This window comes from Saccharothrix sp. 6-C, from assembly GCF_016695385.1.
Taxonomy (GTDB): Bacteria; Actinomycetota; Actinomycetes; order Mycobacteriales; family Pseudonocardiaceae; genus Actinosynnema; species Actinosynnema texasense.
Genome location: NZ_CP064192.1, coordinates 3,033,117 through 3,090,787 on the forward strand (window position 1 = coordinate 3,033,117; position 57,671 = coordinate 3,090,787).

At 73.0% G+C, this 57,671-nt stretch carries 31 protein-coding genes and 2 pseudogenes (2 of these 33 cut by a window edge); 24 read left to right on the top strand and 9 right to left on the bottom strand.

Features of this window, described 5'->3' with window-relative positions; genetic code table 11:
* The 18 genes and pseudogenes from IOD16_RS13405 to IOD16_RS13490 form a co-directional block, all read left to right on the top strand.
* On the top strand, positions 1 to 420 hold the 3' portion of the coding sequence (locus IOD16_RS13405; protein ID WP_201441342.1) for a carbohydrate ABC transporter permease. 342 nt of this gene lie to the left of the window's left edge; the window shows 420 of its 762 coding nt (coding positions 343–762); its start codon lies off the left edge, out of view; the stop codon is at positions 418 to 420.
* 10 nt (positions 421 to 430) lie between these two features.
* Positions 431 to 2,116 carry an amylo-alpha-1,6-glucosidase gene (locus IOD16_RS13410; protein WP_201440310.1) on the top strand — a complete coding sequence of 562 codons (1,686 nt, stop codon included), beginning with the start codon at positions 431 to 433 and terminating at the stop codon, positions 2,114 to 2,116.
* 704 nt (positions 2,117 to 2,820) lie between these two features.
* Positions 2,821 to 3,876 carry a LacI family DNA-binding transcriptional regulator gene (locus IOD16_RS13415; RefSeq protein ID WP_201440311.1) on the top strand — a complete coding sequence of 352 codons (1,056 nt, stop codon included), beginning with the start codon at positions 2,821 to 2,823 and terminating at the stop codon, positions 3,874 to 3,876.
* Between the two features lie 64 nt (positions 3,877 to 3,940).
* Positions 3,941 to 6,862: a family 43 glycosylhydrolase gene (locus tag IOD16_RS13420; RefSeq protein WP_201440312.1), complete on the top strand. Its 2,922-nt coding sequence runs from the start codon at positions 3,941 to 3,943 to the stop codon at positions 6,860 to 6,862.
* 50 nt (positions 6,863 to 6,912) lie between these two features.
* Complete coding sequence (locus IOD16_RS13425) at positions 6,913 to 9,273, top strand: family 43 glycosylhydrolase (protein WP_201440313.1); 2,361 nt, start codon at positions 6,913 to 6,915, stop codon at positions 9,271 to 9,273.
* A 208-nt stretch (positions 9,274 to 9,481) separates the two neighbouring features.
* Entirely contained in the window at positions 9,482 to 11,359 is a 1,878-nt protein-coding gene (locus tag IOD16_RS13430; RefSeq protein ID WP_201440314.1) for a hypothetical protein, read from the top strand.
* Between the two features lie 489 nt (positions 11,360 to 11,848).
* Positions 11,849 to 13,156, top strand: a complete 1,308-nt coding sequence (gene ccrA / locus IOD16_RS13435) for a crotonyl-CoA carboxylase/reductase (RefSeq protein WP_201440315.1) — start codon at positions 11,849 to 11,851, stop codon at positions 13,154 to 13,156.
* A gap of 5 nt (positions 13,157 to 13,161) precedes the next feature.
* Positions 13,162 to 14,706 (top strand): acyl-CoA carboxylase subunit beta, encoded by a 1,545-nt coding sequence (locus tag IOD16_RS13440; protein WP_123741932.1) that lies wholly within the window; start codon positions 13,162 to 13,164, stop codon positions 14,704 to 14,706.
* Entirely contained in the window at positions 14,706 to 14,903 is a 198-nt protein-coding gene (locus tag IOD16_RS41445; RefSeq protein WP_201440316.1) for an acyl-CoA carboxylase epsilon subunit, read from the top strand. Before IOD16_RS13440 ends, IOD16_RS41445 begins: the two co-directional genes overlap by 1 nt.
* Positions 14,904 to 14,914: 11 nt before the next feature.
* Positions 14,915 to 15,910, top strand: coding sequence for a 3-oxoacyl-ACP synthase III family protein (locus tag IOD16_RS13450; protein WP_201440317.1), 996 nt, complete (start codon positions 14,915 to 14,917; stop codon positions 15,908 to 15,910).
* Positions 15,911 to 15,972: 62 nt separating this feature from the next.
* Positions 15,973 to 16,836 carry a 3-hydroxybutyryl-CoA dehydrogenase gene (locus IOD16_RS13455; RefSeq protein ID WP_123747790.1) on the top strand — a complete coding sequence of 288 codons (864 nt, stop codon included), beginning with the start codon at positions 15,973 to 15,975 and terminating at the stop codon, positions 16,834 to 16,836.
* A gap of 14 nt (positions 16,837 to 16,850) precedes the next feature.
* Positions 16,851 to 25,028: a type I polyketide synthase gene (locus IOD16_RS13460; protein ID WP_201440318.1), complete on the top strand. Its 8,178-nt coding sequence runs from the start codon at positions 16,851 to 16,853 to the stop codon at positions 25,026 to 25,028.
* A 45-nt stretch (positions 25,029 to 25,073) separates the two neighbouring features.
* Positions 25,074 to 29,588, top strand: a pseudogene (locus IOD16_RS41225) (beta-ketoacyl synthase N-terminal-like domain-containing protein); the annotation flags it as partial.
* Positions 29,589 to 29,619: 31 nt separating this feature from the next.
* On the top strand, positions 29,620 to 33,507 hold the full coding sequence (locus IOD16_RS13470) for a type I polyketide synthase (protein WP_201440320.1): 3,888 nt from the start codon (positions 29,620 to 29,622) through the stop codon (positions 33,505 to 33,507).
* A complete protein-coding gene (locus IOD16_RS13475) occupies positions 33,504 to 34,970 on the top strand; it encodes an FAD-dependent oxidoreductase (RefSeq protein WP_201440321.1) in 1,467 nt (488 codons plus the stop codon). Before IOD16_RS13470 ends, IOD16_RS13475 begins: the two co-directional genes overlap by 4 nt.
* A 54-nt stretch (positions 34,971 to 35,024) precedes the next feature.
* On the top strand, positions 35,025 to 36,674 hold the full coding sequence (locus IOD16_RS13480) for an acyl-CoA dehydrogenase family protein (RefSeq protein ID WP_201440322.1): 1,650 nt from the start codon (positions 35,025 to 35,027) through the stop codon (positions 36,672 to 36,674).
* A gap of 8 nt (positions 36,675 to 36,682) precedes the next feature.
* The gene (locus IOD16_RS13485) at positions 36,683 to 37,975 is read left to right on the top strand and encodes a cytochrome P450 (protein WP_123747789.1); all 1,293 of its coding nucleotides are present in this window, start codon (positions 36,683 to 36,685) and stop codon (positions 37,973 to 37,975) included.
* Entirely contained in the window at positions 37,972 to 39,231 is a 1,260-nt protein-coding gene (locus IOD16_RS13490; protein WP_201440323.1) for a cytochrome P450, read from the top strand. Before IOD16_RS13485 ends, IOD16_RS13490 begins: the two co-directional genes overlap by 4 nt.
* A gap of 97 nt (positions 39,232 to 39,328) precedes the next feature.
* On the opposite strand, the gene IOD16_RS13495 is transcribed toward IOD16_RS13490, so the two are convergent.
* Positions 39,329 to 40,045: a TetR/AcrR family transcriptional regulator gene (locus IOD16_RS13495; RefSeq protein WP_201440324.1), complete on the bottom strand. Its 717-nt coding sequence runs from the start codon at positions 40,043 to 40,045 to the stop codon at positions 39,329 to 39,331.
* Between the two features lie 174 nt (positions 40,046 to 40,219).
* Here IOD16_RS13495 and IOD16_RS13500 point away from each other — a divergent pair, with 174 nt between their 5' ends.
* Together IOD16_RS13500 and IOD16_RS13505 are read left to right on the top strand one after the other, a co-directional pair.
* A complete protein-coding gene (locus tag IOD16_RS13500; protein WP_201440325.1) occupies positions 40,220 to 41,641 on the top strand; it encodes an MFS transporter in 1,422 nt (473 codons plus the stop codon).
* A 387-nt stretch (positions 41,642 to 42,028) separates the two neighbouring features.
* On the top strand, positions 42,029 to 44,611 hold the full coding sequence (locus IOD16_RS13505; RefSeq protein ID WP_201440326.1) for an AAA family ATPase: 2,583 nt from the start codon (positions 42,029 to 42,031) through the stop codon (positions 44,609 to 44,611).
* A gap of 237 nt (positions 44,612 to 44,848) precedes the next feature.
* Here the strand turns inward: IOD16_RS13505 and IOD16_RS13510 are convergent, their stop codons facing one another.
* Positions 44,849 to 45,382, bottom strand: a complete 534-nt coding sequence (locus IOD16_RS13510) for a winged helix-turn-helix transcriptional regulator (RefSeq protein ID WP_201440327.1) — start codon at positions 45,380 to 45,382, stop codon at positions 44,849 to 44,851.
* Positions 45,383 to 45,583: 201 nt separating this feature from the next.
* On the opposite strand from IOD16_RS13510, the gene IOD16_RS13515 reads away from it, so the two are divergent.
* Positions 45,584 to 46,795 (top strand): MFS transporter, encoded by a 1,212-nt coding sequence (locus IOD16_RS13515; RefSeq protein ID WP_201440328.1) that lies wholly within the window; start codon positions 45,584 to 45,586, stop codon positions 46,793 to 46,795.
* A 107-nt stretch (positions 46,796 to 46,902) separates the two neighbouring features.
* Here the strand turns inward: IOD16_RS13515 and IOD16_RS13520 are convergent, their stop codons facing one another.
* Positions 46,903 to 48,156, bottom strand: a complete 1,254-nt coding sequence (locus tag IOD16_RS13520; protein ID WP_201440329.1) for a cytochrome P450 family protein — start codon at positions 48,154 to 48,156, stop codon at positions 46,903 to 46,905.
* A 522-nt stretch (positions 48,157 to 48,678) separates the two neighbouring features.
* Between IOD16_RS13520 and IOD16_RS13525 the strand changes: the two genes are divergently transcribed.
* The 3 genes from IOD16_RS13525 to IOD16_RS13535 all read left to right on the top strand — a co-directional run bounded on the left by IOD16_RS13525 (position 48,679) and on the right by IOD16_RS13535 (position 51,270).
* The gene (locus tag IOD16_RS13525) at positions 48,679 to 50,022 is read left to right on the top strand and encodes a cytochrome P450 (protein ID WP_201440330.1); all 1,344 of its coding nucleotides are present in this window, start codon (positions 48,679 to 48,681) and stop codon (positions 50,020 to 50,022) included.
* A 75-nt stretch (positions 50,023 to 50,097) separates the two neighbouring features.
* Positions 50,098 to 50,715: a hypothetical protein gene (locus tag IOD16_RS40960; protein ID WP_201440331.1), complete on the top strand. Its 618-nt coding sequence runs from the start codon at positions 50,098 to 50,100 to the stop codon at positions 50,713 to 50,715.
* A 63-nt stretch (positions 50,716 to 50,778) separates the two neighbouring features.
* Positions 50,779 to 51,270, top strand: a complete 492-nt coding sequence (locus IOD16_RS13535) for a nucleotidyltransferase domain-containing protein (protein WP_201440332.1) — start codon at positions 50,779 to 50,781, stop codon at positions 51,268 to 51,270.
* A gap of 142 nt (positions 51,271 to 51,412) precedes the next feature.
* Here the strand turns inward: IOD16_RS13535 and IOD16_RS13540 are convergent, their stop codons facing one another.
* The 6 genes and pseudogenes from IOD16_RS13540 to IOD16_RS13560 form a co-directional block, all read right to left on the bottom strand.
* Positions 51,413 to 52,810 carry an endo-1,4-beta-xylanase gene (locus IOD16_RS13540; RefSeq protein ID WP_201440333.1) on the bottom strand — a complete coding sequence of 466 codons (1,398 nt, stop codon included), beginning with the start codon at positions 52,808 to 52,810 and terminating at the stop codon, positions 51,413 to 51,415.
* Positions 52,811 to 52,838: 28 nt separating this feature from the next.
* Positions 52,839 to 54,191, bottom strand: a complete 1,353-nt coding sequence (locus tag IOD16_RS13545; protein WP_201440334.1) for an extracellular catalytic domain type 1 short-chain-length polyhydroxyalkanoate depolymerase — start codon at positions 54,189 to 54,191, stop codon at positions 52,839 to 52,841.
* A gap of 6 nt (positions 54,192 to 54,197) precedes the next feature.
* Positions 54,198 to 55,601, bottom strand: a complete 1,404-nt coding sequence (locus IOD16_RS13550) for an endo-1,4-beta-xylanase (RefSeq protein ID WP_201440335.1) — start codon at positions 55,599 to 55,601, stop codon at positions 54,198 to 54,200.
* A gap of 447 nt (positions 55,602 to 56,048) precedes the next feature.
* Positions 56,049 to 56,336, bottom strand: a complete 288-nt coding sequence (locus tag IOD16_RS40190) for a hypothetical protein (RefSeq protein ID WP_236594952.1) — start codon at positions 56,334 to 56,336, stop codon at positions 56,049 to 56,051.
* A 55-nt stretch (positions 56,337 to 56,391) separates the two neighbouring features.
* Positions 56,392 to 56,514 (bottom strand): annotated as a pseudogene (locus IOD16_RS41450) (cellulose binding domain-containing protein); the annotation flags it as partial.
* A 136-nt stretch (positions 56,515 to 56,650) separates the two neighbouring features.
* A protein-coding gene (locus IOD16_RS13560; protein WP_201440337.1) for an endo-1,4-beta-xylanase crosses the window boundary here: on the bottom strand, positions 56,651 to 57,671 show its 3' portion. It continues 344 nt past the right edge of the window; only the last 1,021 of its 1,365 coding nucleotides appear in the window; the start codon falls outside the window, past its right edge — the gene reads right to left on this strand; its stop codon occupies positions 56,651 to 56,653.

Below are 57,671 nucleotides of genomic sequence, written 5' to 3' on the forward strand. Positions count from 1 at the left end.
GTGTGGGGCCTGGTCTTCGCCGACTCCACGATCGCGGTGCCGTTCGCGGTGCTGATCCTCACCTCGTTCATGTCGACCGTGCCCGACGAGGTCGTGCAGGCGGCGCGGATCGACGGCGCGGGCGCGTTGCGCGTCTTCTGGTCGGTCGTGCTGCCCGCCAGCCGCAACGGGGTCGTCACCGCCGGGTTGTTCGCGTTCCTGTGGGCGTGGTCGGACTTCCTGTTCGCCACCACCCTGGACAGCGGTGGCGCGCTGAAACCGCTGACCCTCGGCATCTACCGCTACATCGGCAACAACAACCAGGAGTGGAACGCGATCATGGCCACGGCCGTCGTCGCGTCCGTGCCCGCCACCGCGCTGCTCGTGCTGGCCCAGCGCTTCGTCGCCGCCGGCATCACCTCGGGCGCGGTCAAGGACTGAAGGGAAGCCTGTGGACGACTTCTCGGTGCGGGAGATCCCGTTCAGCCACCCGGGGGCGTGGTTCGGCCTCTCCCCGGTCACCGCGCTCGCCACCTACGCCGACGACCTGCACCTGGTGTCCCACCGCAACGGGATGCACGCGGTGCTGTCGTTGGTCCCCCTGCCCGGCGGCGCGGACGTGACGGCCGACCCGGCGGTGCTGACGTGGACCTCGGGGCGGGGCAGGGCGACGGCCGCCTTCGAGTCGCCCTCCGCGCTGCGGATCACCGGCCACGGCCTGGGCCTGCGCATCGCCGCCGCGGACCCGACCCTGACCCCGTTCACCGGGACGTACTTCTTCCACGACCCGGTCACCTCGTCGCACGTCTTCACCTCCTACGAGACCGGTCACCGCTACCGCGTGACCGTCCTGTCGGGACGGTCCCGGGCGGTCGGCGCCGCCGCGCTGGGCACGGCCGAGCGGGCGGTCCTGGTCGGCGAGGACGGCGGGGAGTGGGAGATCGCGGTGGAGGAGTTCACCACGGCCCGCCGCGCCTTCTCGTCCGGTGCGACGTTCACCGAGGTGGCCGCCGCGTCACGGCGGTCCTTCGCGCGGTTCGCCGACGCGGTGGCGCCCTGGCGCAACGACCGCACGCCGGCCGCCGAACTGGCCTGCTACGTGCTGTGGTCCGCGACCGTGTCGCCCGCCGGGTTCGTCACGCGGCCGGCGGTGCTGATGTCCAAGCACTGGATGGACAAGGTGTGGAGCTGGGACCACTGCTTCAACGCCCTGGCGCTGGCGCCGGGGGCGCCGGAGTCGGCCTGGGACCAGTTGCAGGTGGTGTTCGACCACCAGACCGAGGAGGGGGCGCTGCCCGACTCGATCACCCACGCCGAGGTGCTGCACAACTTCGTCAAGCCGCCGATCCACGGCTGGGCGGTGAGCCGCCTGCGCGAGCGCCTGCCCGGCGGGCTGCCGGCGGCCGAGCTGCCGCGCCTGTACCGGCAACTGGCGGCGTGGACGACGTTCTGGCTCGACCACCGCCGCGTGCCGGGCGAGCCGTTCGCGCACTACGAGCACGGCAACGACAGCGGCTGGGACAACTCGACGGTGTTCCGCGGGCAGCGGCTCGTGCAGACCGCCGACCTGGCCGCGTTCCTCGTCGTGCAGATGAGGGAACTGGCCCGGCTGGCCGGCGAGATCGGTGACGCGCCGGCCGTGACGCGCTGGACGCGGGAAGCCGACACGATGCTCGCCGCGCTGCTCGACCGGCTGTGGGACGGTTCCCGGTTCGCCGGCCGCGCGCTCGACGGCACGCCGCGCGCCACGGCGAGCCTGCTCGACCTCGTGCCCGTCGTCCTCGGCGCCGAGCTGCCCGCCGACGTGCACGCCCGGGTGGCCGCGGCCGTGGCCGCCCACCTCACCCCGGTCGGCCTGGCCACCGAGCTGCCCGACTCGCCGTGGTACGAGGCCGACGGCTACTGGCGCGGGCCCGTGTGGGCGCCGGCGACCGTGCTGGTCGAGGACGGCCTGCGGCGCGGTGGCGCGGTGGCGCTCGCCGACGAGGTCAGCGCGACCTTCCGCGCCGTGTGCGAGAAGTCCGGCTTCGCGGAGAACTTCGACGCGCTGACCGGGCAGGGCCAGCGCGACCGCGCCTACACCTGGACGGCGAGCGCCTACCTGGTGCTGGCCGGTGACGCCGAACGCCGGCGGTAGCGCGGCGCCCGCAGCCTGAACAGTCGGTCGGCGGTCATGAACCATCAGCGTCCACCTGCGCGTAGCCGATCGCGCGGACGGCCTGCGGCCGTCAATGTGCACGTTCACAAAGAGGGTGAGCCGCGTGCGTGATCGGCTACGCCAAATGGTCTAGGGTCACAGTAAACATGCTGTTCGCGGTGCCGGGTTCGAGCTGAAGCACGGTGTAGGGCCTGCGCAGCGGTGCTAGGTGAGCGTTCACATGTTCGGGCCGGTTCGCCGTTGACTCGCTTGGAACGCGGCGCTACATTGGCCCGAAAGTTCAGGTGTCAAGACCAAAACATTCAGCCAGGACACCCGCCGGTGCTCAGCCCGGTGGGACCGCTGCCCGGCTCGTCCCGAGTGGACGTCGCCGACCGCCGAGCGCAACGCCGGGACAACGCAGTCCAGGAGGTAGTCCATGTTCCCCGTCGATGAGAGCACTTGTCGGTGCGTCGACCGCGGTCGCTGCTTACCGGCGCTCGGCTCGCGCGGGCAGAACCCCGCCCCGGGACTGGCGAGCCCCGAGTCCCCGGTCACGGCGTCCACCCGTCCCTGACGGATCGGCGCACGTCTCCCAGGTCCATGGTCCAAGCCGGCACGGCGCCGAGGGCCGGCCACGCCCGCCTCGCCGGCGGCGCGGTGCCGGCACGGGCCGTCCGGAGCCTCGTGTGCGGGAGATCCCGGTGAACCGACAACGGGTCACGCTGGCCGACGTGGCGAAGGAAGCCGGCGTCTCGGTCACGACGGCCTCGCTCGTGCTGTCCGGCCGGAGCCGCGACCTGCGGATCTCGGCGGCGGCCGAACTGCGGGTGCGGCAGGCCGCGAAGGACGTGGGCTACCGCTACCGCCGCAAGGTCCTGTCCGCCGGCCTCAGCGCCGGCTTCACCCACACGCTCGGGTTCATCTCCGACGCGGTGGCCACGTCCGGTCTCGCCGGGGACATGATCCGCGGCGCGGTCGACGCGGCCCGTGAGCACGGCGCGCTGCTGTTCGTCGGCGAGACGGACGGCGACCGGGAGTCGGAGCAGAAGCTGATCGCGGCCATGCTCGACCGCCGGGTCGACGGGATCGTGTACGCGGCGATGAACACCAGGCACGTGTCCGTACCCGACGAGATCGAAGGTGGTCGCGCCGTGCTGCTCAACGCCCTGCCCGACCGGTCGTCGCCGTTGCCGGTCGTCGTGCCCGACGAGGTCGAGGCGGGCCGGACCGCGGCACGCGCCCTGCTGGACGCCGGGCACCGGGACGGCATCTGCCTGGTGGGCGCGGGCGTCGACCCGGACGACGTGCCACCCGGCTCGATCACCGCCGCCGAACGCCTCGTCGGCATCCGCGAGGTGCTCGACGCGGCCGGCGTGGAGATCGCCGGCGCGCGGTCCTGTCGGTGGTGGCTGCCGGAACAGGGCTTCGCCGCCACCAAGGCGCTGCTGGGGCGCGTCCGCCCCCGAGCCCTGATCTGCTTCGACGACCGACTCGCGTTCGGCGCCTACCAAGCCCTGTCCGACGCCGGCCTCGCGGTGCCGGCCGACGTCTCCGTCGTCTCCTTCGACGACCACCCGCTCGCCGGGTGGATGCGTCCCGCGCTGACCACCATCGCCGTCCCGCGCTACGAGCTGGGCGCGAAGGCCGTCGAGGTGCTCCTCGCCGAGCAGCGCTTACCGGCGCCGACCGTCCACCGCGTCCCCATGCCCAGGCGGGACCGCTCGTCCATCGCGTCGCCCCGCCCGGCGGACCGGTGACCGGCGCGGTCCCCGTTCAGCGCCACCGAGTCCGACCCCCGTCACCACCGTTCCTGGAGCCGCCATGCCTCCGCTCGTCCACTCCCGCCCACGCCCCCGGCGGCTGATGCGCATGCTGCCGGCCGCCGCCGCGACGGTCCTGCTGACCGCCGGCCTGGTCCCCGTCACCGCGCACGCGGCGGACGAGTGGACGCCCGCGTCGTCCTACACGTCGACCGACAAGGGCGACGGCTCCTACTCCGTGCCGCTGCTCAACTCCGACGTGCCCGACGTCAGCGTGGAGCGGGTGCCGGCGGCCGAGAACGACGAGGGCCGCGACCTCTACTACATGATCAGCACGACCATGCACCTGAGCCCGGGCGCGCCGGTGATGAAGTCCTACGACCTGGTCAACTGGGAGGTCGTCAACTACGTCTTCGACCGGTTGGACATCGGCGACTCGTTCTCGCTGCGCAACGGCCAGAACTCCTACGGCCAGGGCCAGTGGGCGTCGTCGTTGCGCTACCACGGCGGCAAGTTCTACGTCGCCTTCAACACGAACAACCTGGGCGGCTCCTACCTCTACAGCACCGACGACATCGAGGACGGCGCGTGGACGCGGGTGCCGCTGGGGCGCGCGTTCCACGACCCGTCGCTGTTCTTCGACGAGCGGGACGGCGGCACGCCCTACATCTTCTACGGGTCGGGCTCGACGAGCGCGGTCAAGCTGAGCCCCGACCTGACGCGGGTGGTGGCGGAGTACCCGAACATCCTGCGGCCGGCCGACTTCCCGGGGTCCCCGTTCCTGGGCGGCCTGTTCGAGGGCGCCCAGGTCCAGTACATCGACGGGAACTACTACGTCGTGATCATCACGTGGCCGTCCGGGCAGGGACGCCAGGTGGTGCTCTTCCGCTCGCCCCACCTGCTCGGGCGCTACGCGACCGCCGACGGCGCCAACCCCTACCAGGCGCGCGGCGCGCTGAACTCCAACGGCTTCGCCCAGGGCAGCCTCGTGCCGATCTCGCGCGACGGCGGCCGCACCGACTGGCACGGCATGTTCTTCCGCGACTCGTTCCCGGTCGGTCGCATCCCGGCGCTGATCCCCGCCACGTGGCAGGACGGCTGGCCGACGTTCGGCACCGCCGGCGCGGTGCCGGTGAACGGCCTGTTCGACAAGCCGATCCGGCTCAGCCCGGCCGAGGAGACCCTGGAGCGCCAGAAGAGCCTGGTCGCCTCCGACGACTTCGCCAACGACGCGCCCCACAAGGCCTACATGGACGAGCGGTGGACCATCCCGTCCCCGCCCGACGTCGACGAGTCGCTCCTGGGCGTGGAGCTGGTGCGCAACCCCGGGTTCGAGTCCGGCGCCGTGACGCCGTGGGCGGCCCAGTTCGGCGCGCGGCTCGCCCTGGAGCCGGTCGACGGCGCCACGGCGCTGAAGGTGGCCGACCGGACCCTGAACGGCTCCGGGCCGAACCAGCAGTTGGACGGCGTGCTGCAGCGCGGCGTGACCTACGCGGTGTCGGCGAGGGTCAAGTACGCGGCCGGCCCGGCGACCGTGCGGTTCAACCTCGCCGCCGACTGGGGCGCGGGCGTGCAGGTGATGGCGTCCGGGGACGTCCCGGTCGGCCGGTGGACGACGGTCTCCGGCCGCTACACCGTCCCGGCGGCGGCCGCCGTCGACAAGGTCAAGTTCGCGGTCGAGACGCCCTGGGCGAACCCGCAGCCGCCGTCGTCGACCGTGGAGTACCTGCTCGACGACGTGTCGGTGGTGGGGCAACCGGTGACCACCGAGCACCCGACCGAGGCGGAGGTCGCGCCCAACGGCTCCCGGCTCGGCCTGGCGTGGGAGTGGAACCACGCCCCGGACAACCGCCACTGGTCGCTGACCGACCGCGAGGGCTGGCTGAGGCTCACCACCGGCAAGGTCCTCACGGGTGACTACGTCTACGGCAAGCTGTCCAACCGGGCCGGGCTGACGTGGTTCGAGGAGGCGCGCAACACGCTCTCGCAGCGGACGTTCGGCCCGAAGGGCTCGGCCGAGACCAAGCTCGACTTCGCCGGCATGAAGGACGGCGACGTGGCGGGCCTGGCGATGTACAACCGCGGGTTCTCCTACGCCGCGGTGAAGCGGGTCGACGGCCGGGCCACGCTCGGGGTGGTCAACCGGGTGCAGCCGTTCCCGGTGACGTTCGACCGGGCGGCGGCGGAGAGCTTCGTGCCCGGCACCGAGGTGCCGCTCGGCGACGCCACCGAGGTCCACCTCAAGGGCGACGTGGAGTTCGACGCGCCGACCGGCCAGGGCTGGACGACGTTCCACTACAGCCTGGACGGGCTGAACTGGCACCGCCTGGGGCAGCGCGTCGGACCGCAGACCCTGGACGGCAGCCTGGCCCACTTCATGGGCCACCGGTGGGGCCTGTTCAACTACGCGACGAAGCAGGCCGGCGGGACCGTCGACTTCGACCACTTCCTGCTCAGCGACACCCTGACCGCGCAGGGCGAGCCGCTCGACACCACCGCCCTCGACGCCGCCATCGCGCACGCGTCCACCCTGGACGAGCACCACTACCCGGCCGCGGCGTGGTCCGCCATGCGGGAAGCCCTGCGCAAGGCCCAGGCCGCGCGGCGGACCGCGTTCGGCACGCAGAACCAGGTCGACGCGCCGGAACGGGCGTTGAGCCTGGAGCTGGCGCGGCTCGGGGTGGCCAGGGTGCCGGTGGCCGTGCGGGCGTCGACGCGGACCCGGTGCGCCGGACCGCACGTGCAGCTCACCGTCGAGGTGGCGAACCACGAGGCGGTCCCGGTGGACGTCTCGATCACCACGCCGTACGGCGCCAAGTCGTTCCGCGACGTCCCGCCCGGCAAGACCCGCTCCCACCCGTTCACGACCCGGGAGTCGGACGTGCCGGCCGGGTCGGTGTCGGTCACGGCGTCGGCGACGGTCGACGGCGTCCCGCGCTCGGTCGCGCTCGAAGTCCCGCACGACGGGCGCGCCTGCGAGTAGCTCCGCGCCCGCGAGCAGATCCGCCGAAGCACACAGCACAAGGAGATCCCGTGGAACAACAACGTCCGCAGCGGTCGGGGCGGCGAAGAGCCGCAGTCCTCGCCGCCGTCGGCGCCCTGGTCGCCGCCGGCCTGGCGGCCACCCCGGTGGCGACCGCCGCCGAGCCGAACCTCGTCACGAACCCCGGTTTCGAGGACGGCCTGACCGGCTGGACCGTCAACAGCGGCAACGCCACCGACGGCGCCGCCCTCGCGCCCACCGCCGACGCCTACAGCGGCACGGGCGCGGTGCGGGTGACCAACCGGAAGACCACCGGGTCGGGGCCCGCGCAGGACCTGGCCGGCAAGGTCCAGGCCGGCAAGACCTACACCGTCACCGCCCGGGTGAAGTACGACAACCCCGACAGCCCGGCCACGAAGCAGTTCTTCGTGACCATGCACTACGGCGGCTCCACCTACACCAACCTCGGCACCGGCACGACGCCGCGCGGGCAGTGGGGCCTGCTCCAGGGCACCTTCACCATCCCGGCCGCCCAGGGCGTCGCGACCCCGCGGATCTTCGTGGAGACGCCGTGGACGGCGGACCCGGCGGCGGCGCCGGCGGTCCACCTGATGGACTTCACGGTGGACGACGTCACCCTGCGCGAGTTCACCCCGTCGACCACCATCGAGGTCCTGGGCAAGAACCCCGGCGAGGGCAACCCGCTGATCTCCCACAAGTTCGGCGCGGACGGCAACGCCTTCGTCCACGACGGCCGGGTGTACGTCTACATGACCAACGACACCCAGGTGTACAACCCCGGCCCGGACGGGACCTCGCCGACCAACACCTACGGCGGGATCAACACCATCACCGTCATCTCCTCCGACGACCTGGTCAACTGGACCGACCACGGCGAGATCCCGGTCGCCGGGCCGAACGGACTGGCCCCGTACGCCTCGCAGTCGTGGGCGCCGGCGGTCGAGAGCCGGGTCGTGGACGGCAAGGAGCAGTTCTTCCTGTACTTCGCCAACAACGGCGCGGCCACCGGTGTCCTGGTCGGCGACTCGCCGCTGGGCCCGTGGCGCGACGAGCGCGGCAGCCTGCTCATCACGAGCCAGACGCCGGGCGCGTCCGACGGCCGCAACTGGCTGTTCGACCCGGGCGTGTTCGTCGACGACGACGGCCAGGGCTACCTCTACTTCGGTGGCGGCGGCAACGACGGCTCCAACTCGGCCGAGAACACCAACCACCCCAAGTCCACCCGCGTCATCAAGCTCGGCGACGACATGATCAGCACCGAGGGCGCGGCGGAGACCATCGACGCGCCGTTGATGTTCGAGGCCGGCCACGTCTTCAAGCGCGACGGCAAGTACTACTACTCCTACTCGTCCAACTTCGGCTTCGGCGGCCCGATCGACCCGAACGGCCCGCCGACCGGCGCCATCGCCTACCTCATGGCCGACAACCCCATGGGGCCGTGGACGCCCGCGAACTACGCCGGCGTCATCTTCAAGAACCCCGGCGTCTACTTCGGCGCGGGCGGCAACAACCACCAGTCCGTCTTCGAGCTCGGCGGCGAGCACTACTTCACCTACCACGCCCAGACGTTGAACCGCCGCATCACCGGCGGCGCGACCCAGGGCTTCCGCAGCCCGCACATCGCGAAGCTCGAGTTCAACGCCGACGGCACCGTCAAGGAGGTGCTGGGCACCTTCGACGGCGTCGAGCAGATCCGCGACCTCGACCCCTACCGGAAGGTCGAGGCGGAGACCATCGCCTGGCAGCAGGGCCTGGCGACGAAGCGGCTCAACGCGCCGAACGACGTGCCGCAGCTCGCGCTGCACGACGTCGACAACGGCGACTGGACCTCGCTGTCGTCGGCGGACTTCGGCAGCGGCGCCACCGGCGTGTCGGCCCGCGTCAAGCCGCTCACCGCGGGCACGGCCATCCAGGTCCGCCTGGACGACCGCGCCGGCCCGGTGGTCACCACCATCCCGGTCGACGCGCCGATCGGGGAGTGGGCCGACGTCGAGGCAGGGCTCGACGGCGTCTCCGGTGTCCACGACGTGTACTTCACGTTCGTCGGACCCGACGGCAAGGACCTCGTCGAGGTCGACAGCTGGCAGTTCGCCAAGCCGTCGCTGAAGGTCGCGGGCAGCGCCGACACGCGCTGCGCCGGCCCGCACGTCAAGCTCACCGTGCACGTCACCGACCACGAGTCCGTCCCCGTCGACATCACCGTCGAGACGCCCTACGGCGCCAAGTCGTTCGACGACGTCCGACCGGGCAAGACCCGCTCCCACCCGTTCAACACCCGGCAGTCGAGCATCACCGCGGGCACGGCGACCGCCACCGCCACGGCGACGATCGACGGTCACCCGGTGTCGACCACCCTGTCCATCCCCTACGAAGCCCGCACCTGCCGTTGACCTGAGCCGTGGCGGCCCGATCCCCCTCGGGCCGCCACGGCCTCGCTGCCCGGGGCCGGCGGGCGGTGCGCGTGCGGCGCGCCGCGGTTCTCCATCGGGTTCCGGTGGTCCGTCCGGTGGAAACGCCGTGGCGGGACGTCGCTGTGCGCGAGGATGTCCGGTGGTCGGCCCGGACCCGGTCCGGCCGCACAAGACATCGGGGGGAACCATGTCGACACGAAGATCCCTGCTCGCGCTCTGCGGGGTCGCCGCGGTCGCGCTCACCGCACTGCCGGGAACCGCGACCGCCGCACCCCACTACAGCCGGCTCCTCCCGGTTTCGGCCTCGCACACGGATTCCGCCGCACCGCACACCGCGTTCCCCTGGGCCGGCCAGGACGTGCCGCTGGGCGCGTCGAAGTCGGCCGGCCGGCCGCACGTGTCGCGCGTCCACCTGACGTTCGACGTCGCCGCGTTCGTGGACGCGGGGGTCGGCGCCGCGACCCTGCACCTGCGCGAGAGCGCGGTGGCCGACTGCGCCAAGCGCGCGATCGAGCTGTGGGAGACGGAGACCGCCACCGTGGACCCGACGTGGGCGACCGCGCCGGAGCGCAAGCGCTGGGCGGACGACTTCACCGCCACCGACCTCTGCGTCGGCTACCCGTCCTTCGACGTGGCGGCGGTCGTGCGCGACGCGCTGAGCCGGGGCAAGTCCCGGATCACGCTGGAGATCGCGGTGCCCGTGCGGTTCGAGCGCGAGGTCCAGTACGGCCGCACGCTCGACGGGTACTACGGCGCCGCGCTGACCGTGCAGCACAACCGGGCCCCGTCGATCGTGGAGCAGCACCGGTACAACGGTGGCCTGCCCTGCGCGACCACCGCCCCGTACCCGAGGTTGAGCAAGCACTTCGTCGTGCTCGAAGCACTGCCGGCCGACCCCGACCCGGACGACCAGCGGGGTTCCGGGGGCGCCGTCGACTTCGCGCTGTGGCCGCAGGACGACCCGGCGGCTCGGACCGAGCAGCGCGCGCAGCACACCGGGACGACCAGGGTGGCGCGGTGGGAGTTCGCGGCGGGCCTGTTCACCGACGGGCGCACGTACTCGTGGCAGGCCCGCGTCACGGACGGCGTCGACACCTCGGAGTGGTCCGAGCCGTGCCACTTCACCGTCGACGGGACCGACCCGCCCGCGCCGGCGGTGACCTCCGCCAACTACCCGCTGGACGAATCCGGGTGGGCCCCGGTGGGTGAGCCGGGCGTGTTCACCTTCGACGGCGGCGGCGACGAGGACGTCAAGGGCTTCGAGTGGACCTGGGGCGAGTTCTCCGTGCCCGGCTGCACGTACGGCGAGCTGAACAGGCTGATCTGCCCCGACCGGTTCACCGGCGGGACCACCGTCCGGGCCGACCGGCTCGGCGGCACGGCCACCGCGGCCCTCACCCCGCCCGGCTCGGGACTGCGAAAGCTGCGGGTGCGGGCCATCGACGCCGCGGGCCGCAGCTCGCAGCCGGTCTCGTTCCAGATCTTCGTGCCCAGCAGCTACCCCGCGGTGTCCGTGGTGGGGGAGCCGCCCCGGTTCGGCCACGACGTGACGCTGAGGTTCACGCCGCACGCGGACGTCGCCGACCGCACCGTCGACTTCGCCTACCAGCTCGACGGGCAGGAGCAGCGCGTCGTCCCGCTCGGTCCGGACGGCACGGCGACCGTCACGTTCCGCGCCGACCGGGAGAACGGCCACCAGGTGTCCGTGCGCAGTCGCAGCGACAACGGCTGGACGTCGGACCGGGCGTCCTGGTCGTTGGACTTCCCGCCGTGGCCGGGCGTGACCTCGGAGGGCTACCCCGCCGACGGCGTCCCGCACGGCGGGGCCGACGTGCCGGGCACGTTCACCTTCACGCCGCCGCCCACGTGGTCGGGGGCCGCCGCGTACCGGTACTCCTTCGACTGGCTGGAGCCGCACACCGAGGTCGCCGCCGGCTCCGACGGCACCGCGACGATCACCTGGACGCCACCCGCTCCCGGCTGGTACAGCCTGAGCGTCTACGCGGTCCGGCCCGACGGGACGGTCGGCACCTACGACGCCACGTACTCGTTCGGCGTCGCCTGACCTCACCGGGGTGGCGGTCGGCGGACCCGTCGCCGACCGTCCACCGCTACCCGGCCTTCACCGACGTGGTCGACCCGGGCACCGCCAAGCGCGTCGCGGCGTTCCTGGCCGCCGGTGGGCAAGATCGTCGAGACCCCCGAAGACCGGGTTCCGGCAAGGTCGACGTAACGCTGTCCTCGAACCTGAGACGCAGGTCACAGTGCTGATCGGCCGTTCGCCGGAGGTCGCCGGCACGGCCTTGCGCGGTCCCGAAGACCACCCTGGCGGACCCGACCCCTGTGCGTCCTGGGTAACCGGGCGCTCACGCCCGGTGTCGGACAAGTGAAGTACCCGGTGACGCGGCCCAAGGCGACCGGCCGCTCAGTCGGTCGCCTCTAGCCCGGCCGGAGTCGGACCCCGGTCACGGGACCCGATCGCCCCGTCCCGGGGTCGGGGCTAGGGGAGCCCTAGGGGTTGGCCGTGTTCACCGGCCGGTCGTAGCTTTGCGCCATGGCTGGTGGGATGGAATTGAATTCCATCGCTGCCTCGGCGCCTCCCACCGAATACCTCGCCGCGCACGTCGTCGCCGACGACGCGGAGATGTTCGGTGTCGCTCAGGACAAAGACGTCCGGAAATCGCTCAGGGTCGGTCGGGTCCCCATGCCCGAAATCGCCCCCGACGAGGTGCTCGTTGCGGTGATGGCCAGTTCGATCAACTACAACACGGTGTGGTCGGCGACCTTCGAACCGGTCTCGACCTTCGAATTCCTGCGCAGGTTCGGCAAGCAGGGCGGATACGCGGCGCGGCACGACCTGCCCTACCACGTGCTCGGCTCCGACGCCTCCGGCGTCGTGGTGCGGGTCGGCGACGGCGTCCGGCACTGGAAGCCGGGCGACCACGTCGTGGTGAGCTGCGTGCAGGTCGACGACCAGCAACCCGCCACGCACGCGGACGGCATGCTCGGCGCCGACCAGCGCATCTGGGGCTTCGAGACCAACTTCGGCGGCCTCGCCCACTACGCGGTGGTGCGCGCCAGCCAACTGCTGGTCAAACCGGCCCACCTCACGTGGGAGGAGGCGGCGTCCGCGCCGCTGTGCGCGAGCACCGCCTACCGGATGCTCGTCAGCGACAAGGGCGCCCGCGTCAAGCAGGGCGACGTCGTGCTCATCTGGGGCGCCACCGGCGGCCTCGGGGCGAACGCCGTGCAACTGGTCAAGAACGGCGGCGGCATCCCGGTCGGCGTCGTCGGCTCCGAGGCCAAGGCGGAAGTCGCCCGAAAGCTCGGCTGCGACGTCGTCATCAACCGCGCGGAAATCGGCCTGACCACGCCCCGCGACGGGCAGCACGCCATCGAAATGGGCAAGGTCCTCGGCCGGGCCATCCGCCGGGAAGTCGGCGAAGACCCCCACATCGCCTTCGACTACATCGGCCGCGCCACGTTCGGCATCTCCGTTTTCGTCGTCCGCAAGGGCGGCACCGTGGTCACCTGCGGGTCGAGCACCGGGTACCAGCACGAATTCGACAACCGCTACCTGTGGATGAACCTCAAGCGGATCATCGGCAGCCACGCGGCGAACCTCCAGGAGCAGTGGGAGTGCAACCGGCTGTTCCAGCTCGGCCACGTCGTGCCCGTGCTGTCGGCCGTCTACCCGCTCGAAGACGTCGGTGAAGCCGCCCGCCTGGTCCAGAACAACGAGCACGTCGGCAAGGTCGGCGTGCTGTGCCTGGCGCCGGAGGCCGGTCTCGGCGTGACCGACCCCGACCTGCGGGCCCGCATCGGGGAAGACCGCCTCAACCTCCTGCGGGTGACGCCGTGACGAGCATGCGGGAGCGGGTCGACGAGCTCACCGCGCTGCGCGAGTCGGTGCACCAGGGCCCCGACCCCTCCGCCACCCGCCGCCAGCACGACAAGGGCAAGCTCACCGCGCACGAGCGGATCGCGCTCCTCGTGGACGAAGGCTCCTTCCACGAGATCGAACCGTTCCGCAGGCACCGCGCGGTCGGGTTCGGCATGGAGGACCGCAAACCGCACAGCGACGGCGTCATCACCGGCTGGGGGATGGTCGAAGGCCGCACGGTCTTCGTCTACGCCCACGACTTCCGCGTCTTCGGCGGCGCCCTCGGCGAAGCGCACGCCGAGAAGATCCACAAGGTGATGGACCTCGCCGCCGCCGCGGGCGCACCGCTGGTCGGCCTCAACGACGGCGCGGGCGCGCGCATCCAGGAAGGCGTCACCGCCCTCGCCGGCTACGGCGGCATCTTCCAGCGCCACACCCGGAACTCCGGCGTCATCCCGCAGATCTCCGTCATGCTCGGGCCCTGCGCCGGTGGCGCGGCCTACTCACCGGCCCTGACCGACTTCGTGTTCATGGTCCGCGACACCTCGCAGATGTTCATCACCGGCCCGGACGTCGTCCAGGCCGTCACCGGCGAGAAGATCGACATGAACGGCCTGGGCGGCGCCGACGTGCACGCCGGCGTCTCCGGCGTGGCCACCTTCGCCTACGACGACGAGGAGAGCTGCCTGGCCGACGTGCGCTACCTGCTCTCCCTGCTGCCCGCCAACAACCGCGAGCTGCCGCCCGTCGCCCACTCCGACGACCCCGCCGACCGGACCACCGACGCGCTGCTCGACCTCGTCCCCTCCGACCCGCAGCAGTCCTACGACATGCGCGCCGTCATCGCCGAGATCGCGGACGACGGAGAGCACTTCGAGATCAGCCCCACCTGGGCCGACAACATCCTGTGCGCCCTGATCCGCCTGGACGGCCACGTCACCGGCGTCATCGCCAACCAACCCGCCGTCCTCGCCGGCGTCCTGGACATCCACGCCAGCGAGAAGGCCGCGCGGTTCGTCCAGCTGTGCGACGCGTTCAACATCCCGCTCGTCACCCTCGTCGACGTGCCCGGCTTCCTGCCCGGCGTCGCCCAGGAGCACGGCGGCATCATCCGGCACGGCGCCAAGCTCCTCTACGCCTACTGCAACGCCACCGTGCCCCGCGTGCAGCTCATCCTCCGCAAGGCCTACGGCGGCGCCTACATCGTCATGGACTCCCGCTCCATCGGCGCCGACATCTCCCTCGCCTGGCCCACCAACGAGATCGCCGTCATGGGCGCCGAAGGCGCGGCCAACGTCATCTTCCGCCGCGAGATCGCCGCCGCCGACGACCCCGCCGCCATGCGCGCCCAGAAGATCAAGGAATACCGGAGCGAGCTGCTCCACCCCTACTACGCGGCCGAACGGGGCCTGGTCGACGACGTGATCGACCCGAGGCACACCCGGCTCACCCTGATCAGGGCACTGGACATGCTGCGTGGCAAGCACGCGGACCTCCCGTCCCGCAAGCACGGAAACCCGCCGGTCTGATGACCGCGCTACAGACATCCATCCAGGTGATCCGGGGCGGAGTCCCAGACGACCGGGAACTCGCGGCGCTCACCGCCGTGGTGCTCGCCCTCGCGGCGGGCGCACGGCGACGCGTCGGGCCTCCGGAACGCCCCCGAGCGGGGTGGAACCGCATTCCCCCAGTGCGGTTCCACCCGGCCGGGTCCTGGCGCTCGTGAGGAGTGGACACGTGCACCGCAGACAGCCCGTCGGGATCCTCGGGACAGGCTCGTACCTGCCCAAGGAGGAGATCGGCAACGCCGAGATCGCGGAGCGGGTCGGCGTCACCCCGGAGTGGATCGAACGCAAGACCCACATCCGCACCCGCCGCTTCGCCGCACCCGGCGAAGCCACCTCCGACCTCGCCGTGCACGCGGCCACCGCGGCCCTGGAGCAGGCCGGGCTCGACGTGGACCGGATCGACTACCTGATCGTCTCCACCTCCACCGGCGACCACCCGCAACCACCCACCGCGTACGTCGTCCAGCACGCCCTCGGCGCCTACCGCGCGGCCTGCCTCGACGTGAACGTCGTGTGCAGCGGGTTCGTCTACGCCCTCGCCCTGGCGCACAGCCTGGTGACGCAGAAACCCGGCGCGCACGCCCTCGTCGTCGCCGCCGACGTCTACTCCCGCATCCTCGACCACTCCGACCGCCGCACCGCCATCCTGTTCGCCGACGGCGCGGGCGCGGCCGTCGTGGGACCGGCCGCGGACGGCGGCGGCATCATCGGCTTCGACCTCGCCAGCCGCGGCGACGAGCACGGCCTGATCCGCGTCGAAGCGGGCGGCAGCAGGCTCCCCGCCTCCGCCGAGACCGTCGCCGACGGCAGCCACTACTTCCGCATGGAGGGCCGCAAGGTCCGGGAGTTCGTCGAACGCGAAGTCCCACCCGCGTTGGCGGGCCTCGCGAGCCGCACGGGCATCGACCTCGCCGAGGTGCACCACTTCGTGCCGCACCAGGCCAACGGCGTGATGATCGACGACCTGGTGCGCCTGTGCGGCCTCACCTCCGCCACCACGCACCGCACGGTCGAGAAGTACGGCAACACGGGCAGCGCGTCGGTCGCCGTCGCGCTCGACGAAGCCAACCGCACCGGCCAGCTGGCACCCGGCCAGCTGGTGCTGCTCGCCGGGTTCGGCGGCGGCATGGCGATCGGATCCTGCTTGATGAGGTGGGCCTCCTGATGAGCACGACAGTCGAGACGGACGAGCCGGGCGTGGCGGTCGGAACGCGCGGCGTGGTCGTGATGGGCGAGATCAAGAAGATGGGTGTCGTCGGCTGCGGCACCATGGGCGCGGGCATCGTCGAAGTCGCCGCCCGCGCCGGGCTCGACGTCCTGGTCGCGGTGTCCCGACCCGCGTCCGAGGTGGCCGGCCGCGCCCGGCTGACCAGGTCGCTGGACAAGGCCGTGCGCAAGGAGAAGATCACCGAGGCCGAGCGCGACGCGGCGCTGTCCGCCGTCGTGTTCACCACCGACCTCGCCGACCTCGCCGACCGGCAGCTCGTCGTGGAGGCCACCACCGAGGACGAGGACGCCAAGCTCTCGGTGTTCCGCCGCATCGACGCGGTCGTCGAGGCGCCCGACGCGATCCTCGCGTCGACCACGTCGTCCATCCCGATCTCGCGGCTCGCCAAGGTCAGCTCCCGACCCGACCACGTGATCGGCGTGCACTTCTTCAACCCGGTGCCCGCCATGCCGCTGGTGGAGCTGATCGGCTCGCTGCTCACCGACCCCGACGTGTACGCGCGCACCGAGGCCTTCGTCGCCGGGACCCTGCACAAGCAGCCCGTGCGCTCCGGCGACCGGGCCGGGTTCATCGTCAACGCCCTGCTGATCCCGTACCTGCTGGCGGGCATCCGCATGGTGGAGAGCGGCTTCTCCTCCGCCGAGGACGTCGACAAGGCGATGACGCTCGGCTGCGCGCACCCCATGGGGCCGCTGGCGCTGGCCGACCTGATCGGCCTCGACACGGTGTCCGCCATCTCGACCGCGATGTACGGCGAGTTCCGCGAACCCCACTACAGCCCGCCGCACCTGCTGCTGCGCATGGTCGACGCCGGCCTGCTCGGCCGCAAGACCGGCCGCGGTTTCCACATCTACCAGCCGTGACGGGTGGAGGAACGATGAGCAACGCGGACCTGCCCTCGCACCGACTCCCGGGCCTGCCGGCGGACCCTCCCGCCGACTTCCCCGAAGACGCCGTCGCCGTCGTCGGCATCGCGTGCCGCTTCCCCGGCGCCGCCGACCCGGACGCGTACTGGCGACTGCTGCGCACCGGCGGGGACGCGATCGGCTCCCCACCCGCCGACCGCGGCCTGCCGCCGTCGGTGCGCGGTGGTTTCCTCGACCGGGTCGACGGGTTCGACGCCGCGTTCTTCGGCATCTCCCCCCGCGAGGCCGCCGCGGTGGACCCGCAGCAGCGCCTGGCGCTGGAACTGGCCTGGGAAGCCCTGGAAGACGCCGGCATCGTCCCCCCGGGCACCCGCCGCCCGTCGCACGACCGGGTGATGAACGGCCGGGATGACAACCAAACGGGCCTCTCACAGCATGCCGTTGGTAACGGACGCGGCAACGGGGCAGACGAAGGCCACCCGCCCCCGGCCCGAGCGGAGTCGGACTCGGAACCGGGTTCGGACTCGGATGCCGACCCCGGCACGGGCACGAGTGCGGGTGTGGGTGCGGGTGCGGGCGCGCGCCCCAGCGCGGGCTCCGGCACCACCGCCGGCACCGGCACCAGTTCCGGCCCCGCTGCCGTCGGCGTCGGTTCCGGCACCGACGCGGGTTCCGGGGTCGGGGTCTACCTCGGCGCCATCTGGGACGACTACTCCCGGCTGGGTGGTGAGATCACCCAGCACACCGCCACCGGCGGCAGCCGGGGGATGATCGCCAACCGGGTCTCCTACCTGCTGGGGCTGGACGGGCCGTCGCTGGTCGTCGACACCGGCCAGTCGTCGTCGCTCGTCGCCGTGCACCTCGCGGCGGAGGCGTTGCGGCGCGGGGAGGCGACGGTCGCGCTCGCCGGCGGCGTGAACCTCAACCTGCACCCGGACACCTTCGAGGTGAACCGGAAGTTCGGGGCGCTGTCCGCCGACGGCCGCAGCTACACCTTCGACGCCCGCGCGAACGGCTACGTGCGCGGCGAAGGTGGTGGCGTCGTCGTGCTCAAGCCGCTGGCCGACGCGGTCCGGGACGGTGACCGCGTCCACGCCGTGCTGCTCGGCGGCGCGGTGAACAACGACGGCGGCGGCACCACGCTCACCGCGCCCTCCCGCGAGGGCCAGGAACGGGTGTTGCGCAGCGCGTACGCGCGGGCCGGGGTGGACCCGGGGTCGGTGGCGTTCGTCGAGCTGCACGGGACCGGCACGCCGGTCGGCGATCCCGTCGAGGCGGCCGCGCTGGGCGCGGTGCTCGGCGCCGGGCGGGACGAGGCGCTGCCGGTCGGGTCGGCGAAGACCAACATCGGGCACCTCGAAGGGGCGGCGGGCATCGCCGGGCTCATCAAGGCGGTGTTGTGCCTGCGGGAGCGGGAGTTGGCGCCGAGCCTCAACTTCGCCACACCCAACCCCGCGATCCCGCTGGCGGAGCTGCGGCTCCGGGTGAACGACCAGGTGCTGCCGCTGGCGGGCCGGGTCACGGCCGGGGTCAGCTCGTTCGGCATGGGCGGCACGAACGCGCACGTCGTCGTGGCGGCGTGGGAAGACGCGCCGGTCGAGGTGACCAGGCCCGGCGAGCAGCGCGAGCGCGCCGCCGGGTCGGAGACAGAGACAGAGACGGGGACGGGGACGGGGACGGCTGCCGAGGCGGCTCGGTGGCCGGTGCCCGTGCTGCTGTCCGGGCGGACGCGGGAAGCGTTGGCGGCGCAGGCGGAGCGGGTGGCGGGAGTCGGGGCGGACCTGGCGGACGTGGCCCATTCGCTCGCCACCACCCGCACGCACTTCGAGTACCGCGCGGTCGAGTGGGTCACCGAACCGGGCGCGCTGCGCGGGTTCGACGCCGCGGGCCGCGGGCCGGTGGTCGACGGCGGGTTGGCCGTGCTGTTCACCGGTCAGGGCAGCCAGTGGGCCGGGATGGGACGGGCCCTGCACGCGCGGTTCCCCGTGTTCACCGAGGCGTTCGACGCCGTGTGCGCCGGGTTCGACCTCGGGCGGCCGCTGAAGGACGTCGTGTTCGGCGAGGACGACGAGCTGCTCGCCCGGACGAAGTTCACCCAGGCCGCGCTGTTCGCGTTCGAGGTCGCCCTGTTCCGGCTCGTGGAGCACCACGGCGTCACCCCCGACTTCGTGATGGGTCACTCGATCGGCGAACTGGCCGCCGCGCACGTCGCCGGTGTGCTGAGCCTCGCCGACGCCACCGCGCTCGTCACCGCCCGGGGCTCCCTGATGCAGGCCCTGCCGGCCGGCGGCGCGATGGTGTCCCTCCAAGCCACCGAGGACGAGGTGCGCGCCGCGCTGGAGGACGGCGTGGCGATCGCCGCCGTCAACGGCCCCGCCTCCACCGTCGTGTCCGGCGACGAGGCCGCGGTCCTCGCGGTCGCCGCGAAGTTCGCCAAGGTCCGCAGGCTCAACGTCAGCCACGCCTTCCACTCGCACCTGATGGACCCGGTGCTGGCCGAGTTCCGCCGCGTCGCCGAGGGCCTGACGTTCCACCCGCCGCGCATCCCGGTCGTGTCCAACCTGACCGGTGGCGTGCCGGGCGCGGAGATCGCCACCGCCGACTACTGGGTCCGGCACGCCCGCGAGGCCGTCCGGTTCTTCGACGGCCTCCGCTGCCTGGAGGACCGGGGCGTCCGGACGTTCCTGGAGCTCGGCCCCAAGGCCGTGCTCGCGGTGATGGGCCGGGACTGCGTGCGGCGGCCCGAGTCGGCGTTCGTGGCGACCGCGCGTGCCAACCGGTCCGAGACCGACGCGGTGCTCAACGCCCTCGGCGACCTCCACGTGCGCGGCACGCGCGTCGACTGGACCGGGTTCACGCCCGGCCGTCGCGTCGCCCTGCCCACCTACCCGTTCCAGCGGAGCAGGCACTGGCTCGGCGAGACCGCCGACGAACCGACCCGCACCGCCGCGGTCGAGGACGTCGAGGCTCTGGTGCGCGACGAGATCGCCAAGGTCCTCGGCGCCGACCCGGCGTCGGTCGAGTTCGGCCGCACGTTCCAGGCGTTGGGCTTCGACTCGGTGATGGGCGTGGAGCTGGGCGACCGGCTCACCGCGGCCACCGGCGTCCGGGTGCCCGCCACGCTGGTGTTCGACCACCCGACCGCCGACGCGGTGACGCGGTTCCTGAAGGCCGAGCCGCAGGGCGAACCCGTCCGCCTGACCGCGAACGCCGACCAGGACGACCCGATCGCCATCGTCGGCATGAGCGTCCGCCTCCCCGGCGGCATCGACAGCCCCGAGGACTTCTGGCGGCTGCTGGACGAGGGCGGCGACGCCATCGGCACGTTCCCGGCCGACCGCGGCTGGGACCTCGCCGCCCTGCACGACCCCGACCCGGAACACCTGGGCACCTCCTACACCCGGCACGGCGGCTTCCTCGCGGACGCGGCCGGCTTCGACGCCGACTTCTTCGGCGTCTCCCCGCGCGAGGCGCTGGCGATGGACCCGCAGCAGCGGCTGTTCCTGGAGACCTCCTGGGAGGTGTTCGAGAGCGCGGGCATCGACCCGGAGTCGTTGCGCGGCAGCGACACCGGCGTCTTCGCGGGCGTCATGTACCACGACTACGGCACGGGCAACGCGGCCGCCGGCCTGGAGGGCTTCCGGATGACCGGCGGCGCGGGCAGCGTCGTCTCCGGCCGCGTCGCCTACACCCTGGGCCTGGAGGGACCGGCCGTCAGCGTCGACACGGCGTGCTCGTCGTCGCTGGTCGCGCTGCACATGGCGGTGCGCGCGCTGCGCGGCGGCGAGTGCTCGCTCGCGGTCGCGGGCGGTGTCACGGTGCTGGCCTCGCCGTTCACGTTCGTCGAGTTCTCCCGCCAGCGCGGGCTCTCACCGGACGGCCGCTGCAAGTCCTTCGCCGCGGCGGCGGACGGCACCGGCTGGGCCGAGGGCGTCGGCACGGTGCTGCTGGAACGGCTGTCCGACGCCCGCCGCCACGGCCGGCGGGTCTTGGGCGTCGTGCGCGGCACGGCGGTGAACCAGGACGGCGCCTCCAACGGCCTCACCGCGCCCAACGGCCCGGCGCAGCAGCGAGTCATCCGCCAAGCCCTCGCGGACGCGGGCCTGCGCCCCTCCGACGTGGACGCCGTCGAGGCGCACGGCACCGGCACCCGGCTGGGCGACCCGATCGAGGCGCAGGCGCTGCTGGCCACCTACGGCCAGGACCGCGCGGAGCCGCTGTGGCTGGGCTCGGTCAAGTCGAACATCGGCCACACCCAGGCCGCCGCCGGTGTCGCGGGCGTGATCAAGACCGTGCTGGCCATGCGCCACGGCGTCCTGCCGCGCACCCTGCACGTGGACGAGCCGTCGCCGAAGGTGGACTGGGCCGCGGGCCGGGTCGAGCTGCTCACCGACGCCCGGCCCTGGCCGGAGGTCGACCGGCCGCGCCGCGCGGCGGTGTCGTCGTTCGGCATCAGCGGCACCAACGCGCACGTCATCGTGGAGCAGGCGCCGGTCGAGGAGGAGGAGCACCACGACCTGACCGGCCTCCCGCTCGTCGTGTCCGCCCGCACCCCCCTGGCTGCCGCGGCGCAGGCGGACCGGCTGACCGCGTTCCTGGCCGATCACCCCGGGCAGCGCGAGGTCGACGTCGCCCACACCCTCGCCTCCCGCGCCGCCATGCCGCACCGGCTGGTGCTGCGCGACGGCCGGGAGATCGCGAGCGGCACCGCCGGCGGCAAGCTCGCGCTGCTGTTCACCGGGCAGGGCAGCCAACGCCTCGGCATGGGTCGTGAGCTGCGTGAGCGCTTCCCGGTGTTCGCGTCGGCGTTCGACGCGGCGTGCGCGGCGCTGGACGCCGAGCTGGACCGGCCGCTCAAGGACGTCGTCGACGGCGACCAGGACGCCCTGGACACCACCGCCTACACCCAGACCGCGCTGTTCGCGTTCGAGGTGGCCCTGTTCCGGCTGCTGGCGAGCCTCGGCGTCGAACCGGACTTCGTGGCGGGCCACTCCATCGGCGAACTGGCCGCCGCGCACGTGGCCGGGGTGCTGAGCCTGCCGGACGCGGCCGCGCTCGTGGCGGCGCGCGGCCGGCTCATGCAGGCCCTGCCGGCCGGCGGCGCGATGGTCTCCGTCCTCGCCACCGAGGCCGACGTGCGCGCCGCGTTGGAGGACGGCGTGGCGATCGCGGCGGTCAACGGGCCCGCGTCCACGGTCCTGTCCGGCGAGGAGCGGGCCGTCCTGCGGGTCGCCGCGCGGTTCGCCAAGAGCAGGCGGCTCCGGGTGAGCCACGCGTTCCACTCGCCGCTGATGGACCCGATGCTGGCGGACTTCCGCCGCGTCGCCGAAGGGCTGACCTACCACGCGCCGACCGTGCCGGTCGTCTCCAACGTCACCGGACAGCCCGCCGGCGACGAGATGCGCACCCCGGAGTACTGGGTGCGGCACGTCAGCCGGGCGGTCCGGTTCGCCGACGGCGTCCGGGCCCTGCGGGAGGCGGGTGCGACCACGTTCCTGGAGGTCGGGCCGGACGCCGTGCTCACCGGCATGGGACAGGACTGCCTGCCCGACGACGAGGTCGGCTTCGTGCCCGCGCTGCGCCGCGACAAGCCCGAGGCCGCCACCCTCGTCGACGCCCTGGCCAAGGTCTGGGCCCGGGGCGTCCCCGTGGACTGGACCGCGCTGCTGGCGCCGCTGCGGCCCAAGCCGGTCCAACTGCCCACCTACCCGTTCGAGCACCGCCGGTTCTGGCTCGCCGCGCAGAGCGGCGACCGGGCCACCGGGCACCCGCTGTTCGGCACGGGCGTCCCGCTGGCCGCCACCGACGGCCTCGTGCGCACGGCGCAGCTGTCCGCGGCGAAGCACCCGTGGCTCGCCGACCACGCGATCATGGGCACGGTCGTGGTGCCCGCCGCCGCGATGGTGGACCTCGCCCTGGTCGCCGCCGACGAGCTGGGCTGCGCCGGGATCGAGGAGCTGACCCTCGAAGCGCCGCTGGTGCTGCCCGAGCAGGGCGCGGTGGACGTGCAGCTCACCGTGGACGCCCCGGACACGGCCGGGTCGCGTGCCTTCCAAGTGCACTTCCGCTCCGGTGACGAACCGTGGACCAGGCACGCCCAAGGCGTCCTCGGCGCCGTGCCGCAAGCGCCGGAGGCGCCGGCCGCGGCCTGGCCGGCGGACGCCGAGCCGGTCGACCTGGCCGGCTGGTACACCGACCTGGCCGACGGCGGCTTCGACTACGGCCCCGCGTTCCAGGGCCTGCGGTCGGCCCGCAAGCGCGGTCGCGAGGTGTTCGCCGAGGTCGAGCTGACCGAAGGCCTGGACGCCGCGCGCTTCGCCCTGCACCCGGTGGTGCTCGACGCCGCGCTGCACGCCATCGGCCTCGGCGCGCTGCCGCCGGCGCCGGGCCGGACCCGGCTGCCGTTCGCGTGGAGCGGCGTCCGGCTGCACCGGGCGGGCGTCGCCGCGGCCCGGGTGCGCGTCGCGCCGGTCGCCGACGACGCCGTGTCGATCCTGCTGACCGACGAGCACGGCGCGCCGGTGGCGTCGGTCGGGTCGCTGACCGTGCGGGAGGTGTCGCCCGACCGGCTCGTCCGGGCCGGCGATGCGCTGCTGGAGGTGACGTGGACGCCGAGCCCGTCGGGCGGTCGGACCGGACCCGTCGAGGTCCGGCGGCTCGCCACCACCACCGGCGACGTCCCGCGGGCCGTGCGGGCGGCCGTGGACGAGGCGCTGGAAGTCGTGCGGGAACGGCTCGCCGGCGACGACGAGGCGCCGCTGGTGCTGGTGACCCGCAACGGCACCGGGGACGCGGTCGACCTGGCGCACGCCGCCGTGTGGGGCCTGGTGCGCTCGGCGCAGACCGAGCACCCCGGGCGGTTCGCGCTGCTGGACACCGACCGGGACGTCACCGACGACGAAGTGGCCGCGTTCGCCTCCTCCGGTGAGCCGCAGCAGGCGCTGCGCGGGGACGTCGTGCTCCGGCCGCGCCTGGCCGCCGCCGTGCGCAGGCCCACCGACCGCACCTGGGACCCGGAGGGCACGGTCCTGGTGACCGGCGCCACCGGCGCCCTGGGCGCGCTCGTCGCCCGGCACCTGGTGGGTGAGCACGGCGTGCGGCGGCTGCTGCTCGCCTCGCGGCGACCGCAGGACCCGGTGCTGGTCGCCGAGCTGACCGCCAACGGCGCGGACGTGCGCGCGGTCGCGTGCGACGTGTCCGACCGCGACGGCGTGCGGGCACTGCTCGCCGGCGTCCCCGCCGAGCACCCGCTCACCGCCGTGGTGCACGCGGCGGGCGTGCTGGACGACGCGCCGATCGGGTCGCTGACCCCGGCGCGCGTCGACACCGTCCTGCGCCCCAAGGTCGACGCCGCGTGGCACCTGCACGAGCTGACGCGCGAACTGGACCTGAAGGCGTTCGTGCTGTTCTCCTCCGCGTCCGGCGTGGTCGGCGCGGCGGGACAGGCGAACTACGCGGCGGCCAACTCGTTCCTCGACGCCCTGGCCCGGCAGCGCGCCGCCGCCGGTCTGCCCGCGACCTCCCTGGCCTGGGCGCCGTGGGCGGAGCTGGGCATGGCGGGCACGCTCGACGAGGCGCACCTGAACCGGCTCGCCCGGATCGGCATGTCGGCGTTGTCCACGACGGACGGCCTCGCCCTGTTCGACGCCGCGCTGGCGCTGGACAACCCGGAGGTCGTGCCGCTGCGGGTGGACCCGGCGGTGCTGCGCGACCAGGGCGAGGACCTGCCGCCGCTGCTGCGGGGTCTGGCGCCGGCCCGACCGCGCAAGGTCGAGCGGACCGCGCCGGACGTCGCGTTCGGCGACCGGCTGGCGGGCATGTCGGCCGCCGAGCGGGTCAAGGCCGTGCTGGACCTGGTGCGCGCCGAGGTGGCGAAGGTGCTCGACCACCCGGACCCGGCGGGCGTGGACGTGCGGCGCGGCTTCAAGGAGCTGGGCCTGGACTCGCTGACGTCGGTGGAGCTGCGCAACCGGCTCAACCGGGCGTCGGGTCTGCGGCTCTCGCCCACGGTCATCTTCAACTACCCGACACCGCGCGAGCTCGCCGAGCACCTGCGCGCCGAACTGCTCCCCGAGGTCGAGGAGCAGGAGCACACCACCCCGCCCGTCGAGCGGGTCGACGGACCGGACGTCGACGCGCTGGACGTGGCCGACCTGATCCGACTGGCCCGCGCCAGCATCGAGGACTGAGCCCGCCGGCAGACCGGCGGAGTAGTGGGGAGTGGGATGACGAACACCGAAGCCGTGGTCGCCGCGTTGCGCGACTCGGTCAAGGAGATCGCCCGGTTGAAGGAGGTCAACGCCAGGCTGGCCGCGTCGACCGGGGAGCCGATCGCGATCATCGGGATGACCTGCCGGCTGCCCGGCGGCATCGCCTCGCCGGAGGACCTGTGGCGGGCGGTCGAGGCGGGCGCCGAGGGCGTCGGCGGCTTCCCGGCCGACCGCGGCTGGGACCTCGCGCACCTCTACGACCCCGACCCGGCGCGGACCGGGACGTCGACCTCCGACCAGGGCGGGTTCCTGTACGAGGCCGCGGAGTTCGACGCCGCGTTCTTCGGCATCTCGCCGCGCGAGGCGCTGGCCATGGACCCGCAGCAGCGGCTGCTGCTGGAGGCGTCCTGGGAGGTCGTCGAGCGGGCCGGGATCGACCCGCTGTCGCTGCGGGGCAGCCGGACCGGCGTCTTCGCCGGGCTCATGTACCACGACTACGCCACGGGGATGACCGAGCTGCCCGAGGGCATCGAGGGCCAGCGGCTCACCGGCGGCGCGGGCAGCGTGCTGTCCGGCCGGGTGTCGTTCACCCTCGGGCTGGAAGGCCCGTCGCTCACCATCGACACGGCCTGCTCGTCGTCCCTGGTGGCCTTGCACCTGGCCGCGCAGTCGCTGCGGGCGGGGGAGTGCTCGCTCGCGTTGGCGGGCGGCGTCACGGTCATGTCCACACCGGCGACGTTCGTCGAGTTCTCCCGCCAGCGCGGCCTGTCGCCGGACGGCCGGTGCAAGTCGTTCGCCGCGTCGGCCGACGGCACGGGCTGGGCCGAGGGCGTGGCCGTGCTGCTGGTGGAGCGGCTGTCCGACGCCGAACGGCTCGGCCACGACGTGCTCGCCGTGCTGCGCGGGTCGGCGGTCAACCAGGACGGGGCGTCCAACGGGCTCACCGCGCCCAACGGCCCGTCGCAGGAACGCGTCATCAAGGCCGCGCTCAAGGGCGCGGGCCTGACCACCGCGGACATCGACCTGATCGAGGCGCACGGCACCGGCACCCGGCTGGGCGACCCGATCGAGGCGTCCGCGCTGCTGGCCACCTACGGCCGCGGCCGAGCCGAGCCGGTGTGGCTGGGTTCGGTCAAGTCGAACATCGGCCACACGCAGGCCGCCGCCGGCGCGGCCGGGGTCATCAAGGTGGTGCAGGCGATGCGGCACGGCGTCATGCCGCGCACCCTGCACGTGGACGAGCCGTCGCCGTTCGTGGACTGGGAGGCCGGCGGCGTGGCGCTGCTGACCGAGTCCCGGCCCTGGCCCGCGGGCGACCGGCCCCGGCGCGGCGCGGTGTCGTCGTTCGGGATCAGCGGCACCAACTCGCACGTCGTGCTGGAGGAGTACCGACCCGCCGGGGACCGGCGGCAGCGGGAGGCGCCGCCGGCGCCGCGGGTCGTGCCGTTCGCCCTCGCGGCCAAGAGCCCGCAGGCGCTGCGGGCGCAGGCGGCGCGGCTGCGCGAACACCTCGACGCCCGACCCGACGCGACCCTGCCGGACGTGGGCTTCTCGCTGGCCACCACGCGCGCGGGCCTCGACCACCGGGCCGTCGTGCTCGCCGGTTCCCGCGACGAGCTGAGCGCCGCACTGGCGGCGTTCCCGGCCGGCGCGGCGCACGGCGAGGCGACCCGGGGCGGCGGGCTCGCGGTGCTGTTCACCGGGCAGGGCAGCCAGCGCCCGGCCATGGGCCGCGACCTGCACGCCGCGCACCCGGTGTTCGCCGCCGCGTTCGACGAGGTGTGCGCGCTGCTGGACCGCGACCTGGACCGGCCGCTGGCCGAGGTGGTGTTCGGCGACGGCGACCTGCTCGACCAGACCCGCTACACCCAGGCCGGTCTGTTCGCCGTCGAGGTGGCGCTGTACCGGCTGGTGGAGAGCCTGGGCGTGACCCCGGACTTCGTGGCGGGCCACTCCATCGGCGAGCTGGTCGCCGCGCACGTCGCGGGCGTGCTGTCGCTCCCGGACGCCTGCACGCTGGTCGCCGCGCGCGGCAGGCTCATGCAGGCGCTGCCGACGGGCGGCGCGATGGTGTCCGTGCTGGCGTCGGAGGAGCAGACGGCCGACCTGGTGTCGGACCGGCTCGCGCTGGCCGCGGTGAACACACCCGGCTCGGTCGTGCTGTCCGGTGACGCCGACGCGGTGGCCGAGGCGGAGGCGGAGCTGGCGGCGCGCGGCCACAAGACCCGGCGGCTGCGCGTCAGCCACGCGTTCCACTCGCACCTGATGGCGCCGATGCTCGACGAGTTCCGCCGGGTCGCCGCCGGCCTGGCCTTCCACGCGCCGGCCATCCCGATCGCGTCGAACCTGACCGGCGGCGCGGTGCCGGTCGAGGAGATCACCTCACCGGACTACTGGGTGCGGCACGTCCGCGAGGCGGTGCGGTTCGCCGACGGCGTGCGGTGGTTGCGCGGCGAGGGCGTGACGACGTTCCTGGAGCTGGGCCCGGACGCGGTGCTGACCGCCATGGGCCGCGAGACCCTCGCCGACGACCCGGAGGTGGGGCTGACCGCCGCGCTGCGCCGCGACAAGGACGAGCCCCGGACGTTGCTGACCGCGCTGGCCGAGGCGCACGTGCGCGGCGTGGACGTGCGGTGGGACCGGCTGCTGCCCGGCGCGCGGCGGGTCGACCTGCCGACCTACCCGTTCCAGCGGGAGCGGTACTGGCTGGCCGCCGAGACCGGCGGCGCGTCGGAGACCTGGCGCTACGAAGCCGCCTGGACCGCCCTGCCCGAGCTGCCCGCGCCGCTCACCGCTCGCCGGTGGCTGGTGCTGCTGCCGGCCGGCGGCCACGGCGCCGAGGCGTTCGTCGAGGCCATGGCCGCGAGCGGGCTGCGGACCGTCGCGGTCGTGGTCGACGCGGCGTCCGTCGACGGCGTGGCGCTGGCCGAGCGGCTCAGGACCGTGGACGGGCAGCCGTTCGACGGCGTGCTGTCGCTGCTGGCCTTGGACGACCGGCCGGGCGCCGCCGTGACCGGAACGCTGGCGGTGCTCCAGGCGGCGGCCGTGCTGGACTGGGAGTCCCCGGTGTGGGCGGCCACGCGTGGCGCGGTCACGACCGGAGACGGCGATCCCGCCGCCGACCCGGCGCAGGCCCAGGTGTGGGCGCTGGGCCGGACGGCCGCGCTGGAGCTGCCCCGCCAGTGGGGCGGCCTGGTGGACGTGTCCGACGAAGCGGGCTTGGCGGCGCTGCCCGCCGTGCTGGAGCACGCCGGGGACGAGGACCAGGTCGCGATCCGCGGCACGGACGTGCTGGCCCGCCGCCTCGTGCGGGCGACGGCGGACCGGGCCGCGGGCGACCGCTGGGCACCGCGCGGCACGGTGCTGGTGACCGGGGCCGACGAGGCCATCGCCGCGCCGGTCGCCCGGTGGCTGGCCGGCGCGGGCGCCGAGCACCTGGTGCTGGTCACCGCCGACGGCTCGACCCCCGCCTTCGTGGCGGACCTGGCCGGCGTCGGGGTGACGGTGACCCCGCGGGTCGACCCGCTCGCGCTGCCCGTGGATGCGGCGGTGCACATCGCGCCGGTGGGCGGCACCACGCCGCTCGCCGACCTCGCACCGGCGGACCTCCTCCCACCCCGGTACGTGCTGGACGGTTCGCTCGACGCGTTCGTGGTCCTGACCTCCATCGCGGGCGTCTGGGGCAGCGGCGGGCAGGGCGCCGCCGGTGCGGCCAGCGCCTACCTGGACGCGGTCGCCGACGGCGTGCGGCGCGGCGGCGGGAAGGGCATCTCCCTCGCGTTCGGCCCCTGGGCGCTCGACGCGGACACCGGCGAGGAGGTCGAGCGCCGCGACCGGCTGGCCCGGCTCGGCCTCGTCCCGATGGCCGCCGACCGGGCGGTCGCGGCGTTGGCCGACGCGGCCACCCGCGGCGGCGCGAACCTGGTCGTGGCCGACGTCGACTGGGCCCGGTTCGCGCCCGCCTACACCGCCGCCCGCCCCAGCCCGTTCTTCTCGGCGCTGCCCGAGGTCGGGAAGGCGCTGGCGACGGACGACGGCGACGGCGGCGGGAGCCTGGCCGAAGCCCTCGCCGGGATGACCGACCCCGAGCGCGAACGGCACCTGCTCGGGATCGTGCTCACGGAGGTCGCCGCCGTCCTCGGCCACGGGTCGGGTGACGCCGTCGAGCCGCGCAAGGCGTTGCGGGAGCTGGGTTTCGACTCGCTGGCCGCGGTGTCGCTGCGCAACCAGCTGGCCGCCGTGACGGGCGTGCCGCTGCCCACCACGCTGGCGTTCGACCACCCGACGCCGCTCGCGGTCGCCGAGTTCCTCGCCACCCAGGTCACGCCGCAGGCGCCGACCGTGTCCGTGGACGAGCAGTTGGACAAGCTGCGCGCCGCCCTGGCCGCGGCGCCCGACGAGCACGCGCGGGCGGCCCTGGTGGGCCGGCTGCACGACTTCCTCACCGAGCTGACCTCGACGCCCGCCGCCACCGCCGTCATCGGCGACGACACCAGCGACGAGGACCTCTTCGCCCTGCTCGACACCGAACTGGGCTGACCGGCCGCGACCGCAAGGAGGAGTGAGTGCCATGTCGGACGAACAGAGGCTCCGCGAGTACCTCAAACGCGCGACCGTCGAGCTCCAGGAGACGCGTCGGCGGTTGCGGGACGTGCAGGAGCGGCACAACGAGCCCATCGCCATCATCGGCATGGCGTGCCGGTTCCCCGGCGGTGTGACGTCGCCGGAGGAGCTGTGGAAGCTGGTCGAGTCGGACGTGGACGCCGTGTCGGCGTTCCCGGACGACCGCGGCTGGGACGTCGAGGGCCTCTACCACACCGACCCCGACGAGCTGGGCAAGTCCTACGTCAAGGAGGGCGGTTTCCTCCACGACGCCGCCGACTTCGACGCGGAGTTCTTCGGCATCTCGCCGCGCGAGGCGCTCGTGGTCGACCCGCAGCACCGCGTGCTGATGGAGGTGACCTGGGAGGCGCTGGAGCGGGCGGGCATCGACCCGACGACGCTGCGCGGCAGCCGGACCGGCGTGTACGCGGGCGCGGTGACCAACGACTACGCCGCGCTGCTGGCCGGCTCGTCCGACGACGTCGAGGCCTACCGGATGACCGGCGCGGCGCAGAGCGTGCTCTCCGGCCGGGTCGCCTACGCGCTCGGCTTCGAGGGTCCCGCGATCACCGTCGACAGCGCCTGCTCCACGTCGCTGGTGGCGCTGCACCTGGCGATGCAGGCGTTGCGCCGCGACGAGTGCTCCCTGGCCGTCGCCGGCGCGGCGACCGTGATGGCCACCCCCGTGTCCTTCGTGGACTTCAGCCGCCAGCGCGGGTTCGCGCCGGACGCGCGGGTCAAGGCGTTCGCCGAAGCCGCCGACGGCACGATCTTCTCCGAGGGCGTCGGCGCGCTGGTGGTCGAGCGGCTGTCCGACGCGCTGCGCAACGGCCACCCCGTGCTCGCCGTCGTGCGCGGCAGCGCGATCAACCAGGACGGCGCGTCCAACGGCCTCACCGCGCCGAACGGCCCCTCGCAGGTGCGCGTGATCGAGCAGGCCCTCGGCAGCGCCCGGCTCACCGCCGGCGACGTGGACGCGGTCGAGGCGCACGGCACCGGCACCATGCTCGGCGACCCGATCGAGGCCCAGGCGCTGCTGGCCACCTACGGCCGCCGCACCGCGACCGAGCCGCTGTGGCTCGGCTCGGTCAAGTCGAACCTCGGCCACACGCTGGCCGCCGCCGGGTTCGCGGGCGTCATGAAGATGGTCATGGCGATGAGGCACGGCCGGCTGCCCCGCACGCTGCACGTGGACGCGCCGACCTCGCACGTGGACTGGGACAGCGGCGCGGTGCGCCTGCTGACCGAGCCGCGCGACTGGCCCGACACCGGACGGCCCCGGCGGGCGGGCGTCTCGGCGTTCGGCATGAGCGGCACCAACGCGCACGTGATCATCGAGCAGTTCGTGCGGGAACCCGAGGACCTGCCCGCGTCCGACGCCGTGCCGCCCCTGCTCGTGTCGGGTCGCAGCCCCGCCGCCCTCGCCGCGCAGGCGGGCAGGCTGCGCGACTACCTCGACGCCACCGACGTGCCGGTCGCCGACGTGGGCTTCTCGCTGGCCACCACCCGTGCCGCGCTGGAGCACCGGGCCGTCGTGCTCGGCTCGGACCGGGCCGAGCTGGTCGGCGCGCTGGACGCGCTGTCGCGCGGCGAGTCGGCCGACGGCCTGGTGTCCGGCGGCGTCACCGACACCGGCCGCACGGTGTTCGTCTTCCCCGGCCAGGGCTCCCAGTGGGCGGGCATGGCGCTGGAGCTGCTGGACAGCAGCCCGGTCTACGCGGCCCGGCTGCGCGAGTGCGCCGACGCCGTGGAGCGGCACGTCACGTGGTCGGTCGAGGACGTGCTGCGGCAGCGGGAGGGCGCGCCCGCGCTCGACCGCATCGAGGTGCTCCAACCGGTGCTGTTCGCGGTGATGGTGTCGCTGGCCGAGCTGTGGCGCTCGCACGGCGTCGAACCGGACGCCGTGGTCGGGCACTCGCAGGGCGAGGTCGCCGCCGCGTGCGTGTCCGGCGCGCTGTCCGTCGAGGACGGGGCGAAGCTGATCGTGCTGCGGTCGCGGCTGTTCGCCGACGAGCTGGTCGGCCGGGGCGCGGTCGCCTCGATCGCGGCCGGGCGCGCGGAGGTCGAGGCGCTGCTGGACGACCGGCTGTCGATCGCCGGGGTGAACGGGCCGGGCGCGGTGACCGTCGCCGGTCCGGTGCCCGCCCTGGAGGAGCTGGTCGCCGAGCTGACCGGGCGCGGGATCCGGGCGCGGGTCATCGCCTCCACGGTGGCCTCGCACAGCCCGCAGGTCGACCGGCTGCGCGACCGGATCGCCGACCTGCTGTCGTTCGTCAAGCCGCGCAAGGGCGCCGTGCCGCTGTACTCGACGGTCTCCGGCGAGGTGCTGGACGGCTCCGAGCTGGACGCGGGCTACTGGTTCGAGAACTGCCGCCGCCCGGTGAACTTCGAGCCGGTCGTGCGGGCGCTGCTGGTCGACGGGTTCCGCACGTTCGTCGAGTCCAGCCCGCACCCCGTGCTCACCACCGGCGTGGACGGGACGGCCGAGGAGGCGGGTGTCGACGCGGTCGTCGTCGGCACGTTGCGGCGGGACGCGGGCGACCTGCGGCGGTTCCACGCGTCCCTGGGCGAGGCGTACACCAGGGGCGTCCCGGTCGACTGGTCCGCGCTGTTCGCCGGTATCCCGGCGCGCCGGGTGGACCTGCCGACCTACGCGTTCCAGCGCCGCCGCTACTGGGCGCGCGGCGCCACCAGCCCCGCGGTGGCCGACCGGTCCGCCGCGTCCGGCGCCGGCGCGCTGGACGTGGTGGGCGTCGACCCGGCCGAGCGGGCCAGGCTGGTGCTGCACCGGGTGCGCGTGGAGATCGCGACCGTGCTCAAGCAGCCCGACCTGGACGCCGTGGTGATGAACCGGCCGTTCCTGGAGATGGGCCTGGACTCGCTGACCACGGTCGAGCTGCGCAACCGGCTCAACACGGCCACCGGCCTGCGGCTCACCGCCCGCGAGATCCTGGAGCTGCGCACGCCCGAGGCGCTGGTCAAGCACCTGCGGTCCCGGCTGGAAGGCACCGCGGTCGACGAGCGGCGGTCGGAGACGACCTCGTTGTTCGAGCAGGCGCGCGCTGCGGGCGACGCGGCGGCGTTCACCGAGGCGCTCATCGCGAGCAGCACCGGGCGGCCCGCGTTCGACTCGCCCGTCGGCGCGACGGCCGCCGACCCGCTGCGGTTGGCCACCGGGCCGCGCGGCCCCAGGCTGATCTGCCTGCCGACCGCGCTGGCCGACTCCGGGCCGCACCAGTACGCGCCGTTCGCCAAGCGGTTCGCCGGGCAGCGGGACGTGGTCGTGCTGACCATGCCGGGCTTCGCGGCCGGCGAACTGGTGCCGGCGAGCTTCCCCGTGCTGGCCGAGCACGTCGCCGAGGTCGTCGCCGACATCGCCGACGGCGAGCCGTTCGTGCTCGTCGGCTACTCCTCGGGCGGCCTGGTCGCGCACGCGGCCGCGAAGCTGCTCGAAGAGCGCGGCACCCCGGCCGCCGGGCTGGCGCTGCTGGACACCTACCCGTGGGACGCGGCGATCATCACCGCGATCCGGCCGCAGCTCTTCGCCGGCGTCGCCGAGCGGCTGACCGAGGTCGACGACACCCGGCTCACCGCGATGGGCGCCTACCTGCGGCTGATGGACGAGTGGAAACCCGCCGGCCTCAAAGCGCCGACGTTGTTGGTGCGCGCCGACCGGCCGATGCGGGAGTGGCCCGAGGAGATCACCTCCGTCGACGGCTGGCAGTCGTACTGGGCGGAGCCGAGCACGGTGGTCGACGTCGAGGCCGACCACTTCAGCGTCATCGACGCGCACGTCGACGGCGCGGTGCGCGCGGTCGAGACCTGGTTGGACGACGAACTGATGGAGCGGTCGTGAAGTCGAGGACGACGGTGGTCATCGTCGGCGCCGGACCCTGCGGTCTCACCGCCGCGGTCGAGCTGCTCAGGCTCGGCGTGCCGGTGCGGCTGCTGGAGGCGTCGACCGAGAAGATGACCGGCACGCGGGCGTTGCAGCTGTGGCCGCCCGCCCTGGACATCTACCAGGGCATCGGCATCCGCGAAGAGGCCGATCGGCTCGGCGTCACCGTGCGCACGAACGTCTACAACATGGCCGGCGGCAAGGTGCTGCGGGTCGCGCTGGGCGCGGAGAACGAGCCGCTGCTGCTGCCGCAGGAGCACACCGTGCGGCTGCTGGAGGAAGCGCTGGAAGCCGCCGGCGGCAAGGTGGAGCGCGGCGTGACGTTCGAGGACCTCGTGCCCGGCGAGGACTCGGTGACCGTGCAGGTGACCGGCGCGTCGGGCACCGAGCTGATCGAGGCCGACTGGGTGATCGGCGCGGACGGCGTGCGCAGCGCCGTGCGGGAGCGGCTGGACATCGGGTTCCCCGGCCAGCGGGTGCCGACGAACCTGATCCTCGCCGAGGGCCGCGTCGACGGCGACTTCGAGGAAGGCGCGGTGCACTACTTCCTCGGCCGCGGCGGCTCGCTGGTGTTCGCGCCGATGAGCGGCGGCCGGGTGCGGGTCTCCGCGCCCATCCCGCCCGACCTGCCGATCGACGAGACCGGCGTGCAGCGGCTGCTCGACGAACGCGGGCCGGGCGACTTGAAGGTCGTGTCGCTGGACCACATCGGCACCTTCTCCAGCTCCGAGCGCATCGCGTCGTCCCTGCGGCGCGGCCGGGTGTTCCTGGTGGGCGACGCCGCGCACACCCACTCGCCGCTGGGCGGTCAGGGCCTCAACCTCGGCCTGCAGGACGTGCACAACCTGACGTGGAAGCTCGCCGGCGTGGTCCGCGGCAGGTACGGCGCGCAGGTGCTGGCCGGCTACGAGGTCGAACGGCGGCAGGCGGCCGAGCAGATCGTCGGCATGACCGGCCGGATGATGAGGATGTTCATGCTCAAGCCCGCCGCCGCGCGGGTCCGCAACGCGGTGTGGGGCGTCCTGGACCGGACCGGCGCGCTGCGCCGGTGGTTCGTGCCGCTGCTCGCGGGCTGGGGCGTGCGCTACACCGACGAGCTGCTGCGCGTGGGCGCGAAGCGCGGTCGGGCGAAGCCGGGGACCCGGACGCCGCACTGGGTGCCTGCCCGCGACACCGACGGGCGGCTGCGGCTGCTCACGACGGGCGACGCCTCGGCGCCGCCGGTGGCCGGCGCGCGGGCGCTGGCGGAGCGGAACGCGTCACTGGTCGCGCACGACCACTTCGCCGGCCGCTCCGAGGGCTTCCTGGTGCTGCGGCCGGACGGGTACGTGGCGGCGTCCGGCACGTCCGTCGCGGACCTGGCCGAGGTGGAGACCCGGATCAGGGCGCTGGCCGCCGCGCCGGGAGCGGGCCGGGAATGACGATGTCGAGCCACCGGGCCGATCCCGGGCCACGCGATGAGTTGCGGAGAACCGATGGGCGTTGAGTCGCTGGAGACCGGGCTGCTGACAGGCCGGCTGGACGTGGGCCTGCTCGGTGACTTCCCCGAGCAGGACGCCGCCGACCGGGCCGCCGGTGACGCGTGGGTCGCCCGCGCCGAGGCGTTCGTGGCCGAGCACGTGCCCGACCCGGACGCGCTGGACGCGACCCGCGCGTTGCCGGACGGGCTGATCGACGCGTTGCGGCGCGAGGGGTTCCTCACCGCGGCGTTCGCCGCCGAGCTCGGCGGCGCGGCGCTGTCGCCGTACAACGTCCTGCGCGTGGTGGCCGCCGCGTCGGAGAGGTCCGTGCCGGTCGGTCAGATCATCGCCATCCAGGCCGGTGTCGGCGTGGGCGCGCTGCACCCCGCGCTGCCCGAGGGGCCGTTGCGGGACATGGTGCGCGACCGGATCAAGGGCGGCGCGCTGTCCGGGTTCGGCGACACCGACCAGGCGGGCCAGAACAACCGGCTGCCGGCGATGACCGCCACCCTCGACGGCGAGCACTACGTGCTGCGCGGGGAGAAGCTCTACACCGGCAACGGTCCCGTGGCCGACCTGCTGGCCGTGTCCGCGACCATCGACGGCGGCATCGGCGTGTGCTTCGTGGACACCGCGAGCGAGGGCTTCTCCGTCGAGTCGGTCGTGGAGTTCGTCGGCAGCAACGGCCTGCCCAACGGCGCGCTGGGCTTCGACGGCGTCCGGGTGCCCAAGGAGCACGTGCTCTCCGGCGCGGAGGGCCAGCTGCGGCTGCCCGCGATGATCAACTCGATCGCGTTCCTCGGCCGCGTCTACTTCACCGGCGCGCCCGCGTTGGCGGTGGCGCGCAACTGCCTGCGCTGGTCGCGCTCCTTCGTCAACCGGCGGATGATCGACGGCCGGCCGCTGGGGGAGTACGACCGCGTCCAGCGCATGGTGTCCCGCGCGATGGCCGACGTGTACGCGATGGACAGCGTGGCGCGGTGGAGCCTGATCGGCGGCGGCGTCACCGACCGGTGGCTGGAGCGGTTCGTCGCGAAGAACATCCTCACCCGCACCGCGTGGAAGCTCGCCGACCGCACGGTCGCGCTGATGGGCGCGGAAGGCCTGGAGACGGCGGCGAGCAAGCGGCGGCGCGGCGCACCCGTCCTGCCCGCCGAACGCGCGCTGCGCGACGCGCGCGGGTTCCGGATGGCGGGCAACGTGGACTTCCAGCTCGACAGCCAGGTGGCGCAGCTGCTGCTCGCGGCCTACTACCGGGGCGAGCGACCGACACCGGGCGAGACCGCGGTGGACGCCTCGGCGCTCGACCTGTCGCCGCGCAACCAGGTCCACCTGGACGCCGTGGCCGAGCAGACCAGGTGGTTCGCGCAGTCCTGCGCCGAGGCCACGAGGACGGCGCGGGCCGAGCTGTTCGCCGACGAGGAGTTCCTGGTCACCTCGGGCCGGATCGCGGCCGAGCTGGTCGCCGCGTCCGCCGTGCTGGCCCGCACCGCCGCGCTGGGCACGGCCGAGGCGCAGGACCTGGCGGACGTGCACTGCACGGCCGCGCTCACCCGCCTGGCCGGCCTGTGGCGGCGGCTGAGCCCGGACGGGCGGGCCGAGCACCACAAGATGAGCCGGGGCTGGCTGACCGGATCGACCTTCGAGTTCCTCACCACCACGTGAAGGCGAGCATGACCACCGAACACCTCACCCGCGCCGACCCGCTGCCCGACGTGCTCGGCGGGATCGACCTGACCGACCACGACAACTTCGCCGACGGCGTGCCGTACGAGCTGCTCGCCCGGCTGCGGGCCGAGGCGCCCGTGCTGTTCCACCCGCACGGCTCGTCGCGCGAGGACGGTTTCTGGGTGCTCACCAGGCACGCGGACATCGAAGCCGCGGCGGCCGACCCGGCGTTCTCCGCGCAGGGCGGCGGCGGGCGCGAGGGCGGCGGCACGCACCTGGAGGACCTGCCCGACGGCATGCTCACCGGCGTCCTGCTGTTCATGATGGACGACCCGCGCCACGAGCTGATCAAGCGCGTGCTGCACCCGTTCGTCACCGGCCGGGCGATCGCCGGGCTGGAGCCCGCGTTGCGCGCCCGAACCGAGGAGCTGGTGGACGCGGCCGTGGCCGCCGGCCGGGCCGAGGTGGTCACCGCCATCGCCGAACCCCTCGCCCTGCAGGCGATCGCGTCGCTGCTGGGCGTGCCGCCGGAGGACTGGCCCCGGCTGCTCGACTGGGTGCGGGCCGCGCTCGGCTTCACCGACCGCCGCACCGGCCGCGCGACCGACGGCTCGCGCGCCGTGTTCGACGCGATGCGCGAGTACTTCCGGCGGTTCGTCCTCGCCAAGCACGCCGACCCGCGGGAGGACCTGGGGTCCGTCATCGCGATCGGCGAGGTCCCCGACGGCGAGCCACTGTCCGAGGTGGAGCGGGACACGCACGCGGCGGTGCTGTTCGTGTCCGGCTACGAACAGCCGCGCAACACGATCGCCGCCGCGATCCGGGCGTTCGCGGAGCACCCGGACCAGTGGGCGCTGCTCAAGGCCGACCGGTCGCTGCTGGCGGGCGCCGTCGAGGAGGTCCTGCGCTGGGCGCCCGCCAACCCGTACAACCGGCGCACCGCCACCAGGGACGTCGTCGTGCGCGGGCAGCACATCCGCGCCGGCGACAAGGTCACCTTCTGGTGGCCGTCGGCGAACCGCGACCCCGAGGTGTTCGCCGCGCCGGACGTGTTCGACATCCGCCGCGCCCCCAACCCGCACATGGCGTTCGGCTCGGGCACGCACGCGTGCTCCGGGGACGAGTTCGGCCGGCTCCAGCTCCGGCTGGTGCTGACCGCGTTGCTCGACCGGGTCGCCGAGATCACCCCCGACGGACCGGTCGCGCACGCGCCGAACAACAAGCACACGGTGCTGCTCGACGCGCCCGTCCGACTCGTCCCCACCGTGCAGGAAAGCCAGAGAGGAAGTCTTCGATGACCCAGACCACGCCGCCGCCCCCGGCGCCCGACGTCCTGACCTACAGCCCGGAGACCGCGGCCAGGATGTTGCCGTTCGACGTCTTCGACGAGGAGTTCCACCAGGACCCGTACCCGCGCTACCGCCGGCTGCTCGCCGAGCACGGCGGCCTGCTGCACACGTCGGAGGACTCGCTCGCGGTCTTCGGCTTCGACGAGGTCTCGGCGGTGATGAAGGACCCGCGGTTCGGGATCGGCCACGGGAAGAAGTCGATGATCTCCGACCAGTTCGTGGAGAACCAGAAGGACGGCGAGTCCGGTCGCATCCTCATGTTCATGGACCCGCCGGACCACACCCGCATCCGCGGCCTGGTCAACAAGGCGTTCACCCCGCGCACGCTGGACGACCTGCGCCCGCACGCGCTCGGGTTCGCGGCCGACCTGCTGCGCGAGGCCGCCGGCTCCGACGAGGTCGACCTGATGGCGGCGTTCGCCCGGCCGCTGCCAGCCCTGGTGCTCAGCCACCTGCTCGACATCCCGGAGCGGTACCACCCGATCTTCTTCGCCAGCGCCAAGGAGTCCGGCCGCGGCCTCGACCCGGGCTTCACCCTGACCGAGGAGCAGAAGGCGGGTCGCGACTTCGCCCGCGACATGTTCATCAACGCGGGCATCGAGATGGCCGAGGACCGCCGGTCGAACCTGGGCGACGACCTGATCAGCGAGCTGGTGCGGGCGGAGCAGGAGGGCGAGCGGCTCACCGAGTGGGAGCTGGCCATGCTGCTGATGAACCTGCTCGCGGCCGGCTTCGGCGCCACCACGGCGATGATCGGCAACGCCGTGCACAACCTGCTGGAGCACCCCGACCAGCTGGCGTGGCTGCGGGCGAACCCGGACCGGATCGCCCAGGCGGTGGAGGAGCTGCTGCGCTACGACACCACGCTCCAGATCACCACCCGGATGGCGCTGGAGGACGCCGACGTCCTGGGCGTGCCGGTGGCCGAGGGCAGGCACGTCATCGTGATGCTGGGCGCGGCCAACCGCGACCCGCGGGCCTACGACCGCCCGGACGTGCTCGACCTGTCCCGCCCGGTGGCCCGCAACCTCGGCTTCGGCCACGGCATCCACTTCTGCGTCGCCGCGCCGATCGCCAAGATGATCACCCAGGTCGGGCTGACGGCGCTGCTGGAGTACTCCGTCGAACGGGGCGAGCAGGAGCTCGAGCGCTGGCCCGGCACGTTCCTGCGGGTCATCGGCGCGCTGCCGGTCAAGCTCGGCTGAGCGCCGCCGGTCGCGGAGGACCGCCGAAGTGAGGGACACGCCCCGGCCCGGTGCCGGGGCGTTCCTGTGCGCGGCGGGTCCGCGGCGCCCGCCGCGCCTAGAGCGACGCGACCGGGTCCGCGCCCAGCGTCCTGGTCAGGTCGAGCATCTCCGCCCGGAACAGCTTGGCCGGGTCGACCAGCTGGGACCGCAGGTGGCCGTAGATCTCCAGGGCCACCTGCCCGTGCATCCGGCCCCACGTCCGCAGGGCGAGCGCGACCGCCGCCGGCGGCAGGTCGGGGAACAGCTCGCGCACGCGGCGGGCGTAGGCGTCGCCGAAGTCGTCCCAGTCGTACGGCTCGGCGGCCGGGTGCTCGGGCACCGGCCAGCCCGACTCGACCAGGCGCAGCAGCACCGCGCACGCGCGGTCTTCGGCTTCCCGAACCGCGCCGTCCGCCGGCGCCTGGTAGCCGGCGACGGGGTCGCCGTAGATCAGGCGGAACTCCTCGGGGTGCGAGATCGCCCACTGCCGGTACGCGGTCGCGACGGCCAGCACGCGGTCCGCCGGGTCGGTGTCCGGACCGCCCGCGCCCGCCGCCTCCATGACGTCGGCCAGGGACGCGTAGGAATCCGCGATCAGCGCGGTGATCAGGTCGTCGCGGGTGTCGAAGTAGCTGTAGATCGCGCTGGCCGTCATGCCCATGTCCCGGGCGATCGCGCGCAACGACACGGCTTCCGCACCGCCCGCGGTGAGGTGCTTCAGCGCGATGGTCTTGATCTCCGAGCTCGTCTCCGCCCGGATCCGGTCCCGCCGTCGTGGCGTCGGTCGTCCCATGCTTGACACCTTACCCCGTACGTATAGTATCCGGGGTGCAAGAACTGAACGGCGTTTAGTGAATGAACGGCATGTAGTCCACTTCGCGTCGACGACGCCGCGGTCAACCCCTTCCCGACCCCGGGCGCAGTCGCGCGCGGGGGCAGCCCCTTGTGACGAAGAGAGTTCCCAGCTGTGGTCGCTACCGATAACCCGACATCGAGCAGGTCCGGTCTCCGGCTCGCGCTCCTGGCGTTGGCGCAGTTCATCATCGCCATCGACTACAACAACGTGTATGTCGCGTTGCCTGAGATCGGCAGCGCACTCGGCTTCTCGGACCAGTCGTTGCAGTGGGTGGTCAGCGCGTACGCGGTAGCGTTCGGCGGCTTACTGCTGCTGGGCGGTCGGGCCGCCGACCGCCTCGGCGCCCGGCGCATGTTCATCGGCGCCCTGCTGGTCTTCGGCGTCTCGTCCCTGATCGGCGGCCTCGCCACCGAGCAGGGCGTCCTCGTCGCCGCCCGCGCGGTCCAGGGCCTCGGCGGCGCGCTGCTGTTCCCGGCCGTCCTGACCCTCATCGTGACCCGCTTCCCCGAGGGCAAGGAGCGCAACCGCGCCCTGTCCGTGTGGGGCTCCACCGGCAGCGGCGGCCTGGCCGCCGGCGCGCTGCTCGGCGGTGTGATCACGCACGGCATGGGCTGGCAGTGGGTCTTCTTCATCGTCGTGCCGGTCACGGTCATCGCGGCGATCGTCGCGCCGAAGCTCATCGCGCCCGACGCCACCGTCAGCAGGGGCGGCAGCTTCGACCTCCCCGGCGCGCTGGTGGTCACCATCGGCGTGTCGCTGATCGTCTTCGGCCTCGTCAGCGGCCCGGAGGTGGGCTGGAGCTCGCTCCGCGCCTGGGGCGCCATCGTGCTCGGCGTCCTGCTGGTGATCACGTTCTTCGTCATCGAGCGCACCACCAAGGACCCGCTGGCGCCGGTCGCGCTGTTCCGCAACCGCAGCCTGGTGACCGCCATGGCGGTGGCCTTCCTGCACCACGCCGCGTTGAGCTCCGGCTACTTCATCTTCACCATCTACATGCAGAACACCCTGCAGTACAACGCGCTCGAGGCCGGGCTGGCGTTCCTCCCGCTCGGCGTGTTCGCGATGGTCGCGGGCGGCAAGGTGGCCTCCACCGTGCTGACGAAGTTCGGCGTCGGCGCCGGCCTCGCGGTCGGCATGATCATCTACGCGGTCGGCCTCGGCGCGCTGGTGGCGGGCATGAGCGCGGGCGGCAGCTACTGGGCCGTACTGCCGGGCGTGGTGCTGTACGGCTTCGGCGGCGGGCTCGCGTTCACCGCGATCTTCGTGGCCGCGTCGTCCGGTGTCGACGCCTCGCAGCAGGGCGTGGCCTCGGCCCTGGGCTCCACCGCGCTGCAGATCGGCGCGGCGGTCGGCCTGGCGATCATCCTGGTGATCGCGAACGCCGGGTCGTCGTTCCTGGGCGGCCTGAAGATCGCGGGCTACGTCGCCGCGGCCGGCGCGCTGCTGGGCGGCCTGCTCGCGTTCACCCTCAAGAAGCCCGCGCCGGCGCCCGTCGAGGAAGCGCCGGCCGTCACGCCGGAGGCCGCGATCTGAGAGGCCTGACGACGAACGGGTGAACACCGCTTCGCGAGTTCGCGTCCGGGGTGGCGGCTGACTGGTCGTCACACCCGGACGCTTTCGCGGGACGGGCGGATACCTCGGTGGTAAAAGGAAAATACGAGTGACAGTCGACCGGCGGGCCGGTGCCGAAGCGCTATCCGGCGGTCCGTCGCGATCGCGGTGGAGATCATTATGCTGGGGTGACAGCGGGGTCGCTCAGGCGGGGGCGCGGTGCGGGGCCCCCGCCGGCAGGTCACCTCACCGGGGAGTATGGCGCGGCTCGACGTCCGGGTGTCCGTCGTGGCCGCGTCCCGTGTGGTGGCCTCGGTAAGTCGAGGCAGTCTTCGGCGCGAATCATCGGAGTGGTCTGGGGGACCAGTGATGTTCGAACGGGAAACGCAATTATCCGACTTACGCGGGCTGTTCGCCGAATGCCGACGCGGCAAGGGGCGAATGGCGGTCGTCAGCGGGCCGGTGGCCACCGGCAAGACCGAACTGCTCGACCAGTTCGCCGAGGAGGCGGTGGTCGGCGGCGCGGTGTTCCTCTCCGCTTCGGGGGGCCGGGCCGAACGCGCCGTGCCCTTCGGGGTGCTCGGTCAGCTCTTCCGCAGCGCGCACCTGCCCCCGGAGGCGTCGACGCACGTGTCGTGGCTGCTCGCCGAGGCCGCGCGCAGCTCGACGGTCTCGCCGGTCGTGCACCACGGGCTGTGCATGGCGCTGCTGGACCACGTGGAAGGCTCGGACGCGCCGGTGCTGATCGGTGTCGACGACGCGCACAACGCCGACGCCGAGTCGCTGGAGTGCCTGTCGTCCGTGGTGCGCCGGGTGCGGTCCGGCGGCGTGATGATCGTGCTCAACGAGGGGCTCTTCGCGGGTGAGCGCCACCCGCTGCTGCGCGCCGGCCTGCCGCGCGCGCCGCTGTGCCGCCGCATCCGGCTCGAACCGCTGTCCCGCAACGGTGTCGCGGCGCTGCTGGCCGAGTCCCTCGGACCGGTCCGCGCGCTCGACCTGGCCGCGGCCTGCCACGCCACCACCGGCGGCAACCCGCTGCTGGTCCGCGCCCTGGCGGAGGACAACGGCGGCACCGGACCGGGCGACGAGCTGGTGATCGGCCCGGCGTTCGCCCACACCGTGCTGAGCTGCCTGGACACCTGCGAGGTCATGCGGGCGGTCGCCCGCGGCCTGGCGGTGCTCGCCGAGCCGTGCCTGTCCCTGCTGCTGGGCAAGCTGGCGGACGTGGAGCCGGAGTCGGCGGTGCGCGCGACCGTCGCGCTCAACGAGTGCGGCGTCCTCGACGGCGACTGGTTCCGCCACCCGCTGACCCGCGCGGCCGTGCTCGACGGCATCCCGCCGGCCGAGCACACCGAACTGCACCGCCGTGCCGCGACGTTGCTGCGGACCGAGGGGTCGGGGCCGGCGAGCATCGCCCGCCAGCTCGTCCAGGCGGGCGCGGCCGTCGAGCCGGACCTGGTCCCCGTGCTGCACGAGGCGGCGGAGCAGGCGCTCGCCGAGGACGACATGGACCACGCCCGCGCCTGCTTGTGGCTGGCCAGGCAGTCCGGCGGCGACGAGCGGCAGCGGGCCACGACGACCGCCACGATCGCCCGGGTGCAGTGGCGCGTCGACCCGGTCGCGGCGGCGGCCCACATCGGCGAGCTGACCGCGGCGGCCCGCGCCGGGCACCTCACCGAGCGGTACGCGGGCATGGTGGTCCAGCTCCTGACGTGGTTCGGCCACACGGACCAGGCGAAGGCGCTGGAGGCCCAGGCCGCCGGTCCGCGCCGGCTCGCCCTGTCCGAACTCGTGCCGACCGGGGACGACAGGCGGGGCGCGAAGGGCCTGGCGACCGCCGAGCGCGTGCTCCAGACCGGCCGGGTCGAGGAGCACACCCTCGTGCAGACCCTGGACGCCCTCACCGCGCTGATGGCGAGCGGGCGGCTGGCCGACGCCGAGTCGTGGTGCAAGCGACTGGCCGACGAGGTCGCCGGCCGCCACATGCCGACGTGGCACGCCTTGCTGAGCGCGATGCGCGCCGAGATCGCCCTCAGGCGCGGCGAGCTGGGTGAGGCCCTCCGCCACGGCAAGCTCGCGTTGGAGATCCTGCCGGTCGAGGCCTGGGGCGTCGTCATCGGACTGCCGGTCGGCACCCTGGTCCGCACCCACCTGGCCGCCGGCCGGGTCGAGGACGCCTCGGACCAGCTGCGCACCCCCGTGCCGGACGCCGTGTTCCAGACCGCGATCGGGCTGCACTACCTGCGGGCCCGGGGCCTGTACTACCAGGCGAGCGGCCGTCACCGGGCGGCGCTGGACGACTTCCAGTCGCTGGGCGAGCTGATGGTGAAGTGGGGGGTCGACTCGCCGACGCTCGTGCCGTGGCGCACGGACGCCGCGCAGACGTGGCTGAGGCTCGGCGACCCGGACCGCGCCCGGCACCTGGCCGAGGAGCAGAGCGAGCTGTGCGAACCGGAGGACGCCCGGCTGCGCGCCGTGTCGATCCGGATCGTCGCGGCCACCACCGACCCGAATCGCCGGGTCGTCATGCTGGGCACGGCCGTGGAGGCCCTGCAGGGCACCGGTGACCGGCTGGAACTGGCGCACACCCTCTCGGACCTGGGGTGGGCCTACCACGAGCTGGGCAACTTCAGCCAGTCCCGGTTGGCGTTGCGCAGCGCCGGGCTGATCGCGAAGCAGTGCGACGCCCCGGCTCCGGGTCGCACGTCCCAGCCCGCGACGTCCCCGCTCGACCGGGCGCCGGCGGACGGCAGGTCGTTGAGCGACGCCGAGGCCAGGGTCGCGATGCTGGCCTCCTGGGGGTACAGCAACCGGCAGATCGCCACCAAGCTGTTCATCACGGTGAGCACGGTGGAGCAACACCTGACGCGCACCTACCGGAAGCTCAAGGTGAACCGGCGCTCGGAACTGGCCAGGGGCCTGTACTCCGGTGCGGCGGTCGAGACGATCTGAGCCCTCCCCGCCCGGCCGGCGCCCCCGCTCACCTGAGCGGGGGCGCCGGCCGACGCGGGCCCCGGGCGACGGGCGCGCCTGCCCGCAGCACACCGTCCACAGTGTCCTGTCCACGGTGTGCTGTGGACGACGCCAGGCCACCGGTCGACTGCCTCACCCGGCTCCCGCGGCGAGCGGTTCGTCGTGTCCTGGCACCGATTTCGTCACTCGTTCGAGTGAATCCCCGGCCGGACTCGCCTAGTGGACCTGGAGGCTCGGGGAGCTGTCGTCCGCGCGGTCGAGCGCGGCGGCACAAGCGGCCTGCATCCGCGCCGCGACGGTGGGGCCGCTCGGCGCCGGCCGCTGCCGGGCGTGTGGCCCGAGGTGGGCTTCCCGGAGCTCGTCCATGAAGGCTTCCCACACGGGCGGGCCGCCGGCGGCGAGCACCTCGGCGCGGGCGGTGTGCACGTCGGTCACCGGCAGGTGGCGGATGCCCCAGACGTTGAGCTGCACGAAGACGGGCACCAGCTGGATCGCCTGCTCGGTCAGGCTGTAGGTGACCTTCTGCTTGTGCGAGGGGTCGTCGGCCTTGGTGAGCAACCCGTGCTCGACGAGCGCGGCGAGCCGGTCGGCGAGGACGTTCGAGGAGATCCGCTCGGGGCCGGCGAGCAGCTCCCGGAAGTGCCGGGCGTCGGCGAAGATCACGTCGCGGAGGACCAGCAGCGTCCAGCGGTCGCCGAAGATCTCCAGCGACAGGCTGATCGGGCAGCTCGACCGCGTGTCCTTCCGCACCGCACCCACCTCCGGACCGTTTGCCTGCCCCCGCCATTGTGCCCTAGTGTGCAACCGGTTGCGGAAGGAGAGCAGTTCGAGCCTGGGGCACGGCGCTGGGCAACCCTGCCCGAGGTGGTGCCGCGCACCGACCCGACGCCCCCGCGACGGTCTCCCGCAACGACGAGAACCACCAAGCAGGCACCCCGAAGGAAGGTCCACATGAGTACCCAGCAAGCGGCGCCAGGTCGGAGTAGCACCACCCTGGTCCTGGTCACGCTGTTCTTCGGTGTGTTCGTGATGGGCTGCGCGGAACTGCTCGTGGTCGGCGTGCTGGACCTGATCGCGGCCGACCTCGACGTCTCCGTCTCCGCCGCCGGCGGGTTGGTGACCGCGTTCGCGCTGGGCATCGCGATCGGCGGCCCGGTCCTGACCATGCTGACCATGAAGCTGAACAAGCGGACCGTGCTGGTCGGCGCGCTCGTCGTGTTCATCGTGGCCAACCTGGTCCTGGTGCTGGCCTCCCACTACGCGTTATTCCTCGCGGCGCGGTTCGTCGCCGGCGCGGTCGAGGGCCTGTTCATCGGGGTCGCGTTCGTGGCGGGCATGGCGATCGTCCCGCCGGAGCGCGTGGGCCGGGCGATCGCCCTGATCATCTCCGGGGTCACGGTGTCGGCCGCGGTGGGCGTGCCGCTGGGCACGCTGGCCAGCCAGGGCTTCGGTTGGCGCGGGTCGTTCACCGGGATCATCGTGCTCTGCGTGCTCGCGCTCGTCGCGACCCTGGTGCTGGTCCCCTCGGTGGCGGGCTCCGAGCGGGACGCCTCGGCCGACGCCGGCCAGGCCAAGTACGCCTTCGCGCCCAGGGTGCTGTTCATGCTGACGGTGAACATCGTGGTCTTCACGTCGCTGTACACGGCCCTGACCTACATCGTGCCGTTCCTGCAGAACGTCACGGGCATCACCGGGGCGCTGGTCAGCGCGTTCCTGCTGGCCTACGGCGTGGCCACCGCGGTGGGCTCGTTCGGCGGCGGCCGGTTCGCCGACAAGAGCGCCTCGGGCACGCTGATCGTCGGGACCGCCGGCACGGCGGTCGCCCTGCTGGTGCTCTACTTCGTCGGCTCGATCCCGGTCCTCGTGGCGCTCGTGATGCTGCTCTGGGGCGTGCTCGCCATGAGCATGGCCCCGTCCCTCCAGCTCCGCGTGGTGACCCTGGCGGGCCCCGGTGGCCGGGTGGCGTCCTCGCTGCCCGCGTCCGCGGTCAACATCGGCATCGCGGCGGGCTCGGCGGCCGGGGGTGTGGCGATCAGCGGGTTCGGCCCCTCGGCCCCGATCATCACCGCGTCGGCCATCGCGGTGGTCGGCGTCCTGCTCGCCTGGGCCACCAGCTACCTCAAGCCGCCGGTGATCGAGAAGACGGCCGAGCCGGCCGCCTGATCCGGTCCCCGGCCACTGTGGACCGAGTCCGCTGAGGAGGTGCCCCAGGTCGTCGACCTGGGGCACCGGTCGCACGGTCGTGACGACCCGTGGGACGGGGTTCCCGCTCAGGGAGTTCCTTCGTCGTTCGGCGTCAGCACCACGGGCAACGCCGCGTGGCCGTTGGAGATGAACGACCCCAGCGGCCGCAGTTCGCCGGCCGGCACCGCGAGCCGCATCCGCGGGAACCTGGTGAAGAGGGCGGGCAGGCCGACGGCGGCCTCCAGCCGGGCCAGCGGCGCGCCCAGGCAGTGGTGCGTGCCGTGGCCGAACGCGAGGTGGTCGCGGCGGGTGGGCCGGGTCGGGTCGAACTCGGTGGCGGTGTCGCCGTGCGCCTTCGGGTCGCGCCCGCCGGCGGCGAAGGCGATGACGATCGGGTCGCCCTTCGGGATGAACGCGTCACCGAGGTCGATGTCCTCCACGGCGTAGCGCAGCGGCAGGTTCGTGATCGGCGCCTCCAGGCGCAGCGACTCCTCGATCACGTCCTCCCACGGCACCGTGCCGGCCAGCGCGGCGGCGCGCTGCGCGGGGTGCGTCAGCAGCAGGGAGATGGTCTGGTCGAACAGGTTCACCGTCGTCTCGTGGCCGGCGGTGAACATCAGCATGATGGTGGCGACCAGCTCCTCCTCGCTCATCTGGCCGCCGTCGTCGTTCTGCGCCTGGAGCAGGCCGGTGGTGACGTCGTCGCCGGGCCTGGTGCGCTTGACCGCGACCAGCTCGTGCAGCAGCCGGTCCACCTCCAGCGCGTTGGCCATGACCTGGTCCGGGGTGGCGGAGGTGTCCATGACCTCGTGCACCGCGGTGAGCAGCGGGCCGCGGATCTCGTCGGGCACGCCCAGCAGCCCGGAGATCATCTGCACGGGCAGCGGGTAGGCGAACCGCTCGCGCAGGTCGACCACCTCGCCCGCCGGCACCTCCGCCAGGCCCGCCAACAGCTCCTCGGTGCTCGCCTCGATGCGCGGGCGCATCGCCTGCGTGCGGCGGGCGGTGAACGCCTTGGCCACCAGCTTGCGCAGCCTGCCGTGCTCCGCGCCGTACGCGCTGATCATGTTCCGCTTGGCGACCCACATCGACAGCGACCAGGTCCTGGCCAGCTCGCTCTCGCCGTTCTCCCAGGCGGGCCAGTGCTGGTAGGTGTCGCGGGACACCCGCCGGTCGGTGAGCAGCTGCTTGATCAGCGCGTGGTCGGTGACCCACCACGCGATCACCCCGCCGGGCAGTTCCACCCGCACCGCGCGTCCCAAGGCGCGCAGGCGCTCGGACTCACCGTGGATGTCGCGCCCGGTCGTGTCGATGACCGGGTGGCTCGTGTGGCTCGTCATGTCGACTAGCTCCCGTCTCGGAATGTCCGGCGGACGCCGCGGAAGCCCGCGTCGACCCTCGACGCGCCTCCCGGATCACCTTGCGCGGTCGGCACTCCGCCGGGCCGGCCGGCGGGCCCCGACCGATTCGGGCCACCGCCCGTCACGGAAAGCCTAGCCATTGCAGGGGATTCGGTCGAGGAAAGACGATGTGCGAGTACGGCTCCGCACCGGCGAGGCCGACGCGCGCATCCCGACCGTTCCGGAAAGCGCCGTGACGGGGCAGAACATTCGCCGCCACTGCTTTTCCCGTTGGGTCAAACGAGTGACAACGACCGGACCGCGGGCTTCGACCTGTTCGTCGTCGGTGCCCGTGAGCTAGGCTTTCTCGGTCGTGGGCAAGGGGGTTTCGCGCGGGACACGGGACAATGCGGTCCGGGCTTCGAAAAGGCGACGGCGTCGTCCTGACAGAGATTTCCCGTCACCGGGGTGATCACCGCCCGCGTGGCGGGCGGAGCAATCCTTCACTGGGGAGACCTCGCCATGTCAACTGCCAGAGCACCCAGGGCGCCGGGCTGGCTGCCGCTGCTGGGCCACACGATTCCGCTGCTGTCGCAGCGGACCAGGTTCACCTCCTCGCTGCACCGGTATGGCGACATCGTCGAGGTCCACATCGGCTCGCAGCCCGGGTACGTGTTGACCGACAAGGCGTTGGTGCACGAGGTCCTCGTGGCCGACGCGGGCAACTACGAGCGGGGCCGGGTGTTCGACAAGCTCCGGCCGTTCATGGGCAACGGGCTCGTCACGTCCACCGGCCGGCAGCACCGGCGTCAGCGGCGGCTGATGCAGCCGGCGTTCCACCGGCGGGAGATCGCCGGGTACGTCACGAGCATGTCGAAGGCCGCCACCGAGATGGTGGACTCGTGGCGGGCCGGCGAGGCGCGCCCGATCGACGACGACATGCACGTCGTCGCGGGGACCGTGGTCGCCAAGGCCTTGTTCTCCGAGAGCCTGGACACCCCCGCCTTACGCGAGTTCCTGCGCTGCAACAGGATCCTCGTCGCCCACAGCACCGTGCGGGCGATGTCGCCCGCCGTGATCGGCGCGCTCCCCCTGCCGGTCAACCGCCGTTTCGACCGGGCGGTCGAGCACGTCCGGCGGGCGGTGCGCGAGGTCGTCACCGAGCGCCGCGCCCACCCCGACGAGCACTCCGACCTGCTGTCGATGCTGTTGGCCGCGCGTGACGAGGACACCGCCGAGGGCATGACGGACGACGAGGTCCACGACGAGATGATCACGTTGTTCGTGGCCGGGGTCGAGACCGCGTCCCGCGCGCTGGCTTGGGCCTTCCACGAGATCGGCCGGCGACCGGACGTCGAGTCCCGGCTGCTGGCCGAGGTCGACGAGGTGCTGAAGGGCGGGCCCGCCGGGCTCGAGGACGTCCCGCGCCTGACCTACACCCGCCAGGTGGTCAACGAAGTCCTCCGGTTCTACGGTCCGTGGCTGCTGATGCGGCGGCCCACCACCGACGTGGAGCTCGGCGGCGTCCGGCTGGCCGCCGGCACCGAGCTCATCGTCAGCCCGCACGCCCTGCACCACGACCCCCGCAGCTTCCCCGACCCGGACCGCTTCGACCCGGACCGCTGGCTGCCCGAGCGCGCCGCCGAGGTGCCGCGCCACGCCTACATCCCGTTCGCCGCCGGCGTGCACCAGTGCATCGGCAGCGCGTTCGCGTTGACCGAGATCACCGTGGTGATCGCCACCGTGCTGTCCCGGGTGCGCCTGGAACCGGTGCCCGGCAAACCGGTGCGGGAGCTGGTCACCAACGTGCCGGTGCCCAGCCAACTGCCGATGACCGTCGTGCCGCGAACGCCCGGCGAGGCGTGACGGCGGCACGGCGGCGTTTGCCGCGTCACCGGAACGGGGAACCACGTACTCGCTGAACGAGTGCGGGGGGTGGCGGTGGAGGAGGAGGTTCGGCGGGCGCGCGACGAGGTGGTCAACATGGTGGCGTCGCGCCCGGCGGGGACGGCGAACGGCCGGCGGGCGTTGCCGCGCGCACTCCTCCGGCGCGACCTCGGGCTGTTGGTGGCCGCGGGTGTGGCGGACCTCCTGGTCGCGGTGGCGGTGGTGGCCGTGGGACCGGACGCGTGGTTCACCACCGCGGCCGGTATCGCGTCGGCGGTGCTCGGGGCGAACGCGATCGCCGGGGCCTTCCAGGAGTCGCGCCGGCGCGGGGGAGAGGTCGCCCGCGTCCGCGAGCACGGCGCGGACCCGGTGGACACCCTGGCGGAGCTGCGAGCCGACGTCCCGCCGCCCCGGTGGACCTTGGTGATCCGGGTGCTGTGCGAGCTGTTCCTGCTCACCGCGGTGACGCTGGTGCTGGTCTCGACGGTGGGGGCAGCCGCCCGGGTGGTCGTGGTGGCCGCGCTGGTCTGCCACCTCACCGCGACGGCGCTGAACGATCGGTACAGCCGCCGCCGGGAGCGGTGGAAGAGCGACTTCCTGCGCGAGGAGGACGTCGTGCTGCCGCCGCTGCCCGACCGCTGGCGCGTGCTGGTGCCACACCGGCCGAAATGAGCCGGCGCCCTCGCGGGAGGCCTCGTAGGCTTTCCGCTCCGCGAGGCGGCAGGAAGGCTGGTCGTGACCGAAGACGATGTGCTGGAGATCCTCGACGTGCTCGGGCGGGCGGGTGGCGACGTCTGGATCGGCGGGGGCTGGGGCATCGACGCGCTGCTGGGCAGGCAGACCCGCCCGCACCGCGATCTGGACCTCATGCACCGTCGCGACCAGGAGCAGGCAGTCGTCGAAGCGCTCGCCGCAGCGGGCTTCACCGAGACGCTCGACTGGCGTCCCGTGCGCTTCGTCGTCACCGACGCGAAGGGGCGCGAGATCGACCTGCACCCCCTCGTGTTCGCCCCGGACGGGAGCGCCACGCAGGCCTCGCCGGAACCGGGCAACCCGTTCCGCTACCCGGCGTCCTGCTTCGTCACCGGCACCGTCCTGGGCCGCACCGTGCCCTGCCTGTCCGCCGAGCAGCAGGTCCACTTCCACCAGGGCTACGAGCCGAGCGACCGGGACCGCCACGACATGGCCCGGCTCCGCGAGGCGTTCGGGATCGACACGCACTTCTGACCCGGGGTCGCACCTCCGCCTGGTCTTCCGGTCGGTGTGGCCGTCGACCAGGCGCAGCGAGCCGTGGGGGAAGGTGCACCGCCACGCGGGCCATGACGCGGCCCGCGTGGCGGTGCACCTCGCCGCAGCGGTCGGAGACCGCCTACGTGGTGGTGCAGGAGAGCGACGGCGGCGAGTTCCGGCTGGTCGAGGTGCCGACGAAGCCGAAGGTCGTGCTCGCGCCGGCCGCGACGTCGCCGTTGTAGGACACGTTCCTCGCGGTCACGACCGCGCCCTGGGTGGTCAGTGCCGCGTTCCACGAGGAGCTGACGGCCTGCCCGTCGGCGAACGTCCAGGAGACCGCCCAACCGCGGATGGCCGCCGCGCCGGCGCTGACCGTGACCTCGGCCTGGAAGCCGCCCTGCCACTGGCCGGTGACCCGGTAGGTGGCGGCACAGCCCGTCGGTTGCGGATCGGTGGTCGTCGTCGTGGTTGTGGTGGTTGTGGTGGTCGTCGTGGTGGTGGTCGGGTTGCCGAACGCCGTGCTCATGGCGTTGTAGGCGGGCTTGGGCTGGAGGTTGCCGTCGAACGGCAGCGCCGCGCCCTCACCGGGGAACACGCCGGGGATCCACGAGTGGTTGTCGCTCAACCCCCACGTGGTGATGCCCACGCACCTGGCCACCGCCAAGCAGGTGTCGACGACCTGACCGTAGTCCCGGGCCTGCTGGGCGAGCTTGGCGCTGTCGGACGGGGTCTTCATCCGGATGTCCAGCTCGGTGATCGCCACGTCGACGCCCAGGTCGGCGAAGCGCTGGAGGTTCTGCCGCAGGCTGGACGGCACCTGGCCGACGATCAGGTGCGCCTGGAACCCGACGCCGTCGATCGGCACGCCCTGCTGCTTGAACGCCTTGACCATGTTGTAGACGCCGTCGCTCTTCGCGCCGATGCCGTCGGTGTTGTAGTCGTTGTAGTACAGCTTCGCGCCGGGATCGGCGGCACGGGCGGCGCGGAACGCCTCCGCGATGAAGCCGTCGCCGAGCTTCTGCTGCCAGAACGACTGCCGCCGCGTGCCGTTCTCCGCGAACGCCTCGTTGACCACGTCCCAGGCGAACACCTTGCCCTTGTAGTGGCCCATGACGGTGTTGATGTGGTTCACCATCGCCGAGCGGAGGTCGCCCGCCGAGAGGTTCTGCGCCCACGCCGGGGTCTGGCTGTGCCAGACCAGCGTGTGCCCGCGGACCTTCTGGTTCGCCGCCACCGCACCGGCGACGACCTGGTCGCCGCGGGTGAACGTGAAGCTGCCCCGACTCGGTTCGGTGGCGTCCCACTTCATCTCGTTGCCGGGCGTCACCACACCCGCCTCCCGCGCGCTCAACGCGCGGTAGGCCGAGTCGTTGAAGTCGCCCGCGGTCATGGCGTTGCCGAAGTACCGCCCCTTGGCCGCCGCGAGGTCGCGCAGGGGCGAGGCGGCCGACGCCGCCGGTGACAGGACGAGGGTCAGCGCGGCGGTGGACGCCAGTGCCACCGCCACCGCCCCGAGCCTCTTCGTCGTGCTGGTCACGAGCCCTCCTGATCGGTGTGACGGTCCATCACGCCGGGTAGCAGCGGGTGTTGTTGAGCGTGAAGACGCCGGCGGCGGCGCTGTTCCCGGTGTGGGTGGCCTGGAAGCCGATCGACACCGACCCGTTCGCCGGGATCTGCGCGTTGTAGTCGACGTTGCGCGCGGTCACCTGCCCGCTGGTGGGGGAGTAGGAGGCGCTCCAGCCGCCGGTGATGACCTGCCCGCTGGGGAGGGTGAACGCCAACTGCCAGCCGTTCAACGCGGAGCTGGTGTTGTTCGTGATGGTGAGCGTCTCGGTCAGGCCGCTGTCCCAGGCGTTGACCACCGCGGTGACCTTGCACGCGTCGGTCGGGCCCGGGATGGTGGTCGTCGTGACCGGCGTCGTCGTGGTGGTGCTCGTCGTCGTGGTGGTGGTCGTGGTGCTGGTCGTTGTTGTCGTTGTTGTCGTCGTCGTGGACGGGCGGTCCAGGCCGAGGAAGCCGATGGAGTACGCGAGCATCCCGTTCTGCGGGAGGGTGTGGCCGGTGCCCTGGATGCTGATGCCCTCGACGGCGTTGCCGTAGCGGGTGCGGGTCCAGCTCGACTGCGGGTAGTCGGTGGCCGACGGCGTCCGGCTCAGCCCGTGGAGGTTGGTCCACTGGTCCAGCTCCTCGCCGAAGTTCGGGTAGGCGAGCGTGGTGTCGGTGGAGCCGTGCCAGAACTGCATCCGCGGGTACGGTCCGGTGTAGCCGGGGAACATGGCCCGTGCCTGGTCGCCCCACTGCTGCGGGGACTTCAGGAGGTTCCCGCCCGAGCACTGGCTGTTCCACAGCGACCCGTTGGTCGTCGCGAAGCACCCCGCCGGGACACCCGAGTACGCCGCGCCCGCGCTGAACACGTCCGGGTACTGGGCGGCCAGCACGTTGGTCATCATCGCGCCGGAGGAGAAGCCCGCCACGACGATCCGGGCCGGGTCGACGTTGTAGCGCTGCCGCGCGTGGGACACCATCGCCATGATGCCCGTGGAGTCGCCGCCTCCGTTGCGGCGCAACGCGTTCGCGGTGGACACGTCGAAGCAGCGGCCGTCGCGGGTGGCCTCCGGGTAGACGATCACGTACCCGTAGCGGTCCGCCGCGGTGACGTAGTCGCGGCCGTTGCCGTTGTGCACCGCGCTCGCCGAACCGCCGCAGTAGTGCACCATCAGCAGCAGGGCCGGTCGCGCCGCCAACCGGTCGGGCGCGTAGACGTACATGTTCAGCCCGGTCGGGTTGGCGCCGAAGTCGGTCACCCGGGTCAGCGACGCCGCGCTCGCCGGTTGCGCGACCACCGCGAGCGCGACCGCGGCGATCAGCGACAGCACGGCCGCCACGACGGCGGCGACCCTGGACTTCACGATCCTCATCCCGGATCAGCTCCCCACGCAGGTGGGGTTGAGCCCGGTGCCGCTGCCGGTGCCCTGGAAACCGAACTCGGTGGACTGCCCGGCCGCGACGTTGCCGTTGTAGTCGACGTTGGTCCAGTTCACCGTGCCGGTGTCACCGCTGCGGTTGGCGCTCCAGGCGCCGGTGACGGTCGTGCCCGACGGCAGGGACGTGGTGACCCTCCAGCCGCGCAGGGCGGTGGACCCGGCGGTGACCTTGACGGTGGCCACGAAACCACCGGTCCAGGAGTTCAGCGACACGGACGCGGTGCAACCGGTCGGGATGGGCCCATTGGTCGTGCTGGTGGTGGTCGTGGTGCTCGTCGTGGTGCTTGTCGTCGTGCTCGTCGTGGTCGTCGTGGTCGTCGAGGTGCCGGTGACCGTGGTGCCGCCCGCGTTGAGGGCGTTGAGGACGGAGGTGTAGGCGGCCTTCTTGTTGCCGCTGCTGTCGAAGAGCAGGGGGTTCTGGCCGGTGCGCCAGGAGTCGCTGTCGCGGATGCCCCAGACGGTGATGCCGGTGCAGCGGGCGACGGCGAGGCAGGCGCGGGTGACGGCGGCGTAGGCGTTGGCCTGGTTGGAGCCGGAGATGTCCAGTTCGGTGATCTGGACGTCGACGCCGAGGTCGGCGAAGCGCTGGAGGTTGGCCTGGTAGTCCGACGGGGCGGAGTTGGTCAGGTGGGACTGGAAGCCGACGCAGTCGATGGGGACGCCGCGGGCTTTGAAGTCGCGCACCATGTTGTAGATGCCGGTGCTCTTGGCGTTGACGCCGTCGGTGTTGTAGTCGTTGTAGCAGAGCTTCGCGGCGGGGTCGGCGGCGCGGGCGGCGCGGAAGGCGGCTTCGATCCAGTCGTTGCCGGTGCGCTGCAGGTTGGAGTCACGACGCCCGCCGGAGCTGCCGTCGGCGAAGGCTTCGTTGACGACGTCCCAGGCGTAGATCTTGCCGCGGTAGTGGGTGGCGACCTGGGTGACGTGGTTCATCATGGCGTTGCGCAGGTCCGAGCCGCCGAGGTTCTGCGCCCAGCCGGGTTGCTGCTGGTACCACAGCAGGGCGTGGCCGCGGACCCGCTTGCCGTTGTTCAGGGCGTGGTTGAGGATGCGGTCGCCGTTGGTGTAGTTGAACTGGCCGCGGTTGGGCTCGGTGGCGTCCCACTTCATCTCGTTCTCGGCCGTGACCATGTTGAACTCGCGGTTCAGGATGTTCACGTAGGTCGAGTCGTTCAGCTTGCCCGCCGCCACGGCGGTGCCGTAGTACCGGCCCGTCTGCTCGGCGGCGGCCCCCAACGTGGTGGCCGCGCTCGCCGAGGAGGCCATGATCAACGTCGCGCCGAGCGAGGCCGCCACGGCTGTCACCACGAGCGCGGCTCGGGGCGCTGACTTCGCTGTCAGGTTCATGCTCCACCCTTTCGGGAGGTCACCCGGAGTGCCCGGGTGGTGGGCAGGACGATCGGACGACACCCGGTGCGGTCGGGCCGGAGCGGGCCTTCGCGTGGCGCACCCCGCGGCGGTGGAACGGGGTGGAGCCCCGGTCGGAAGGTGCCGAGCAGGAGTCTGGCAGCCGAATGTTCACGCTCACAAGAGAAGGTCGCGGAATTCCCGGCGATATTGCGCTGTTCGGCGTAATGAAATCAGGGAGCGCTCCCAATTGCCTACTGAGACGCGTTCTGGGCGTTTAGTTGCATTCGTTCCGGGAGTTGATGTTGCTGAAGTTAACGCTAACATTTTTAGCAATGCAGGTCGATCTGCTGCCGGCGCGTGGGGTCCGGGTACGCCGAACGGCCGTCACCGGTGCGCGTCGGACCACGCGCGCCGATGACGGCCGTCATCCCTAGTGCGGGAAGGTCAGAAGTTCTTCTTCGCCACCACCCGCGGAGCTTTCGCGGTCGGCCTGATGCCGTCGGTCGGCCGGCTGCCGGTGTCGAACCCGGTGTGCCCGGCCTGCGGGTGCCGCGCCGGCACGGCCGGGACGGTGGCCAGGTCGTGGTTGGCCTGGTTGTTGGCGCAGGCGATGTCGGAGGAGCCGCCGTCCATGAACAGGGCGGGTGTGTGCAGCTTGCCGAGTTCCGAGCGCGGGTGGCCGAAGGAGCCGTCGGTGAAGAACCCGCTGTTCAACGAGACGACGCCGGACACGCGACGGTTCTGAGCGGCGACCATGCCTCCAGGTCGCCGCACGAGTGGCGGACGTCGGGCGGGAGCCGGACGTGGCGTTGAAGCCGGAGGACGCCGTCGCGCCGGTGGCGATGCCGCCGTTCCACGCCGCGTTGGTGGCGGCGACCTGGCGCCCGACTGGGTGTGCGTCCCGTTCCACGACTGCGTGGTCCGCTCGTCACCGCAACCGGCGGCGGCCGACGCGGACTGCGCGCCGATCAAGGCGCCGGTCGTCGCGGCGGGCGCCACGGCGGGTGCGGGAGGGCCAGGTGGTGGCCGGACCCTCCCGTTCCGGTTCAGCCGATGCGGCAGGAGAGGGTGGGCCAGTTCCAGTTGCCGCCGTGTTGGATGGTGAAGCCGAAGGTGTTGCCGTTGCCGTTGGGGCGTGCGGTCATGACGTTGGCGGTGTCCCAGGTGGCGGTGGTGTTCCAGGTGGCGATGATGCGTTGGGGTGAGGTGACGGTGACGGTGACGGTCCAGTTGTCGGTGCCGGTGACGGTGACCTGGCCGTTGAAGCGGTCGCTCCACTTCTGGCCTTCGGTGTAGGTCGCGGTGCAGCCGCCGGGGTTCTGCGGCGTGGTGGTGGTGGTGGGTCCGGTGGGGTCGGTGGAGGTCGTGGTGGTGGTGGGGCCGGTGGTGGCGGCGTTGTTGAGGGCGTTCAGCGTGGAGGTGTAGGCGGCTTTCTTGTTGCCGGAGCCGTCGAAGAGCAGGGGGGTGCCGGAGGCGCGCCAGGAGTCGCTGTCGCGGATGCCCCAGACGGTGATGCCGGTGCAGCGGGTGACGGCGAGGCAGGCTTGGACGACGCCTTGGTATTGCTGGGCCTGGCTGCTGCCGGAGCCTTCGATGTCGAGTTCGGTGATCTGGACGTCGACGCCGAGGGCGGCGAAGTTCTGCAGGGTGGTGTGGTAGTTGGAGGGGACGGGGTTGCCGCTGTTGAAGTGGGCCTGGAAGCCGACGCAGTCGATGGGGACGCCGCGGGACTTGAAGTCCTGGACCATGCGGTAGACGCCCTGGGTCTTGGCGTGTGACCAGTTGTCGGTGTTGTAGTCGTTGTAGCAGAGCTTGGCGTTCGGGTCGGCGGCGCGGGCGGCGCGGAAGGCGGCTTCGATCCAGTCGTTGCCGGTGCGCTGGAGGTTGGAGTCGCGTCGGCCGCCGGAGCTGCCGTCGGCGTAGGCCTCGTTGACGACGTCCCAGGCGTAGATCTTGCCGCGGTAGTAGGTGGCGACCTGGGTGACGTGGTTGAGCATGGCGTTGCGCAGGGAGGTGCCGGACATGTTCTGCATCCAGCCGGGTTGCTGGGAGTCCCAGGCCAGGGCG

Coding starts and splice junctions, on each gene's coding strand:
- IOD16_RS13420 (WP_201440312.1), top strand. CDS start 3,941: ATGCCTCCGCTCGTCCACTCCCGCCCACGCCCCCGGCGGCTGATGCGC.
- IOD16_RS13430 (WP_201440314.1), top strand. CDS start 9,482: ATGTCGACACGAAGATCCCTGCTCGCGCTCTGCGGGGTCGCCGCGGTC.
- ccrA (WP_201440315.1), top strand. CDS start 11,849: ATGGCTGGTGGGATGGAATTGAATTCCATCGCTGCCTCGGCGCCTCCC.
- IOD16_RS13440 (WP_123741932.1), top strand. CDS start 13,162: ATGCGGGAGCGGGTCGACGAGCTCACCGCGCTGCGCGAGTCGGTGCAC.
- IOD16_RS41445 (WP_201440316.1), top strand. CDS start 14,706: ATGACCGCGCTACAGACATCCATCCAGGTGATCCGGGGCGGAGTCCCA.
- IOD16_RS13455 (WP_123747790.1), top strand. CDS start 15,973: ATGGGCGAGATCAAGAAGATGGGTGTCGTCGGCTGCGGCACCATGGGC.
- IOD16_RS13460 (WP_201440318.1), top strand. CDS start 16,851: ATGAGCAACGCGGACCTGCCCTCGCACCGACTCCCGGGCCTGCCGGCG.
- IOD16_RS13470 (WP_201440320.1), top strand. CDS start 29,620: ATGTCGGACGAACAGAGGCTCCGCGAGTACCTCAAACGCGCGACCGTC.
- IOD16_RS13480 (WP_201440322.1), top strand. CDS start 35,025: ATGGGCGTTGAGTCGCTGGAGACCGGGCTGCTGACAGGCCGGCTGGAC.
- IOD16_RS13485 (WP_123747789.1), top strand. CDS start 36,683: ATGACCACCGAACACCTCACCCGCGCCGACCCGCTGCCCGACGTGCTC.
- IOD16_RS13490 (WP_201440323.1), top strand. CDS start 37,972: ATGACCCAGACCACGCCGCCGCCCCCGGCGCCCGACGTCCTGACCTAC.
- IOD16_RS13495 (WP_201440324.1), bottom strand. CDS start 40,045: ATGGGACGACCGACGCCACGACGGCGGGACCGGATCCGGGCGGAGACG.
- IOD16_RS13505 (WP_201440326.1), top strand. CDS start 42,029: ATGTTCGAACGGGAAACGCAATTATCCGACTTACGCGGGCTGTTCGCC.
- IOD16_RS13515 (WP_201440328.1), top strand. CDS start 45,584: ATGAGTACCCAGCAAGCGGCGCCAGGTCGGAGTAGCACCACCCTGGTC.
- IOD16_RS13520 (WP_201440329.1), bottom strand. CDS start 48,156: ATGACGAGCCACACGAGCCACCCGGTCATCGACACGACCGGGCGCGAC.
- IOD16_RS13525 (WP_201440330.1), top strand. CDS start 48,679: ATGTCAACTGCCAGAGCACCCAGGGCGCCGGGCTGGCTGCCGCTGCTG.
- IOD16_RS13545 (WP_201440334.1), bottom strand. CDS start 54,191: ATGAGGATCGTGAAGTCCAGGGTCGCCGCCGTCGTGGCGGCCGTGCTG.
- IOD16_RS13550 (WP_201440335.1), bottom strand. CDS start 55,601: ATGAACCTGACAGCGAAGTCAGCGCCCCGAGCCGCGCTCGTGGTGACA.